The following is a 57,671-nucleotide window of genomic DNA, read 5'->3' as shown; positions in this document are numbered from 1 at the left end:
ACCTGCTGAAGAAGGCGATCCCGAACAGCCCGTTCGTGCTCGCCGCGCGCCCGGAACGCGGCGTGTCGCACGGCTTCCTGACATCCCCCTGGTACCTGGTTTCACTGGCGATCGCCGCCGTGCTGGTCGGAACGCTGATCTACACCGGTTACCGGGCGGCGCGGCGTTCCGAGGGGGCCATGGCGCAGGCGCGGGACGCGGCGGAGGCGGCGACACGCGCCAAAGGCGAATTCCTCGCCAACATGAGCCACGAGATCCGCACGCCGATGAACGTGGTCATCGGCATGGCGCATCTGGCGTTGCAGACCGACCTCAACCCACGCCAGCGGGGCTACCTGCAGAACATCCAGCAATCGGCCGAAGCGTTGCTGGGGGTGCTCAATGACATCCTCGACTTTTCCAAGATCGAGTCAGGCAGGATCGACATGGAGAAGGTCGCCTTTCGCCTCGAGGACGTACTCGAGAATGTGCGTCACATCGTTGGCCACAAGGCCGACGAAAAGCAGCTGCAGTTCATGTTGGACGTGGACCCGGCAACCCCTACCGCCCTGGTCGGCGATCCGCTGCGGCTCGGCCAGGTGCTGATCAATCTGGCCAACAATGCGGTCAAGTTCACCGAACCGCTGGGCCGCGTACGAATCAGCGTATCCACGGCAGAGCGCGACGATCAGCGTGCGCAGCTGCACTGCACGGTGCGCGATACCGGCATCGGTCTGGACAGCGATCAACAGGCCAAGCTGTTCGCCTCGTTCAGCCAGGCCGATTCGTCGATCAGCCGGCGCTACGGCGGCAGCGGGCTCGGGCTCGCGATCAGCAAACGGCTGGTCGAACTGATGGATGGTGAGATCTGGGTCGAGAGCGTACTGGGGATCGGCAGCGCGTTTCATTTCACCGCTCGGTTCGAACTGCAGCAAGGCAGCGTGTCCGCACGCAGTCAGCAGGACACAAGCGATCAACGGCAGGCGGTCGAGGCGCGCAGGCGCCTGCGCGGGACGCGGGTGCTGCTGGTCGACGACAACGAGATCAATCGCGAATTGGCCAGAGAACTGCTCGCGGGCGCCGGCATCGAGGTGGTCTGTGCGGAAAACGGCAAGGCCGCGCTGGCGCTGCTCAACCGGCAGAGCTTCGACGGCGTGCTGATGGACTGCCAGATGCCGGTGATGGATGGCTATACCGCGACCCGCAAGATTCGCGAAAATCCGCGACTTGCCGAGCTACCGGTGATCGCGATGACCGCCAACGCCATGGCGGCCGACCGTAAACGCGCGCTCGATTGCGGCATGAATGACCACATCGCCAAGCCACTCAAAGTCGAGCACATGTTCGTCACGCTGGCACAGTGGATCGGGCGGTCGGAAAACGACCGCCGGTCGATCGCCAAGCCGACGCTGGTCGACCACGCGACCGTGCCCGAAGCGGCGACGGCGTTTCCCGAGCTGCCTGGCATCGACACCCGTGCCGGACTCGCAATCGCTCGCGGCAGCGTGCAGTTGTACCGCCGGCTGCTGCTGATGTTCCAGGAACGCTACGCGGATTTCGAAAAGCTGTTCCGAATCGCCCAGGACGACGACGACCCGGAAGCGGCGGTTCGCCTCGCCCACACCATCAAGGGGATCGCCAGCAACATCGGCGCCGAAGACCTGCGGCGTTATGCGCACGCGCTGGAAACCGCGTGTCGCACGGATGAGGGGATCGAAAGCGCGCTGTCAGACGTGCGATCTGCACTCGACGAGATCATTCCGGGTATTGCCGCTCTGCGCACCGCTACCGGTGACGGCGAAGGCAGCGGATCCAACGCCGCGTGACAGCGATCTGCCGGTTGCGGACCGGCCTGCCGGAAACCTGTAAGCTGCCGGGTGACCGGTAGAGTCCTCGGCACCCTCGAATGACCCAAGCGGATCTCATCGTGACAGCGATCGGGCTGGTCGGCGCAGCGGCGATCCTCGTGACATTCATAGGCAATATCGCCGGCAGGCTTTCCGCGCGTTCCAGGCACTATCTGCTGCTGAACCTGTTCGGCGGGGTGCTGGTGGCGTTCAACAGCATCTGGTTCGACGCCTATCCGGCGTTCCTGATCAACGTGGTCTGGGTCGGAGCATCGGTCTGGGGGCTGCGCCGAACGGCGTGACATGACGGTCGGCCAGACATCCCCGCCGTGCCCTGGGGCGCAACAGACGACCGGGAAACGCGCCGAAACGGCAGCGAAGTCCACCGCGTCAAGCATGGACGCCAGTCAAGCAATGCCCGCCATGGCCGCTACCGTTTTTGTCGCTGACCTGCCGGGCGGGCGGGCGGGTTCGCGGCCCAGACGACCGCTTGAGCGGCGCACGACGCCGAACCAGCCTCCCTGCGGGGGACACATGCAAGACCCGAGGACCTACAGATCGAGTCGATTGATGACGTTGTTTACGTTGTCCGCCGTGTTTTCGGTCGCCCTGATTCTCGTGGCCACCTTTCTCGGCATCCGCTCCATCTACACCGACAACGTCATCAAGATCGCCGAACAGCAATCGGTGAACATTGCCGACGCGCTGTTCGTGCAGGAACTCGACCTGCTCTCGGGCGGCTCGCCCGACGACGCCAGGTCGCTGGCGATCGTCGAGTCATCGTTCGGCCAGATCGACCGCCGCATGCATGACTATCTGCGGCCGTTCAACATCGTCAAGATAAAGGTGTTCAACACCGGAGGCGTGATCATCTACAGCACGGACCCGTCGATCATCGGCGTCGACGACAACCGGAACGAGCGCCTGAATCACGCGCTGGCCGGTCGCGTGGACGCCGAGTTCGGCACCAAGGACCGGATTGTCGACCTCACCGAAGAGGAACGCTTCGACATCGACGTCGTCGAGACCTATGTCCCGGTCACCAACCGCTCGGGAGCGATCATCGGCGCGTTCGAGATCTATATGGACGTCACACAGTATCGGGAGAAGCTGGCCGGCGTGCTGCGCTCGTCGATCCTGGTGATAGGTGCCGTGCTGCTGGTCGCGTTCGGAATCCTGTTCCTGATCATGCGCAAGGGGACGCGACAACTGAGTCTCTACGAGCTCGAACTGCACGCGATGGCGGTGACCGATGCACTGACCGGGATTGCGAACCGCCGCTTCCTGCTCGACCGCGCCGAGGAGGAGTTTCTCCGTGTACAGCGCGATCGCCAGCGTATCGACCGCCCGGACAGCGCCGGTTGTATCCTGATCGACATCGACCACTTCAAGCGCATCAACGACAACTACGGACACCAGGTCGGTGACGATGTGCTGCGCGAAGTCGCCGCTCGCCTCAAGGAGTCGGTAAGACGCTACGACCTGGTCGGGCGTTACGGCGGAGAGGAGTTTCTGATCGTCGCCCCCAACAGCGACCGGGATCACATCCGCGAAGTCGCCGAACGGGTATGGAACGCTATCCGCGAGCGACCGATCGACGTCGGCGAACTGGCACTCCAGATCACGATCAGCGTCGGCTTCGCCTGCGTCCAGCCGGGTGATGCCGGCATCGAAGACGTGATCCAGCGGGCGGACCAGGGACTCTACAAGGCCAAGGACGCGGGCCGCGACCAGATCGCCCGGGTCGAACCACCACCCGCCGCGCGGGTCGCGGACGCCTGATCGCATACCCCTTGCGTCGCCACGGCGGCGGGGCTGACCGGACGCCCGGGTCAGTGCGATACCGGCCCCGGTCATGGCTGGCGCAGACGCTGGACGCCGGCACGGCAGAACCTAGGCAGCGCGCAGACCGTCGGCCGTCGGGTCGAGATAGTGCCAGCCGATCGGTTCACCGCTGGCCGAGAAGACATACAGGATGGGCACCCCGGTCGGGATCTCGAAGGCCTCGACCTGGTGCTGCTGCATGCCGTCGAGCGCCATGATCAAGGCGCGCAGCGTATTTCCATGGCTGGCGATCAACAGCCGCCGTCCGGCGCGGATCTGGGGCACGATCTCGGTGTCCCAGAAACCCGTGACGCGCCGCCGGGTGTCGGCCAGGCTCTCGCCGTTCGGCCGTTCAGCAGGATCGATGTCGGCCATCCGCGCGTCCCGCGCCGGATGATGGGGATCATCCGCCGTCATTGCGGGTGGGCGGTCGAGGTAGCCGCGCCGCCAGCGCCACACCTGGTGTTCGCCGACACGCGCGGTCATCGCTGCCTTGTCCTCACCCTGCAGGGCACCGTAGTGGCGTTCGTTGAGCCGCCAGTCGGCCACCAGCGGCACATCCGCGTCGCCCGACAGGCGCAGCACCGTCTCTGCGGTCTGGCGCGCACGCGCCAGGCGCGACGTGTACGCAACGTCGAAGTGCAACCCCCGGCGCGCGAGCAGCTGGCCCGCGCGAACCGCCTCGGCCTCTCCGACCTCGGTCAGACCCGGGTCGGCCCAGCCGGTGAAGCGCCCTTCGCGGTTCCACTCGCTCTGGGCATGGCGGATCATCACCACCACCGGCATGAACATCTCGTTGGGCATCGTCGTCCTCCACACTCGGTTCGCGGCGCATTCGGTGCGACCCGAACCACCGCCGTATGCCCCCAACTATGGGGCCGGCAATGCGATTAATAAAATCGTTTGCTTTTATTGAATCAATAGTCAACACCTAATAGTGGGCGCCGCACCTCATGGCGCAGGCGGCGAAGCCACGAGGTTCCTGACCAATTAATATCGATTTTTTCGATATCAAATCGCGATAAATATCGCTTGTGTTTTCCAAAGTGGCGAAGATACTGGCCTGCAGGCGCTCGATACGCAGCAGGAGACGACGATGATCGCAGTCAAGGTGTTCATGAAGGTGACCAAAGAGCCGCTCAAACGGACCCCGGTGGTTTTGGCACTGGACGCCGCCGAGGGACCATCGGACGCAGTACTGACCGACCGCTCAGGGGTCGCGCGCTTCGAACTGCCGCCGGGCAGCGGCAAGGTGCTGGTCTCCGGTGTGGAACGTTTTCACGGTCGCCTCGCCGGCGAGATCGAGATCGGCCTGTGGTCGATCACCCAGTCGGGCAACGCCTCCGCCGGTGCACCGGACCGGCTGCCGGGTGGCAGCAATGCCTATCCCAGCATGACGGTACAGAGCACCCTGGTGGAAGGCCGCGAGATCCTCACCGACAGCGAGGGCTACATGGTCGATCCGAGCGAGTGGTCCGAGGGCTTCGCCCGGGCCCAGGCGGAGATGGAGGGGCTGGCGCTGACGGCCGAGCACTGGGAGCTGATCCGTCATCTGCGGGCACACTTTGCGCGCCACGGCACCCAGGCCAGCGTGCGCGACATGGTGCGCCACTTCCGCGACCTTTGGGGCACGGCTCGCGGCAACAGCCGCTACCTGCACCGGCTGTTCCCACGCGGCGGTCCGCAAAAGCAGGGCAACCGTCTGGCCGGTCTGCTGCGCACCAAGGGCGAACACTGAGAGACCGGCCGCAGGCCTGGTCAAGCGCGCTGGCGTTCTTCATGCGCCAGGTCGCGCAGGCCCTGGAGCGCCTGGCGCAGCGCCTCGTTGTCGATCGCGCGCGGGAACACCATGTAGGCCGGATGCAGGTACTGGGGACCTTCGGCGACGCGAAACAACCGCCCCTCGTCGATCAGCGGCTGCGCCATGCGCAGCGGTAGAAAAGACGCGCCCCCGTTGGCCAGCATCAGCTGCACCCCCAGCCAGCCTATATTGACCACCTGGGCCGGTCGTTCGAGATCGGGGAAACTGTCGCGGTGCTTGGCATAGAATCCGGGACCCCATTCCACGTAGATGTAGTCGTCCCCCGGCCACCGGGTGTCCTCCCGGGTGCTGACCATCACCAGGGTCTCGTCGAACAGGTGTTCGACAACCAGGTCAGGGGCATGACTGGGCGTGTACATCAGTGCGACATCCAGCGTCCCTTCGACCATCCTGCGCATCAGGTCCTCTTCGAAACCGATCTCGCAGCGCACCGATATCGTTGGGGCGAAACGCCGCATCCATCCCACCCAGCGCGGGAGAAAGCCCTCCCAAAGCGCTATGCGTCCGGCAACCCGGATCGAACCATCGAACCGGCCCGAAAGGCCGGTGTCGTGGCGCGCCTGCTCGGCGGTCAGCACCAGGTTCTTCGCGTGGCGCATGAAACGGTCGCCGGCTGGCGTCAGGCTCGCGCCGGAGCGATTGCGCACGAACAGCCGCGCGCCCAGTTCCCCCTCCAGACTGCGGATACGCGCGCTCACTGTCGACTGCGTGACGTGCAGACGGCGTGCGGCTTCGAGGAAGCTGCCATGTGCAGCGATCGCGAGAAAGGTGCGGGCCTGGTCGATATCCATCCGGGTGCGTTGCATCGCGAACCATTGATTGCGGATACTTTGGGCGAATCGGCGGCGATTTGCGACCTCTCGCCCGCCTTCGTTGTTCACTCGATGGAGACAATGCATGGATCTCACGACCCAGACCCTCGGCACCCAGCGCGAACGACGTGGGTTTTTCGCCTTTGCAATGCTGGGGCTCGCGACCCTATCGGGCGCGACAGGCATGGCGCTGGCCGGCCCGGCCGAAGACCTGGCGGCCGCCGATCCTCAACGGGTCGAGGCGATGACCAAGAAATGCGCGAAGTGCCACGGGCCGGACGGCGTCAGCGACGACCCCGAGATGCCGCACCTGGCCGGGCAGCGCGCCGACTACATGTACAAGCAATTGCACGATTTCAAGGCCGACGCGCGCGAAGGCGGCAAGATGAACAAGACCGCCAGCAAGCTCAGCGAGCAGGAGATGGCCGACCTTGCGGTGCTGTTCGGCGGAAAAGCGCTACCCGAGGAGGATGGTGTCAGCATGCCGGCGGCACCTGCCCTGGTCAGCACGGGTGATGCCGGTCGCGGCATCGATGCATGTGCGGACTGCCACGGCGACGATGGTCGCGGCAAGAAGGACAAGTACACGGCCCCGGCATTGGCCGGCATGCCGCTGGTGTTCTTCGAAGCGACACTGCAGGCGTTCCGTTCCGGCGAGCGCGCCAACGACGAAGACGGCGTGATGCAGAAGGCCGCGAAGGGGCTCAGCGACGCAGAGATCAAGACGCTCGCGGACTATTACCTCGCACTCGGCAAGCGCCACCCGCTGCCGCCGCTCTGAACGGGGGCTGTGGCACAGGTCGGTGATGGCGGTGCCCGGGGAGGCTTAGACGCAGCGGGCCCGACTCATCGGGTGGCGCCGTGCGGTACGCTGAGTGTGACCTCTCTGCCACCGTAACCGTGCACCAGGTCGTGCGCGCGCACCTTCACCCAGGTGTACTCGCCACGGATGTGCACCCGGCTCAGGCCGCGAGTAAACGGCTGTTCGTTGACGTGCGGGTGGGCCAGTACCCGTGTCGCGAGCACACTGCCGTCGGGGGCCAGGACCTCCCAGCGGTTCGCATAGTGGTCCCAGCCGGTGTCGGCATGACGCAGCGTGACGTCGATATCGAAATAGCCGCGTTCCTCGGTGGGACGGATATCCACCTTCAGTACGTCGGCCACTCCGGCGGCAACCGGGGTGGCCAACGCGGCACCCAGCAGCCCCGCCGCGAGGGTGCGGTTCAACCTTGTCGCAGCCACTTGATCACCGGATCCCATTGCACGACGTCGAGCGCGACCTGCGACGGAGCGAGCTCGAAGATGCCAAGCCCGGTCTCTGCGGAGCGGATGTAATTCTGGCTTTCGCGCAGATGGGTCAACAGCGGGATCTTGTAGGCGTCGAGGAACTCCTCGAGCACATGGTAGATGCGCGTCTGCTCACGTACCCGGTTGGCGATCAACGCGATCCGCGTCTGACCCCGCGAGATACGCCCGGAGGACAGCAGCTCGTCGATGAATCTTGCCGCGGCCCGCATATCGATCGGCGACGGCAGCACCGGGACGAGCAGCACGTCGGCGCGCCGCAACAGCTGGGTGACCGCGGCACCGTAGACCGCCGCCGGCGCGTCGAGCACGGCGACGTCGGTACCGTGCGCGGCACGCGCCTCGCCGGCGACGGCGTCCACGCCCTCGATCACCGGCACCCCGGTGTAGTCGTCACGCGCCACCAGCCAATCGAGGCTGGAACGCTGCGGATCGAAGTCCATGATTGCGACCTTGCCGCCCTCATCCGCGTACCAGGTCGCGAGATTCGTCGCGATGGTCGTCTTGCCGCACCCGCCCTTGGCGTTCATGCACAGGATGGTCTGCACCTCGATCTCCCTCCTCTTCGACATGGATGGCGCATTACAGACGAGTTGCGCGGGCGCGGCAAGGCGCCAGGCCCGAAACATTTCGCCTGCTCCGCCCGACGAGGGCCACGAGCGCGATGGTCGCGGACCCTCGGCGGGACCGGTTCGCGCCCCACAGGACGGTGCGGCCAGGAACCGCCCCCCGAGCCCGGCCGGCATTCGCTCAGTCGATGCCGAGTTCGTCCCAGAGCGTATCGATGCGCGCCTTCACCGCCGCATCCATGGTGATCGGCCGGCCCCATTCCCGGCTGGTCTCGCCGGGCCACTTGTTGGTCGCATCGAAACCGACCTTGCCACCCAGGCCCGAGACCGGTGAGGCGAAATCGAGATAGTCGATCGGCGTATTCTCGACCAGCGTCGTGTCGCGCACCGGGTCCATGCGCGTCGTCATCGCCCAGATCACGTCGTTCCAGTCGCGCACATCGACGTCGTCGTCGGTGACGATCACGAACTTGGTGTACATGAACTGGCGCAGGAACGACCAGACACCGAACATCACCCGCTTGGCGTGTCCCGGGTACTGCTTCTTCATGCTGACCACCGCCATCCGGTACGAGCAACCCTCGGGCGGCAGGTAGAAGTCGACGATCTCCGGGAACTGCTTCCGCAGGATCGGCACGAACACCTCGTTCAACGCCACGCCGAGGATCGCGGGCTCGTCCGGTGGCCGGCCGGTATAGGTGCTGTGGTAGATCGGGTCGTCGCGGTGGGTGATCCGGTCGATCGTGAACACCGGAAAACGATCGACCTCGTTGTAATAGCCCGTGTGGTCTCCGAAGGGTCCCTCGGCGGCCGTATCGCCGGGGAGAATATGGCCCTCGAGCACGAACTCGGCATTCGCCGGGACCTGCAGGTCCGAACCGACACAGCGCGTGACCTCGGTGCGCGCACCGCGCAGCAGGCCCGCGAAGGCGTACTCGGACAGGCTGTCCGGCACCGGGGTCACCGCGCCGAGGATGGTCGCCGGATCGGCGCCCAATGCAACCGCGACCGGGAACGGTTCGCCGGGGTGCGCCTGCTGCCAGTCGCGAAAATCGAGCGCACCGCCGCGGTGCGCCAACCAACGCATGATGACGCGGTCGCGACCCAGCACCTGCATCCGGTAGATACCGAGATTGGTGCGTGCACGGTGTGGGCCGCGGGTGACGACCAGGCCCCAGGTGATCAACGGACCGGCATCGCCGGGCCAGCAGGTCTGCACCGGCAGGTCACCGAGGTCGACCTCGGCGCCTTCCAGCACGTTGGCCTGACAGCTCGCGCCCTTGACGACCTTCGGCGCCATGTCGAGCACCTTGCGGAACACCGGCAGCTTGTCCCAGGCGTCCTTCATGCCCTTAGGCGGTTCCGGCTCCTTGAGCTGCGACAGCAGCACACCGACCTCGCGCAATGCCCCGACCGACTCCTCGCCCATGCCCAGCGCGACCCGTTCCGGCGTGCCGAACAGATTGCCGAGCACCGGGATACGGTGGCCCTTGGGCCTCTCGAACAACAGCGCCGGTCCCGCGCGGCGCAGCGTGCGATCACAGACCTCGGTCATCTCCAGGTAGGGATCGATCTCGGCGGCGATACGCCGAAGCTGGCCACGCGCCTCGAGCTGATGGATAAAATCGCGCAGATCGCGGTATTTCATGGTGTTATCCTGCGACAGAACCCGGCTACTTTAGGGGATAAGCCGACCCAGCGCGAAATCCGCACAGGGCGCCGCCCGCAGCGGCAGCCACCGGCCTCCCAGACACCGTCACCACCTACCGTCAGACCCGACCGCACCATTGAAAAAGAATCTGCTGTACCTGGTCCATCGTCTGCCCTATCCACCCAACAAGGGCGACAAGATCGCGTCGTTCGCGCTGCTGCGTTTCCTCGCCGAACGCTACAACGTGTACCTCGGCACCTTCGTCGACGACCCCGCGGACCTGCAGCACGTCGACAAGCTGGGCGCCATGTGCACCGAAGTGTGCGCGCCGCGCTTGCATCCGCTGAGTGCCCGGTTACTCAGCCTGCGCGGACTGCTCACCGGCCAGGCGCTGTCACTGCCGTACCTGTACCATCGCGAACTGTTCGCGTGGACCACACGCGTGCTGCGCGAGGTGCGTCCGGAACGGATCGTCGTGTTCAGCGGCCCAATGGCACAGTACGTCGCCGGACGGATGCCCGAGGGCGCGATCGGGCTGTTCGATATGGTCGACGTGGATTCCGAAAAATGGCGCAGCTATGGCGAACGCAAGGCGTGGCCGATGAGCTGGCTGTACCGTCGCGAGGCCGACCGGCTGCTCGCGTTCGAACGGCGCATGGCCCTCGAGTTCGATGGCACCGTGCTGGTATCGCGCGAAGAAGCGGAGCTGTTTCGCGGGCTGGCGCCGGAGTCGGCGTCGCGAACCACCTACCGGATCCAGGGCGTCGACAGCGATTTTTTCGATCCGCGACTCGACCACCCCAATCCTTATGCGGCCGGGGCCCGGGCGCTGGTGTTCACCGGGGCGATGGACTATTGGCCAAACGTCGACGCAGTGACCTGGTTCGCCGACGAGGTACTGCCGCGTGTGCGTGAAGCGGTACCCGAGGCACTGTTCTGCATCGTCGGCATGCGTCCGGCACCCGCGGTGCAGCGGCTCGCCGAACGCGACGGTATCCGCGTCACGGGCGCGGTCGACGATGTGCGCCCCTATCTCGCCCATGCACACGCCGCGGCACTGACGCTGCGCATCGCGCGCGGCATCCAGAACAAGGTGCTGGAGGCGATGGCGATGCAACTGCCGGTGATCGCCAGCCCCGGCGCCATGACCGGGATCCAGCCCTACCCCGGCTTCACACCGACGGTCAGCGACGACCCTGCCGTCCTCGCCGATGCCGCGGTGGCGCTGTTGCAGAAACCGCGGCAGATCGACCAGGCGGCGCGCCAGTGCGTCCTCGAACGTTACGACTGGGAATCGAATCTGCAACGCATCGGTCGACTGCTGGAAAGCGGTGAGATCGAGGCGGATATCTGAGGCGCCCGGCAGTCTACAATCGCCACGAGCACCGCATACCCGGACCACCGACCCGCAGGCAACCAGGATGACCCAGATACCCGACGGATTCGTCGAGCAGCAAATCACCGACTCGATCTCCGTCAAGGAGGCGATCCTGGCGGACACCGAACTGATCGCACAGATCGAGGAGGTCGCCGGACTGATCGTCGGGACCTATCGCAACGACGGCAAGGTGTTGGTCGCCGGCAATGGCGGCAGCGCCGCGGACGCCCAGCACATCGCCGCCGAACTGGTCAGCCGTTTCACGATCGATCGACCCGCACTGCCGGCGATGGCGCTGACCACCGACACCTCGATCCTGACCGGCATTGGCAACGACTACGGATTCGAGAGCCTGTTCAGCCGCCAGATCGAGGCCAGCGGCCGACCCGGCGACGTGTTCATCGCGATCTCGACCTCGGGCAACTCACCGAACATCGTGCGGGCACTGGCGACCGCCGGTCAGCGCGGTCTGGTCACGATCGGCCTGACCGGTGCGACAGGCGGCAACATGGCCGCCCTGTGCCGCCACTGCATCAGGATCCCGTCGACCGACACGCCACGCATCCAGGAGGGTCAGATCATGATCGGCCATATCCTGTGCGCGACGACCGAACGCGCGCTGTTCGGCGCGCACTGAACAACGGCGACACCGAAGCGGCGTGACCCGTTCCGGTCTGCGTCCCCGTCGACGGCCCGCGGATCTCGACCGCGTGCCGCCTGCGCTCAACCGGTGATCTCGACCTTGGCCTTGCGCAACCGCGCGTCGACCTCGGACTCCGCGATCACCCAGTCCTCGTGCTCATCGCTGAGGAAGCCCTGCGACTCGGCCCGGAGATAGGCGGCCTCGGCGATCATTCGATGACGCTCGGCCGAGCTGATGCGCCGCACGGCGCTGCCGGACTTGGCCGCAGCCGCCGGAGCACTCGCGACCTTCTGGGCACGTGTGGCCGGTTTCGCCACGGCGCCGGTTGCCGCCGCCTTCTTGGCCACGGTTTTTTTCACCACCTTCTTCTTTGCCGCGACCTTCTTGCTGGTCGTCTTCTTTTTCACCGCAACCGGCGCACCGGCCGATCCCGTTGCCTTGCCTGCACTCTTCTTCGTCGTCTTTGCCATATCTAACCTCGTGGCATTGTCCTAGCGACCCATCTCTGCCCCAGACACCGGCAAGAACCGATCCATTTCGAGTCTGGTGCGCTGATTACGGGATTCCTGCGTGCACGGTGCCGCCATGCAGACGCACCGCTGCACCGTTGTCGTGCGTAATGCGGCTGCGATGCTAGCGGATGGCGCAGATGTTGGGTAGCAGAAATGCCGGCAGCACGCCGGTCACAATCTGAAACCGTGATAGCGCCTGCGGATACGGTAGTCGACATAGGCGACACCGCCGCCGAAACCGAGCAGCAACGCGATCGCGCCGACGATCCAGCTGCGGAACCGCTCGATCGGGCCCAGCGGTGCGGGCGATTCGGCAGTGGCCGGCGCGCCGGGAGAAAGCAACGCGACCGCTTGCGCGACGCGCTCCTCGAGCGCCTGCAGCCGCTGCGCATCCTCCGTGTCCCGCCCGGGCGTGGCATCCTGCTGTGCCTCGAGCTGTGCAATGCGCTGTTCGGCCGCGTGCAACGCCTGCTGCAACTGGGCGTCGCGCGCGCTGGGCAGGCCGGCGCCGGCCGCGACCGGCGACGCGACCTCGCCGGAAGTCTGCTTTTCACGCAGCGCAGCCAGTTCGAGGCCCATCTGCCGCAGTTTCGCCTGGGTTTCCAGCAACATCGCCTTGGCCGGCTTTTCTTCGGTGACATAGGTCGACTCGACCCAGCCCCGGGTATCGTCTGCGAGCCGCACCTCGGCAAATGTTCCCTCACGGCGAAGCACCTCGAGCGGCGTACCGCTGGACAGCAGCCGGGACGGCGTACCTTCGGCGGCAGGGCCGTCGTACAGACCGACGACCAGCTGATCGGTGATGTGCGCACCGGACACGGTGCCGGCAAGGGTGCACAGGGCGACGAGAAGGACGCGCATCGGTGGTTGCATCGGTTTCGCTCGGCGGGTGTCCGCCCTCAAGTCTAGAAGTCAGCCTGGCAAAGGATAGCGGGCCGGCGGGCACGCCGCGGTCCCGGTTCTCACGGCGTGCTCAATCGCCGGATTGCCGTTGCCACCAGGCAAACAGCCCGACCGCCGCGTCGCCGAGTTCACCGACCGTTTCGCGGTGCGCCGCCTCGTCCGGTGGCGCGAACCACTGCGCCTCTTCGTACATCAGGAAAGACAGTATCGGCGCCAGCAGCGCGCTGGCCTGCTGATCCTCGAACAGCCGGTCGCGCTGCGCTTCGCCGAGCGCCTCGACACCGGCCGCGTAGCCCTGGCACCAGCCATACGGCAGCGGCAGTGTGCTGCCATCGTCACGCGGCAGCTGCAGGATCAGGGGACCATACTCGGCACTGCGCAGGTCGTCGAGCAGCTGCTGGTCAAACCGACCGACCAGTTCACGCAATCCAGCATCCCCGGCGAGCCCACCGAGCACGCGCAGGTGCAGGGTCGGGCGCAGTGCATCGCTGGCCGCTGTCGCGCTGAGAAAGCCGTGCGCCACGTCCAGCGGCATGCAACCGGCGCTGTCCATGCTTTCGACCAGCGCCTGCTGCAGGCGTTCCAACTCCTCAGGTTGCAGACCGGCCCGCCCCATCAGGCCGCAATGCCACTGTGGCGCAACAAGGCGTCGATGCGCGGCTCTCGTCCGCGAAACGCGACGAACAGCACCATCGCATCCTGGGCGCCGCCCCGCTCGAGGATGTTGTGCAGAAACGACTGCCCGGTCGCCTGGTCGAACACACCCTTCTCCTCGAACAGCGAGAACGCGTCCGCCGACAGCACCTCGGCCCATTTGTAGCTGTAATAACCGGCCGCATAGCCGCCGGCGAAGATATGGCTGAAGGCATGCGCGAAACGGTTCCACGCCGGCGGCTTGATCACAGCGACCTCGTCGCGCACCTGATCGAGAATCTCGTAGATGCGCCCGCCAAGCGCCGGGTCGTATTCACGATGGATGCGAAAGTCGAACAGCGCGAACTCCAGCTGCCGAACCATCATCATCCCGGACTGGAAGTTCTTCGCCGCGAGCATGCGCTCGTAGAGGTCGTCGGGAATCTGTTCGCCGCTCTCGTAGTGGGCCGCGAACAGATCGAGCGCCTCGCGTTCCCAGCAGAAGTTCTCCATGAACTGCGATGGCAGCTCGACCGCATCCCAGGCGACCCCGTTGATCCCGGCAATCGCCACATAGTCGACCTTGGTCAGCATATGGTGCAGACCGTGACCGAACTCGTGAAACAGCGTCTCGACCTCGTCGTGGGTCAGCAGTGCCGGCTTGTCGCCGACCGGCGGGGTGAAATTGCAGGTCATGTAGGCAACCGGGATCTGTTCGACGCCCGCGGTCTTCATGCGCGACTGGCAATCGTCCATCCAGGCCCCCCCGCGCTTGTTCTTGCGCGCGTACAGATCGAAATAGAACTGCCCGCGCAGGCTGCCGTCGTGATCGCGAATCTCGTAGAACTTCACGTCCGGGTGCCAGGTGTCGACCCCGCCGACCTCATGGAAGGTCACACCGTACAGGCGCCCGACGACGTCGAACATGCCGGGCACCACGCGTGTCTCCGGGAAGTACGGTTTGACCTCTTCCTGGGTGATCGCGTAGCGGTGTTGGCGAAGCTTCTCGGCGTAATAGGCAATATCCCAGGGCTCGAGTTGTGCAACGCCGTACTGCTCCGCGGCAAAGGCGCGCAGTTCATCCAGTTCGCGTTGCGCCTGCGGTCTCGACCGTGCTGCCAGGTCGTGCAGGAAATGCATCACCTCGTCGGTCGAACGCGCCATCTTGCGCGCGAGCGAACGTTCGGCGTAGTTCGCGAAACCAAGCAGCTGGGCCTGTTCGTGGCGTAGCGCGAGGATGCGCTCCATCAGTTCGCTGTTGTCGAAGCGGCCGGCATATGGGCCCTGATCGCTGGCGCGCGTCTGATAGGCCTCGTAGACCTCGCGTCGCAGCGATCCATCCTCGGCATAGGTCATCACCGGGAAGAACGACGGGTAGTCGAGGGTGAGCAGCCAGCCTTCCTCGGCGTGCTGTTCGGCGGTCTGGCGTGCCAGATCGATCGCGGACTGCGGCAGACCGGCCAGCGCCGCCGGGTCATCGAACCGCTTCTGCCACGCATGGGTTGCATCCAGCACGTTGTCCGAGTACTGGCTGGTCAGGTTGGACAGCTCCTGACTGATCGCCTTGTAGCGCGCCTTCTTCTCCGACGGCAGGTCCACCCCTGAGAGATGGAAATCGAGCAATGCGTTCTCGAGCACCTTGCGCTGCCCGGCATCCAGACCACCACCGGTATCGGCCACCGCGCGGTAGGCCGCATACAGTCGTTCGTTCTGGCCCATCTCGGTACCGTAGTCGGACAGCTTGGGCAGGCAGGCGTTGTAGGCCGCACGCAGCGCGTCGCTGTTCATCACCGAGTTGAGGTGCGACACCGGCGACCAGACGCGGCTCAGGCGGTCCTCCCATTCCTCGATCGGTTCGACCAGGTTGTGCCAGGTCGGGGAGTCGACCGATTCGAGCAGCGCGGCGATTCGCTGACGGTTCTCGGCCAGCAGTTGATCGATCGCGGGTTCGACGTGTTCGGGCTTGATCTTCGAGAACGCCGGCAGGCCGGACTGTTCGAGCAGGGGGTTGGACATTCGGATACGACTCGTGACGGGATGATTACGCAGATTCTGCCACGAACCGGAACGGCCCGGCAGCGCGCAAAACCGCGCCAGCTATGGCTGTTTCGTGTGCCGCGCCGCAGCGCGGTTACGAGGGAGACAGCGTCGGGCTGTACAACAGCAGCACGTTCAGCTCGTCGGCCGGCACCGGGTGGCCGAACAGGAAGCCCTGGACCTCATCGCAACCGGTGCCACGCAGGAATGCACTCTGCTCGGCGGTCTCGACCCCCTCGGCCACCACCCGCAGGCCGAGGCTGTGGCCCATCGCGATGATCGCCGAGACGATCGCCGCGTCATCGGCATCGCCCGGGATGTCGCGAACGAACGATCGGTCTATCTTCAGCTTCTGAACCGGGAAGCGCTTCAGATAGGCCATCGACGAATACGCCACGCCGAAATCGTCGATCACTAGGTTGACCCCCATCTCGTTGAGCGCACGCATCTGTTTCTCGGCGCGGAACGGGCCCTCCATGACCCAGCTCTCGGTGATCTCCAGTTCCAGGCGATCGGCCGGCAGACCGCTCGCGGCGAGCGCCTGCGCGACCACCGTCTGCAGCCCCTCGTCCTGGAACTGGCGACCGGAGATGTTCACCGACAGCCGTCCGAAATCCAGACCCTGGTCGCGCCAGTGCTGCGCCTGGCGACAGGCCTCGTGCATCACCCAGGCACCCAGGGCGATGATCAGGCCGCTCTCCTCGGCCACCGGAATGAAACGGACCGGGGGGATCATCTTGCCGTCCGGTCCCTGCCAGCGAACCAGGGCCTCGACGCCGATCAGACGTCCCGAGGCGAGATCGTATTGCGGTTGAAACGCGAGGCCGAGGTCGTCGTGCTCGAGTGCGTGACGCAGTTGACGGGTCAGCTGCAGGCGCTCTTCGGCCTTGCGGTTCATCTCCGGCTCGTAGAACGCATAGCGGTTCTTGCCGCTCTCCTTGGCCTGGTACATTGCCGCGTCGGCATGCTTGAGCAGCGTCTGCACGTCACTGCCGTCATCGGGGTACATCGCGATACCGATACTGGTCGTCACGCGATTCTCCTGCCCGGACAGATCGTAGGGCTCGGTGATCACACTCAGCAGCTGGTCGCAGATACCCTGCACGTCGCCGTCTTGTGCGATATCGCTCAGGACCACCGCGAACTCGTCGCCACCGATACGCGCGACGATGTCGGCTCGCCGCAGGCGCGACGTCAGGCGCACGCCGACCAGCCGCAGCACCTCGTCACCGGCACTGTGGCCATAGGTGTCGTTGATCAGCTTGAAGCCGTCCAGATCCAGGAACAGCAGTGCCAGGCGTCCGCCGGCACGGGCCGCACGATTGATCGCGTGCAACAGGCGGTCCTGCAGCAGTACGCGGTTCGGCAGTTCGGTGGTGGCATCGTAGTGTGCCAGCCGATGGATGCGCTCGGCGGCGAACTTCTCCGCCGAGATATCGCTGAACATGTTGACGTAGTGCAGCAGGGCGCCGCTCTCGTCGCGCACCGCGACGACGGTGCGCTGCTCCGGATAGACCTCGCCGTCGTGTCGGCGACTCCATAGCTCGCCGACCCATACGTCTTCCGCATCCAGCGCGGTCTGGACCTCGAATTGCAGATCCGGTGAATCACGACCGGCGCTGAGCATGCTTGCGCGGCGCCCGACGACCTCGTGTTCCTCCCACCCGGTAATCTCGCTGAACGCCTGGTTGACCTTGCGGATGCGATGCTCGGCATCGGTGATCATGATGCCCTGGGGGCTGTGCCGAAACACACTGGCGCTGAGTTGCAGCTCCTTTTCGGCGCGCTGGCGATCGAGTTCGAGCGAGATTCGGTCTGCGAACAGGCTCAGTACCGGATGGATGGTGATGTCCTTGGTGATGGGCCCGGTGTGGGCGACCACGACGACCCCCAGTTTCTCGCCGGAGGATGCGGTCAGCGCGGCCCCGTAGTACCCATCGGCGCGCAATTCCGCCAGCAGCCGGGCATCCGGATAGACGTCCGTGGCGGCATCCGGGATGAATACCCGGTCGTGGGTCAATACGTCGGCGCAGGGAGCGCCGGCCACTTCGTAGGTGCGATTCCCGACCAGCTCACCGCCGGCGCAGAACGCGACGGTGCGCAGCCGGGACCGCGAATCGTCGGTGAACACGGAGACGTAGGCGTAGTCGACCCCGAAGGTCGATGCCAGCAGCACGACGCATTCGTCGCAGAAGTGGTCCACACCGAAGGACGACGAACGTGCGAGCGCCGCGACGGCCTCCAGCGCACGGTCGCCCGGACGCTGTTCAGCGAGACTTCCGGCACCCCCGAGTTCGATTTGTTGCTGGCCGGACTTGCCTGACACCGATTGGTCGCCTCGCGCATCGCTCATCACTGATTTTAATCGACTTTGACAACAGAGAAATTGAACCTGTTCCTGAGTTCGCAACGACGTCCGCCAGGGAGGCGGATTCCCCCGATGCCCCGGAACCCAATGCCGCCGGCGGGAAGGCGCTTCCGATTTCGGGAATCGGCCCGATCAAGGGCGTTGGCAGTCGATCAGAGCCGGGTGGACAACATCAGCGCAACCGCGCTGCCGAGCGCGAAAAAAGCGCCGAAACCCAGGCGCATGCGCCAGCGATAGCGCCGCAGCAGGCCGAATTCCTCGAGATTGGATAACAGGAAGTAGCGTCTGTCGGCGGGCTTCTGCAGCGCGTGCAGCTGGTTGCCGGCGGGTTGCCGCGCCTGTTCGCGTAGCGCCTCCTGACGCGCCACGGCCCGCGCCTTCTCCCACTCCTCGGCGTCGACGGTGCCATTGCGGTCGCTGTCGAAGCGTTCGCGCAGGGTATCGGGGCGGCGCTTCCACTCGCGCAGTATCGCGCCGGTCAGTTCGTCCAGAGCCGCCGCATGCGCCGATCCGTGGGTATGGAACATCCCGATCGCATACAGCGGGTCACCGTCGAGGATCACGGCTTCCGTGTAACGGTAACCGCCGACACCGCTACCCAGCGCCTCGAGCACCTTGCCGCCGACATCGACGATCAGATCGGCCGTCTTTCCGAGGCTCGGAAGGCGGGCGTGCACCGCGTGCGCACCCCAACCGCTGCCGTCGTCGGTCCAGCTGCGCTGATGGCGGGTCGTGACCTCGGCACCCTCCGGATCGACCACGCACTCACCGGTCTCGTCGCGCAACAGAAAGATGCCGTCGCTGACCCCCGAATCGACGGTGCGCCAGTCCTTGCCGTCGGCGCGCTCGACCCGAAAGCGGTACCAGCAGCACGGCGTCTGCGACAATGGTGCGATGATCGGTTCGCCGTCCATCGCATGGGCTCTACCGATCAGCTCGACGTAGCCCTGGGGCGCCGAGCGCACGCGTGCCGTCGGCACGTCCTCGATGTGGCGGACACGACGCAACCCGGTCAGCCCGGCCACGAATGCAGCGACCGCCAGTACGGCGGCCAGGACCAGAAACGGCGTCGGCGCGTACGCCAGGCGTTCGAGCCAGTAGGCCATCACTCAGCTGAAAAGGCCCGCCAGGTTGACGTCGGCAGTCTCCGCGCTGGTGAACTCCAGCAGGCTGGCCGGCTTGAAACTCATCAGACGCGCGACGATCACGTCCGGGAACTGTTCGATGCGCACATTGTTGGCATTCACCGAGGCGTTATAGAACTCGCGCCGATCGGCAATGCTGTTTTCCAGGTTGGTGATTCGCGTCTGCAAGTGCTGGAAGCTCTCATTGGCCTTGAGATCGGGATAGGCCTCGGCGACGGCGAAAAGGTTACCGAGGCCGAGTCGCAGCATCCCTTCGGCCTGACCGACACCGTTGACGTCCTGTGCCTCGCGCGCGCTCGCCACGGCGGCGCGGGCGCGCATCACCTGTTCCAGCGTCTCGCGTTCGTGTTTCATGTACTGCTTGCAGGTCTCGACCAGCTTCGGCAGTTCTTCATGGCGCTGCTTGAGCAGCACGTCGATGTTCGACCAGGCCTGGCTGACCGCATGTTTCAACCCGACCAGATTGTTGTAGATCACGATCGCGTACACGACGACGAACGCCAAGATGCCGAGAATGATCATTGTGCTGACTTCCATTCCACCCGCTCCGCATGCCTGTTAACGTTGTTCCACGACGTTAACGGCATGACCTCCGAGAAACATGAATCAGATCCGCAGCTTCGAACAACACACGCCGGCAATAGATCCACAGGCCTGGCTCGATCCGCTGAGCCTGGTGATCGGCGATGTCGAGATCGGCGCACACAGCAGCCTGTGGCCCCTGGTGGTGGCGCGCGGCGACATCAACCGAATCCGGATCGGGTGCGAGACCAACATCCAGGACGGTTGCGTACTGCACAACAGCCATGACGGGCCCTATATGCCGGGCGGGTCGCCCCTGCTGATCGGCGACCGGGTGACGGTAGGGCACAGGGCGATCCTGCACGGATGTCACATCGGCAGCGGCTGCCTGATCGGCATGGGCGCGATCGTGATGGACAAGGCGGTCGTCGAAGAAGGCGTGATCGTAGGGGCCGGCGCCCTGGTCACGCCGGGCAAGGTGCTGCGCTCCGGGTTCCTGTATACCGGTTCGCCGGCACGCCGATCACGTGCACTGAGCGACACCGAGAGGGAATATCTCGAGTATTCCGCCGCGCACTACGTCAAGCTCGCCGCACGGCATCGCGCCGACCTGGCGTGATGCGTGCGGCGCCCGGCCGTCACTGGCGAAGGCGCATCTCCTGATCCATCACCAGGCCCTTGTCGTTCGCGTACAGCGCTACACGCAGTCGGTCGAACAACTCGGCCTGGAGCCGAAAGCCGTCCAACTGGGCACGCAGATCGGCCGCGGTCGACGGGTCACCGGCGCTGGCCATACGGTCTGCCGCCGCCTCGATCGTGCGGCCGAAACGCTCGACCAGCTGGTACACGCCGTAGTCGAACGCGAGCAGCGGTGCGGGCGAGGTCGGCACCGCACCCAACAGGGTGTCGGCGAGCGCACCGGCATCGCGCCCGGCGAGCAGCAGCAGCGACTTGTCCTTGATTGCGACCTTCATCGGCGGCGTCTCCGCCCCCATCCCCAGGTCGGATGGCAGATCGACGAAGGTGCCGTCCTGCGGGACCTGCAGTGCGGCCAGCGCCGGGTTGAACATCGCGCCCAACGCGAAGACGCCACGCGGATCGTCGACCGCTGCCAGCAAGCCGCCGCGCACCTCGCTCGGCTGCATCAGTTCGGGATCGAACACCAGGTCGTCGAGCAGCAGGTTGAAACCGTGGATCCCGGCCGTCATCGGCCCGAGCGCCAGGTTGAGGCGCGGGATCACCGCCTGCAGCTCAGCCGGATCGACCCATTCGCAGCTCGCGCCGGCGGCCAGGATCGTTTGCAGCAGCGCCTCCACGGCGTTGCGCAGTTGCGGCAGATCGATCCCCATCCCGAATGCCAGCAGACCATCGTAGGGTCCACCGACGCCCGGTACCGGCGCAGCCAGGCGCTGCAGGTGCGCCGCGACCGCCGGCGTGCTTTCCCAGACGCCGCGCACCGTCATCTGCTGCGCATCCGCAGAGGTGATACCCATCACCATGCGCGGCATGCCCGCGACCAGATCGCCGGTCAGTCGCAGGCAACCGTCGGACAACGGGGGCGGCGGCAACTCGATCGCCTGTAGCGTCTCCAGGTTGCGTCCGGCACCCTTTCCGGCGACGGTGGCGACCAAGCCCTGCAGGTCGATGAAACCCTCTCCGTAGCCGGTGAAACCGTGCGCCTTGATGATATCGGTCAGCAATCCCTTGTCCGCCAGGCTCTCGGCCGGTGTCTGTTGACCGAGCAGCAGCGGCAGATCACGATCGAACAGGGTGTCGGGCAACAAGCCGGCGATCGCGTATCGGTCGGCCACCGCCAATACCGCATCGATCTTGCCGAGGTCGATACGCCGATAGGCCTGCCCATCGAGTTCGCCGCGTGCCGCACTGACTCCGGCGCGCTGCTCGACGCGATCCAGCATCGCATTCAGGCGCTGCGCATCGGCGATCTCGACGCGCATCGCCGGCAACAGGCCAATCCCGTACAGCACGCTGCGCGTGACCGGTTCGATCCCGAGTTCGCGCACCTTTTCGGCGGTGTCGCGACCTTCGAACTCGGCGAGCAGCGCATCCATTACCGCGAACGCCTGGCGCGCCGCATCCGCCATCGGCGCGGTGTCCTCGCTCGCTTCGATCTGCTTGCGCAGCTGCGCAAGGCTGGCGCGCTGGCTGGCCAGCTGTGCCGCATAGTAATCGGCGAGACGTGCGCGCAGCGCATCCGGGAGATGCCGGCTGTTGACGAACACATAGGGCGTATCCGCGGGCACATGACGCAGCAGATCCGCGGCGGGCTTCTCGACTTCGCGACTACAGCCAAACGCCAGAATGAGCAGGCCGAACACGACCAGGTATCGGACAACGGAAAACGACATCGCAGTACACTCCAGCAACAGATGAACCCGAGGTTCAGGAACGGCGCAACTCCGCGATTACCGGCGCGGTATCCGGCTGCACGCCCCGCCACAGACGAAACGACTCGGCGGCCTGTTCGACCAGCATGCCGAGTCCGTCGAGCGCACGCGCCGCGGCGCGCGCCTGTCCCCATTGGACGAATGCGGTCGGTTGGTCGGCATACAACATGTCATAGGTCCAACCGCCGTCCGCCAGACAATCGTCCGGAATCTCCGGTACTTGAGCGTCGAGCCCGGCGGCGGTGCCATTGATGATCAGATCGAACTGCTGACCCTGGAGTTCGTCCAGGCCGCACCCGATCACCGGCCCATTTCGCGCCGCGGCCGCGGCCAGCGCCAGCGCCTTCGCGGCGGTACGGTTCGCGACCACCAGACGCGCCGGACGCTCCCCCAACAGCGGCCGCAACACCCCGCGTACCGCCCCGCCCGCACCGAGCACCAGGATACGCGCGCCGGCGAATGCGAACAGGTGATTACAGGCAAGATCGCGAACCAGGCCTATGCCGTCGGTGTTGTCGCCGTACAAACCCTCTTCGCGCACCACCAGGGTGTTCACCGCACCGGCATCCTGGGCGCGTGCGCTGAGGATATTCGACAGCCGGAATGCGCGCTCCTTGAATGGCAGTGTGACGTTCAGACCACGTCCACCCGATGCGATGAACTCCTCGACGTCGTCTTCGAATTCCTCCAGATCGCCCAGAATCCGCTCGTAGCACATGTCCTGCCCGGTCTGCCGGGCGAACGCCGTGTGGATCTGCGGCGATTTGGAGTGTTCGATCGGATTGCCGATCACGGCATACAGGTCGGTCATGCAGTCAGTTACCCCGCTGCGGCGCGATGAACCCGGCATTGTACGCGCTGCAGCGCGGCAGTTCCCGTGGGCGACATTCGTCGACGAGCAAAATTATTTTTGCGTCCCCCTTGTCTTGCAGCAGGCCCGTGCTAAATTGATCGACGCGGGATTCACCGCATTCTAACTGGTGCACATCCGCACCGCGGAGATTCGCAAGATGAACACAAGGGCTGCCCTGTCGGCGGCGCTTACGCTTTTCGCCGTCCCGGTTCTCGCCGCCTCCGAGGCGATCGTGTTTCCGGCCGACGCGACCCTGCCCGACGACCCCCGCGTAACGGCGTTTTACGGCGCCCAGTGCGAGCAATGGGCCGAGGCACGTGGACTGCAAGGCATCGAACGGCAAAGCTACGTGGACGGCTGCCGGGCCAACGGACCGGCGATCTGGCCGGTCGGTAGCGAAGAGAGCAGCGGCGGCGGAGAATAGCCGCGTCGCGCTCCAAACAAGAAAGCGGCCTGCGGGCCGCTTTTTTGCGCACTAAATACTTAAGGGATCACCCACAGGTCACCGGTGTCGAAGGACTGCCGACCGTTGACCTTGACCTGGGAAAGTGCGTGTAACTCGCATCGCCCGTAACAAGGCCACAACGTCAGACGATCTCGACCAGCTCGATATCGAAATTCAGCGCATGCCCTGCGAGCGGGTGATTCGCATCGACGGTAATCGATTCGGCGGCGACAGCGGTCACGGTCAGTTGCACGGTCTGGCCATCCGAGCCACGTGCCTGCAATGCCATGCCGACGGAAGGGTCGATATCCTCCGGCAACGCGGACTTCGGCACCTCATGCACCAGTTGCTCGTGGCGCGGCCCGTAGGCGTCCTCGGGCGGGATACGGACCGATTTGCTCTCACCGACGTTCATGCCGGTCACGGCCTTGTCGAATCCCGGCACCACCTGTCCGGCACCGAGTGCGAATTCCAACGGTTCGCGACCCGCAGAGCTGTCGAACTGCGTGCCATCGTCGAGTTTCCCGGTGTAATGGATGCGTACGGTATCGCCTGCTGCGGCTTGGCTCATGCTGGCCTCCTGAAATGAACGTCGCGCTGAACGCCCGTCGAAAGCGGACCGTCCACGACGGCTACCGAATGCGCGACAGCGGGATGGATGTATGGGGGGTGAGCGAAAGACCATACCACACGTGGTCGTTGAAAAGGCATTGTCGGCGCGGACGTCACGCGACGATCCCCAATAGCGCGCGCACCACCCCGGTCAGGCTCTCCCCCGCGATCAGCCCGGAAGCGGCGGCGACCAGGTAGCGTTGCGCGAGGTTCGGTAGCAGGCGTTCGAGCAGCACCGCGACAAGGCTGCCGAGAAACATCGTGATCGACAGCGACACCGGGATCACCATCGCCAGCCCCAGCGCGGGCATATTCGGCAACCAGAGCCTTGAATGGCGATGCTGCGCCCACGCACCCGCCATGCCGAACCCGGTGCCGATGAGCACCGCCCAGAGAGCGCTGGCCGGAATCGCACCGAAACCCGAACTGAGGGTTTCGGCGACCACCTTCCAGGTGGCGACTGCAGGTGCCGGCCATTGCTCGGTAATCAACATCGAGGCGGGGTCGGGTATCAGGTGCAGGTACACTGTGGTGCCGACCAGGCTGCCGGTCAGGATGCCGAAGATCTGGGCGACCACCTGCAGGCGCGGCGCAGCACCGATCGCGTGACCGACCTTGAAGTCATTCAGCAGATCGGCACTCTGGCCGGCGGCGCCGCCAGCGACGTTGGCGCCGATCAGATTGGCGGTCATCTCGCCCGGCGCGGCAACGCCTGTCGCCAGCTGCGACACCTTGCCGATCGCGCCAATCGGTGGAATACCGGTCTCACCGACCACGCGCGAGGCCACCATCGCCAACAGGAATGCGATCGGCACGGCCAGCGTGGCGATCAACCAATGGATATCGAAGATCGCGATCTGCGCCACCACCACCAGGGCGCTGGCCGTTGCGAGCCCGATCAGTCGGGTCACGGTGGCGCCATCATCCGACACCCGACCGACTTTCCCGCCAGCCGACACGGCAAACGTCTGCAACGCGAAGCGCGTCAACGCCGAACCGACCATCACCGCGACGCCCGGCCACAGCAGCCACTCGATCATGCTCGCGAACCAACTCGCGGCCGGATCATCCGCGCCGGGGACGATGAAGCCCTGCATGAGCCCCCAGGGACCAAGCACTCCCCAGGCGAACACACCGCCGAGCAACAGCGAGACACCGTTGCGGAAACCGATGATCGCGCCGAATCCGGCCAGCAACAGCGACGGATCGAAAGCGAATGTGAGGTTTTTCGCACTGATACCGGAGAAGCCTGCGAGCTGCCCGGTGGCCGGCAGCGTGAAACCGAGACTCGGGCGAGGCAGGCGGTACAGGCCGGTATCCAACCATTTCGACATGCCGGCCAGCAGCGTCGCGCCGAGCAGCACGCGCAGCCTGAGCGCCGCATCGCGACCTTCGGCGAAGACCTCCAGCAGGGTCTCTGCGGTGGCGCGTCCGGTTGGAAACGGCAGGTCCACGCGCAGGATCAGCGCCGACCGCAGGTACCAGGCGACCCAGATACCGAGAAAACTGACCGAGAAGACCCAGGGGACGAGTTCCACGGCGCTCAGGTTGCCGCCGGACAGCATCGCCAGCGCGGGAATCGGCGCAACCAGTCCTCCCGAGATGATGTTCGCCGAAGACGACGCAGCGGTCTGTGTGATGTTGGCCTCACCTGCACCAAGTGCGGGCGAGAGGTTCAGCCGGGCGAGCAGGGCCCAGAACCCGCCGGCCAGCAACAGCGCGATGATCGAGACATTGAATGACCAGCCGATCTTGAGCCCCGAATAGATGTTGCAGGGCGTCAGCAGTGCGCCGAGCAAGATCCCGCCGACGAGGGCGCGGGCCGTGAGGTGACGGGATCTCTGCATAGGACAAGGTCGGGAAAGACGACAGACCGTGCCACCTTAACACCCCGGCTTGGGGCATCCTGCCGGCACGGTCGGGTCAGTGTCCTGCGCGCGCGTATATCGCGTGGCGCTCCCTGGCGATGCCACCGACCGTCGGGATTCTTTACAAGGGCCCAAGGGGCATGAACACAAACGACTGATTCATAGGACTATTGTCCAATGGCGCAGCTCCTGCATCGGTTCGGAAACGGACGCAGCAGTTGAGGGATCAATGACATGAAACGCTTGTTGTCGGGCATTTTGGGTGCGGCCATATTGTGTCTGGCCGCAGGTCAGACGCAGGCGACACTGTTGTCGCTGGAACTGGAAGAGCACCCGTCGCCGTTCGGTTTCCTGCCACTGGCCAGCCTGGGCGTCGCGGCGTTCGCCTGCCCGGCGGACTGCGACGATGGCGGCGTTGCCCTGAACCTGCCTGCATTCGCGTTTGCCGGAAGCAGCTATTCCTCGGTCATCTGGTCGGTCAACGGAACGATCGAGGTGGGCGCCGCCAGCGGCCTGGCGGCCGGTGCGGTCAACCAGAAACTCCCCGATCCCACGCCCCCGAACAACCTGCTGGCGCCGCTATGGCTCGATCTGGACCTGTCGGCGGGTGGGAATTGGTACGTCGCAGTACTCACCGCTGGCATCGACCAGTACACGGTATTCGAGTGGAGCGACATCCCTCTGTTCGGCGAACAGAACAATCGTTACAGCTTCCAGGCGTGGATACAGAACGGCGACTCCGGCAACATCTGGTTCACGTACGACCTGCTCGGAGACGTTTCCGGAGCGACGGTCGGCGTGGAGAACGCCGATGGTAGCGTCGGCAGCACCTATTGGTTCGAGGGACTCGGGACGGCACCGCGAGTCGGCACCGATCTGAAGGTTGTCTACGAGGAGCGTGCGGAGGTGCCGGCGCCGCCGGTCCTGCTCGCGTTGCTGGGTCTCGGCGCCGTAAGTACCCGGCGCCGCCCCGCCAAAGGCACTGCGTCCATCTGACGGCGACGACGCCTCGACAACCGGCGCAGCGGCGGCAGGACCGCGGCCGCTAGCGGTCATCCACGGGCAACACGCGCCCCCGCCGGTTTATTTGACGCTCGCCGCGCGCGGTTCCTGCCACAGATGTTTCTCGGCCGAACGGGCGCGCAGCTGCACCGCCATCCGGTTCGTAAAATACGAACGCCAATCCAGTTCCGAGCGCATGTGGTCTTCGAGAATCGCGCGAGCACTGTCGTCGCGCGAAACCTCGCCCGGTTGCGCGACGGGTTCGGCATTCGCCGGCCGATCGGCGGCGAACGCACTGCCCGCCAGCACAAAGGCCAGCAAAAATATCCAAGAATTCCTAAACATAGTACTGCTCCGCTCAGGCAGAAGTGTTAACAACTAAACATTAGTCTTCGCTTATACACTAAAGTTCAGTCCCGATGATGACAGGTCGGTGACCGGTGCGGGTCAGCACAGAATGCGTCCCGTCGGCCGGGCCGGGTCCCGGGCCGCTATCCGTCATTGGGGAAGCCGCACAGATGCCGGCGCAGGGACACCTACGCGAGCGTCACGTCGGCAGAGAAGACTGCAGCGCCGAATGCTACGACGGCGACATGGCCTATCGCATTGCGTTTCCGCAACCCGGATCGTCGGATGCCAAATCCGTTGCGCGCCCTCCCCTCCGTCAGGATTTCTTACACGACGATGTACCCGAATTCTGGAAAAGGACAAAAATTCATTTTTCAGCCAATCGCTTACATTCACCGGAGTGGTTCTTGCTTCGTGCGCCCCGTCGCGACCAATTCGGAGGGCATGACATGACTCGCACCCATTCACGACGAACCCGGGCCTCGAGAACCGGACTCCTGCTGACGACCTTGGTCGGCGGCGCCTGCAGTTTCGGTGCCGCACAGGCCGGGGTGCTGCAGCTCGCGACCGCCACGAACGAGATCAGCGGCGTGACGACCACCAGCACCGATGCGGTGTTCGAGACCACGAGCGGCGACATCGCGCGCAACATTCTCGCCAGCGTCGGCTCTCAAGGTGCCGGTGGGCCAGGCTATTTCAGTACCGCCAGTGCCGGCGTCTTTGGTCAGATCGGACTCGAGTCGGGCATTACGACCTCGATAGGGACGCCGGCGGTATTCTCGGAAGTACTGATCGGCAGCGACGAATTTGTGAATGTCAGTGGCCGGTCCGGCACTGTCTCGAGCCGATTCATCATCGACGGTGGCCAGATCCGGGACTTCTTCAGCACCGACACGAGGGTGACGTTCAATCTCCAGGTGGGGGCGACGGTCGTGACCGCCCAGGAAACGGATCCTACGCTGATGGAGAACGCCACACGCATCACCGCCGGGTTCGGTTCGGCCGGTGGTTTCTTCGCCGATTATCTGGGCGGCGGATACACGGCGATCTACAGCACGGACGGCAGCGCCAACGCCACGCTCAGCACGACCTTCGAAGGAGGGCTCGACCTCGGTGCCACGCTCGATCCGACGACTCGCACCGTCGAGATACCGTTCAGCCTGCAGAGCCTCGAACTGGGCGTGCTCGGACCGGGCGACCGCCTGCTGATCGGCTACCTCGCCAGTTTCCTGATCGAGGTCGACGGCGTAACCGAGGGCATAGTCGCCTCGTTCTCGGATCCGCTGTCGCTCACAGGTCCCGCGCTGCTGGCATCGCTCGAGTTCACGCCGGATGGCACGGACAACAGCGTGCCGCTTCCCGGGACCCTCGGTCTGTTGCTTCCGGTGCTCGTGGCATGGCGGCGCTTCAGACGGTGCGCGGACCTGGTGCGGTAGGCGGCAGCGAGTCATGCATGCCTGCGTGCGGCGTGGATCGAACGCCTGGCGGTGATACTGCGCCATCAGATCTGCGAAACGGGTAGCCCGGCACACCGCTTGTCCGGCCAGTTGAGCGTCGCGGCAGCGCATACTGCGCTTTCCCGCAGCGCCTGGACCATCCCGCGCGATTGAGCGAATTCACCTCGAGGCGCGTCGGTCAGGCCCACTGTATTCTGTGTCAGTTCGCAGGCAAGCCAGCCCGCCGGTCGGTTTTGGGTGACTGACGTTGGGCCGCAGCGATCGCCCGCACGCGCGCGTACTCGCCGCGCAGCGCCAGCAACGCACCGCCCCACGCCACGCAGACTGCCAGTACCAGCCAACCAAGCTGAACCGCGCTGATCGACCAGGGTAGCCATTCGGTGAGCAACAGGATCAGCACCGAGCCCAGCACCTTGAACAGGCGGTAGCCGAACATGTCGATCCAGGCCTTGGCCTGGAAGATCAACAGCGGCTCGATCGGCACATACAGCAGTTCTTTCGAAGCACGGTTTATCGAATACGACAACCCGCGGTCCGCAATTTTCAGAAAGGCGCCGGCCGCCAGCGTTGCCTGTGACATGTAGTACAGGCTGCCGAACAGAACCGCCACCGGTTGTGCGACCAGGCCGCCGATTGCACCGAACCAGCGATGTATCAATGGCGTGATCAACAGGTTGATACCGATCGCCACGCCACTCAGCAGGCTGAAGAAATCACCGAGATAGGCAGTACGTGCCTCGCGATCGACGATGCTCGACTCCACTGCCTTCATGAACTGGAATTCGACCAGGGGCTCGACCATCTGCGCCAGCAGCAGCAACAACGCAATCAACAGCAGGTAGCGGTGACGCATGATCGCGCGCCAGCCGTGCTCCGCACCCTGTCCATCGTCACGCACGCCGCGTTGCTCGACATAGAGTCCGACCCGGCCCATCAGCAGCGTGAGCACCATCAACACCAGCAGGATGGCGGCAGCGACCAGCAGCAGATCCATGGTTTGCAGCCCGGCATGCTTGATCCAGAACGACGACATGGCACCGCCGGCGACGCCGCCCAACAGGCCGCCGGTTGCGATCAGGCCGTACCAGCGCTTCCCCTGCTCCGCGGTGAAGACGGTATCCGTCAGGCTCCAGAACTGCTCGACCAGAATGACACTGAGCATGTCGACGAAGATGTAGAAACCGAAAGCGAGCGGCGTCCCCGGTTCGTGCATGCCCGGATAGAAAGCAACGAGCAGTGCGATGATCGTCGCACAGGTACCGAGCACGACCTGGATTCGCCCGAACCGGGCAACAATCCGCTGATACACCGTAATCATCAAGCCGAGGCCCGCGGCGGTCGCTATCCACACATAGGGCAGCTGGTCGGCGCTCAACGTGGTCACGAAAATCGACCGGCTCGCCGGTTTCAGGTGATACAAGGCGGCGATGATCAGGAAGAAATTTGTGAACAGCAGCAAAGACTTGGCAAAACGCTTGCTGCTGGGCTGATGTTTATTCATTGCCTTGGATAGACTTTTGGATACTATTCGCCGATACCAGGCTTCAGGATCTGCATAACATGGCGCGATTGCTAACCTTGATCAGCTTGTTTCTTGGACTGTCCGTTAGCCTTTTCGCAGAAAACTCCACCACTCCCTACCCTGCGCTCCGTCACTCTCTGGATTCCCGTCTGCAGGCCCAGCTTGAATCCCGCATCAAACATCTGAAGCTCGACGACGCGGTGCGCCGCGGCCAGCTGGCGATATCGCTGGTCGACGTGACCGATCCGCGCCATCCGAGCCTCGCCCAGGTCAACGGCGACCGCATGATGTATGCCGCGAGCCTGCCCAAGATCGCCATCCTGTTAGCGGCCTTCGAGCGCATTCGTGAAGGAAAGCTGAAACTCGACACCGAGAATCGGGAACTGATGACCAACATGATTCGCTATTCGTCGAATACCGCGGCGACCGAACTCATTCATCGCGTTGGGCGTCACTACGTCAACAAGGTCCTGACCTCGCCGAAGTACCGCCTGTACGACAAACGCTATAACGGCGGACTCTGGGTCGGAAAAGAATACGCCAAGGGTGAGGCCTTTGCCCGTGACCCATTGCACTATCTGTCGCATGGCGCCACGACGTTCCAGGTCGCACGCTTCTATTACCTGCTGGAGACCGGCCAGCTGGTCTCGCCGCAGCTGTCACGCGAGATGAAGAAGATGCTGGGCCATCCCGGCATTCGACACAAGTTCGTCAAAGGTCTGATGGAAACGTCGCCGGACGCGCAGATCTATCGCAAATCCGGCACCTGGCGAGACTGGCATGCCGACAGTGCGATCGTCGAACATGGCGGCCGCACCTACATCGCGGCTGCACTGGCGCAAAACCCGGCCGGGGGCGAATGGTTGAAGAACCTGATCACCGAACTGGACACGATCATCCTGCAGAAGCCGACCCAGGCCGCCGCTCTTTCAGCAAAGCGTGTAGACGGCTAGCCAGCGCCTGATGTTCGGCGGCCGAGTTCTTTTTCTTCACGTCGGACGTTATTGCGACCATGTAAAACAGGCGCGGCTCACCCGCGGGTGATTCGACGATCGCAACCGAATTCATCAGGTTTTCGACGTTCCCCTGGTACTTCCGACACACGAAACCCTCTTCCGGCCTGCAACGGTACAGTGAGCCGGATTTGAAGAACACCGCGGCATCGTTGAGGGCCGGTGACGAAGCGTAGCGAATGCGCCGCTGGGTCATGTACAACAGGCGCTTGAGTTCCAGACTCGACCAGTGATCCACCAGCTTGCCCTGCTCCAGCTTCACCAGGTAACGCATCAATTCATGCGTGGTGGCGACACTGTTGGTGCCCGGCACGAAGCGCTTGGCGTTGTGGCTGAAGAAACTGCCCTGGCGCAGGTTTTCCACGTCCAGGCCGTTGCGGGAAATCGGCGTCGTCAGATCATCGACCAGCATCTCGCCAAGCCGTTTTGGCGCCGTTTCGCGGAAGAACGCCTCGCCGCGCGCCGCTTCGGTCGGGTACCCGGTGCCAAAGTGACGCAGCAGCATCAACTGCTTGATGACCATGGTCGCGGCACCGTTTGAACTGGCCGAAAGCATCCAGTCCATGAAGCTCCACAGGTTGGCCGTATCGCCCTCGCGCAACTGCCGGCGCGGCATGCGGTTCTCGGCCGGCAACCAGATCGGCACCTCGTGGTGTTCTTTGTGGATGAAGTTGTCGACCGTCACCTGGCTTTCGCGCAGCACCTTCCTGCGCGCCTCGACGTCGTCGGGATACAGGTCTGCAAGGGCCTGAAAAAGCGCGAGACCGACCATCAGTTTGCCGACGCTGCCGGGATTGCGACGCAGCGTACCGTTGTGTTCGGCATACAGGGGGGCCGCCGGGTCGCTGAGGTCGAGCACGCTGACACTGTAGTCCTTGGCCTCGGCGCCGAGCATCGCGACCACGCGGCGAGTGAAATCCTTGTCGGGTGGCGGAATGACGAAATCCGGGAATGCCTCGAGGCGTAGCTTGATATCCTCGGTCTTGAGTTGCGCTCCCGGTGGCAGACGGTTGCCCGCGACCTTGCCCTCCTGCGCGAGGCGGAAGCCTTCGAGTCGGGCAATCCCGGTCTGCGGGTAGGCGTCGATCGGATAGGCGGTCGCCGGCTCAATCTGCGTACCGAGCAGCGCCCCCAACAGCAGCGGAAACCAGGCGTGAGTGCGCATCATTCAGTCTCTCGTGATTGGCCAGGTCTTACCACCCGGTCAACGTTGGCGCGTCAGCGCCGGCCCCCTATGGCGAGCCCGGCTTGACGCTCAGGTCCACGGTAAGTCGTTCCGCATCGGCATTGCGTCGGTCCATGCCAATCAGGTAAGCGCTGCGACGCGCGCGCGTGCTCTCGACAAACGGCCTGATCTGGAACAGTGCCAATCTGCCGTCTGCAAAGCCAAACTCGATATCCGCGGGCGCCGCACCACCGCCGTCCACACCGGGCATTGGGAACCGTCGTTCGACGTCGTCGGCGAGTGCCCGCAGCTGCTCGATCTCGGCCGCGCTCAGCACGTCGTCATGGCCGCTGGCCGGAACCTGTCGAATACCGCCCTGCGTTGCCGGTTGCGCGCGCGTCGGCGCATTGGCCTGGGCAAGCAGACGTACCCGGCCGTCGCTGCGCCGCACGCGCAGCTCCTCGACCGGCTGACCATCCACTGCGCCGCCCACCCCTTCGCCGACCGCGATGCTCAGCCACTGCCGGTCACCCGTGTCGACATCGGCCGTCACCAGCACACCGGACTTCTCCGAAGCGAAGGTCTTGAGCAACAACACCGCCGGATAGACGTGCTCCGGCTGAGTCATATGCGACTGGCGCCAGGCATAGGCGCGCGCTGTAAACGGCGATGCCCAGACCCGGCGGATCGCATCGACCACGGCATCGAAGCCGACCACGTTCGGCAGCGTCAGGTTCAGGCCTGCACCGGTGAATCCCGGCAGATCCTCGACGTTGGTGTCGCTACGCACAAACACGCCGACGGTTTCCGCATCGCCGAACACCTCGTCCATCTTGTCCCGCAGTTCGCCGCGGAACGTCACACCGGGGTCGGACGTGGTGATCCAATCACGCAGTCGCGACAGAAAACGGTCGATCTCCTGTTGCCGCATCCCTGCGTCGTCGATCGCATGGATGCGCGGGTATTCGCTGCGCATCCAGCTGAATACCGACGGGCCGCCGGGTTCCAGCGGTTGCTCGAGCACGCGGCGAAACACGCCGAACGGGATAACCACGCCAGGATTCACCGCCGCTGGGTAGTTGCTGCGCAACTCGCCGAGGTTGGCCGCCTTGGGCCCGACGATGCGCCCGGAATCGCTGGCGCGAACATCGCTCAGCGCCAACAGGTCCGTGCGCTTCAGGTCGAGCTTGCCGAGGTCGGGCTGGATGACCACGTCTTCGCCTATCGCCTCGCGCCCGAAGATCGTCTGCCAATGTTCGTCATCGCGGCTGATCTCGACAGCGCCGCGCGGACTGACCGCCAACACGATAGGTTGACCGACGTGCGGCATGATCTGAGAGATCCGGGCCTCGTCGATCACCACATTGGGGATGCCGAGGTTGCGCGCCAGCAACTGCACATGAGACAGCGAACTGCCTTCGCCGCGGGTCAGGATACCGGCGACCGGCGGCAGTTCCGGCGTGGTCGATGGCAGCAGGTAGATGCCGTCGCGGCGGAAGTCGCCGTCGTCCGGTGGCAATAGCAGCACGCCGCGCCGCAAGCCGGGGTTGAGCGCGCGCAGGCCGGTACCCACGGGCTCGCCAAACAATTGATGACGAACGCCGATCAGCGCGTTCGAATCCTGCACCAAGCCATCGAGCACGCGCGTGTACACCAGCAGGGGACTGCCGCGCAGACGATCGGGCACCAGGTGTGCGGCGATAGGCGTGAGCCGCGACCAGCGCTGTACGGTCGTCCCAAACTGGAATTCCATCAGCTGCTGCGCCCACTGCGGGACGCGCGCCAGGTAGCGCAGGCTGTTCGCGTAGTCGGTGACGTCAAGCGTGTCGGCTTTCGATGTGTCGGCGATCTGCCGGGCGATTGCGGCACGCTGTCGCTCCGACAACAGCCCGCTGCCATACAGCGCGTCGGCGAGCGCCTGCAGCCATGCCAGCCGCATGGCGCGCGGCGCATCAGGGCTCTGTTCGGTCAGCCGATTGCCGACCGCAAATACCTCTTGTTCGATGGCCAGACTCGCGAGTAGCAGGCGCAGGCGGTTGAGCGGCTTCATCGCGCCGTCGGACTCGATCTGGCGCCGCCAGTCGGCACTCAGCGCAGCGGCAATCACGGCGCGCTCGGATGCAGCAGGCGTCTCCTCCAGGCGCTTCGCTGCAGCCTGCAGCTGGTTCTTCAACGCGGCGTTGCGCGTTTCCGCAGCCAACGATTCGAGTCGTCGTACGGCCGTCTGCGGCGCGTTCAATGCATCCAGCTTTGTGGCCAGACTGGCGTATTGCCCTGCCAGCTGAGCCTTCCCCTTGCTTTTTGCGTAGCGGCGCACCATCTCGGCGTCGCCGGCATCGGGGATGCCATGGATCTTCACGCGCAAGGGGGCGAAATCGGCATCGGTATCGGCGATGTCGATCGCCATTTGGCGTATCTCGCTACCGAGACGGGGTTCGGCGCTGACCGGCAACAGACGGACGGACTCGCGCAGCAGCACGAAACGCGATGGCGTCAGCCAGTTAGGATCTGCCAGCATCGCCATCAGCAGTCGACTCGCGCCGGACTGCTCGTCCTCCACCTGCACCGCACCGCGATAGAAACGTGCCTGGCGAAACACCCAGCCGTCATCGCTCACGATCAGAAACTGTTCGAGGAGGATCTGACGCAGTGCGTCCAGATTTGCAGTGTCACCGACGAAATCGTCGGGATGGACATCGGCCAGCAGGTTGGCAATCAGGAATCCTTCCGCTCGCAACACCTTGGCGCGCGCATTCCACTCACCGTGCTGCACGCCACCGCCGTGTTCCTTGCACACCGACTCGCCCGGCGGCAGCACGGCGCCATCGGCACAGAACCAGCGAATGCGCTCAAACGGACCGCGCTGCGCCTGTTTCATCTGTTCGATCCAGCTGCGATAGTCGCTGCCGTCCGGTACCGCGGGCGCCGTTTCGGCCAACGCAACCGCAGCCAGTGGAGTAGCCACGAGCAGCCAATGCGATGCTCTTCCAAATATCCCAGGGAACCATTTACACATGATGCCGATCATGGTGTGCGAACCGTTTAGGAGCTGGCTACGGGGGCGGGTGCTTCTCGTTGAGTTGTGCCACTTTGGGCGGCACTGCATGCCGAGCCGACTCTAGCGGCAGACACGTCGAAATATCAAGCCACGCGCATTGCCGCCGGGTTCCGCCGGCAGGCGCCCGGGCATTCCGCGCGCGATCAGGTGACCGGCACCGAGTCTGCGATCCTGCATGCGGAGTTCGAGGGCGCGGGCAACCATGTCCTCCTGCAGGCCGCCAATGCCGCCATGGGCATAGCCTGGGCCGCCCTTGTCGCATGCCTGATCCCGTTTCCACTCTCCCAGGCGATCGCCCTGTTTCTCGCGCTCGTGGCGGCACTACTGATGGTCGTCGGTGCGGTGGTGGGAAACACTGACGCCGGTTCACCGTCCGGTGTCGGTGTACCGGAACTGCATGGGAACACGGATGCCAAAGGCGGACTCGGTGCCGGTGCGGACGTGATCTACGTGTGGGGGACCTGGGTCTTCGACACGCTGCATGAGGGGTGGAACGAGATCCACCCGATCAAGGTCGCGATGAAGGTCGGATGCTGGAAGGGGGACTGGACCGACTTCGAGTGTGGCGAGGGAGGAAATCCCCCGCCGCCAGACGTCATCCTGCGGGTGCGCAAGCAGTTAGAAGCGGCGCGTGCCGACGCGACCCTCGCCAACCAGGCGCGGCCGGAGCACCAGTGGCACGTTCATCCAGACCTCGACGGCTGCACTTCTGACGTGATTGTCTAGCGCAAAGGGGCACTGGCGCCGACTTCACAGCCCAGGGTGGGGTCGTCGTTGAGACATCCGTTCTACGCGCGCCCCTTGCTGTATCCCCCCAGTCCCGCCGCCCCACAATGCAATCTACTCGGCAAGAGTCGTACAGAAAAAACTGTCGTGTTCGCGAATACCGCCTCTCAGTGCGGCATCCTGGCAGGCGCGGTCGTGCGTGTAGCAATAATCCACTTGCGTTTCCTTGTCGCAATCCTCGCAGATGACCGAAACGTTCGCGAGGTTGGTGCAGACGCAGCTTGGGTACTCGGCGACGACCGCCCCAATGGGATTCACTGGCGTTGCAGTTGTCCCGCCTTGCTTGACCACGTAGACCTGACTGGGACTGAGGCTGGGCGCAAACCCCTGGCGCGCACTCTGCAGTTCGCGGACGAGGTCTTCGGCGTTCACCGGAACGCTGAGCATCAGCATGATGAGCATCACCAGAGGAGCAGCGCCGTTCTTTGGCACTGGAATGTTGTTTCTTTCGGTGGACACTGGGAGCCTCCCTTCACTGTTTGATTGTCGTTGAGTCGCTATTCAGGTGCGGACGACAGCGACTCCAAAGTCGCTTGACGGCGCCTTTAACGCGCTTTCGTAACAGGTATACGGACCAATCAGCGGATTGGATCAATCCGGATGTCGCGGAACGCGGGCAAGCGGCCAGGTACCGACCGCGTGGCGAAACAGCCGCGGGCATTCAGCGGGACGGCTGTGCCCAAACGAAGGCATTCTGGGGTCACCCCGTCTCGTCGAACAGCTCCCGCTGCGGCGGCGCCCGGCACGGCGGCCGCAGCGGGACATCGGCTCCAACGCTTTCGCATCCAGGTGGGCGAAGTGCTTCTCGATGACCGCCGGATCCTCAATGCACGCGATGATCCGCACCGCCGCAGGCCGGGCAGGTCTCGACGTCGATACCGAAAACCCGCTTGCGGTACTCTCGTCCGTCGCGCGCAGGCCCCTCGTGGACATGCATCGGTCTGCCGTCGGCCTGCTACTGCATCAAGCCATTCCATCGCAGCGCCAAGCGCCTGATGCCCGGCATCCACGCGCCGTTCCGGCTTTCGCGGCACCGGTCAGCGCCGGCTGCCCCCGGGGGACGGGCCGCCTGTCCCACCGTTCCACCTCGCGCCGGGAAGCGTCGCCAGGACAACGAACCGCGGCCGGACCGGCCAAAGGGGGGCGTGAGGCAATGATTCTGTCGGTGTCGCCTAGGGCTTATATTGCCCCGGACGTTCCACGCCGGTCCGCGTGGACTCCGCTCCGAATCCCCGACCTGCCGTCGGCGGAGGAAACCCATGGCCGTCCGCAATCTGGAAAAACTGTTCAAACCACGTCGCATCGCCCTGTTGGGGGGCTGCGACAGGCCGGACAATCTGGGTCGCCAATGCCTGCGCAACATCCTAAACGGGGGGTTCGAGGGGGTGGTCTATCCGGTCAGCCAGGAATGCGAGGCGATCCACGGCATCGCGACCTACAGCGACGTATCGGTGCTGCCCAAGGTCCCGGACCTGGCCATCATCTGTGGGCCGGCGGCGACCGTGCCCACGGCGGTCGAGCGCTGTGGCGAGGCCGGCATCGTCGGCGTGCTGATCCTTTCAGGCGGGTTCCGTGAGGCCGGTGAAAGGGGTCGCCTGATCGAGCAGGAACTGAATCGTGTCGTCGCCCGCTACCCTGGCATGCGGGTCGTGGGCCCGAATTCCCTGGGAATCATCCGCCCGGCGCTGGGGCTCAACGCCAGTCACGCCGTGGCGATGCCCAAGGCGGGCCACCTGGCCTTCATTTCCGAGTCCAGGGCCTTGTGCAACTCGATGATGGACTGGGCCACCGAGCGCGGCATCGGTTTCTCGACGTTCATCGCGCCGGGCAACTGCATCGACGTCGGCTGGGGTGATCTCATCGATTACTTCGGCAACGATCCGGAGACGCGCGCGATCATCCTCTACGTCCAGACCATCGACGCCGCCAGACGTTTTATGTCCGCGGCCCGTGCGTTCGCCCTCACCAAGCCCATCGTCGCATACAAGGCCGGGCGATTCGCCGAATCCGCCCAGGCCGTCGCCTCGCATACGGGTGCCATGGTCGCCGAGGACGCCGTCTACGATGCCGCGCTCCAGCGCTGCGGGATTGTGCGTGTCCCCGAGCTCGATGACGTCTTCGATGTCGCCGAGCTGCTGGCATCCCAGCGCCTGCCCAAGGGCGCGCGCCTGGCCGTCGTCAGCAACGCCGGAGGTCCCGCGATCATCGCCGCGGACGCGCTCATCTCCCGCGGTGGCGTGTTGGCGGAACTCGGCGAGGAGACCGTGGCCCGGCTTGAAGAGATCCTGCCGCCGGTGGGGTCGCATCGAAACCCGGTGGACCTCCTCGACAGTGCTCCCCCCGAGCGTTACGAACAGGTCCTGCCCGTGCTCCTGGCAGACAAGAACATCGACGGTCTGCTCGTGATCTTTGCGATCCAGTCGGGCAGCGACGCAACGGACACGGCACGTGTCGTGGCCCAGGTCTCGGCGCGATCGCACATCCCCGTGCTGGCCGCGTGGATGGGAGGCGAGCAGGTTCGCCGCGCCGTGCAGGTTCTCAACGAGGCAGGCCTGCCCACCCACCCGTCACCCGAGCAGGCGGTTCGGGCGTTCATGCATCTCGTGTCTTATGCGCGCAACCTCGGTTCCCTGTATGAAACCCCGCGCGAGATCCCCGTTCCTATCGGCCTGAACCGGCGCAATCTGCGCAAGCGCCTGCAACCCCTGCTATCCCGGGGCGAGGGCTACCTGACCGAGAACCAGGCCAAGAGCTTTCTGCGTGCCTACCAAATACCGGTGTGCGAGACCTGTGTCGCCACGGACGAAGATGAGGCGGTGGCCGTCGCGGAACGGATCGGTTATCCAGTGGTTCTCAAGGTCCTTTCACCGAACATCCTGCACAAGCTCGACGTCGGCGGTGTCCAGCTCAATCTCGGCGATGCGGCCGCGGTGCGCGCGGCCTACAAGGGTATAGTCTGCGAGAGTCAGGCCCGCTGTACGGGCGCCTCGATCAAGGGCGTGTCGGTACAGAAGATGGTCACCGCCGAATACGGGCTCGAACTCATTCTCGGCGCCAAGAAAGACCCGACCTTCGGCGCCGTGATCATGGTCGGTATGGGCGGCGTTGCGACGGGCGTCCTCCGCGACCGTGTCGTGGGGCTGCCGCCGCTCAACGAGCGCCATGTCCGCCGCATGCTGGAGTCTTTGCGTTTCTGGCCGCTGCTGAACGGTTACCGGGGTCGGCCCGCGCTGCACCTGGACCGGCTGATTGAGGCCATTATCCGGTTCTCCCTGCTGATCGCCGATTACCCGGAGATAAAGGAATTCGATGTCAATCCGCTGCTGGTCACCGTAGATGGGGTGACGGCATTGGATGCCGCCATGGTGCTGGACAAGAACCTGCCAATCGACGGGCGCGACCTGTATCCCCACTTGGCCATCCGGCCGTGTCCGGAAGAGTACGTCCGCCATGGCCGGAGCGAGGACGGTGCCGCCATCACGCTTCGCTCGGTGCGTGCCGAGGACGAGCCGATGTGGCATAGCATGGTCGCGGACTCCTCGCCCGAATCGATCCGCTTCCGCTTCCGCTCCTTGTTCAAGAGGCCAACGCACCAAATGGCGATAGAGCATTGCGTAATCGACTACGAGCGCCAGATTGCCATCGTTGCCGAGACAGAGGCGCGTGGTTACCGCGAGCTTGCCGGGGTCGCCCAACTGATTGCCGACGCCAATCACGAGACGGCCGAATTCGCGGTGCTGGTGTCCGACCCCTGGCAGGGGCGGAAGATCGGCGGGACCCTGCTGGATTACTGTCTCGAACTGGCCGCCGGATGGGGGATCGAACGGATCGTGGCCGAGACGGACCCGGAAAATAGGCGCATGTTGGACACCTTCCGCAAACGTGGATTCAGCGCCGAGGTGCATATCGAGGACCAGGTGGTGATGTTGGAGCGGCGGATTACGTCGGTACGGCGGCAGACCATCGTTACGCGCCTTTAATCCACGAATCGCGCCCGCCCCTGCCACTGATCCGCGCTCCCCGTCCCGGTCGAGAAGGCCGCTGGCAGGTGCCCCGTTCGTGGAACAACGATCTGTGCACCCGCTCGTTCGCTGCGCTCCCTGGAGGGTGTAGCGAGGTCGCTAGCCCCAATGTTGCATGAACAGGCACATTACCGGTGAAGAATAGCGATTTCAGGCAATAGGCGGTGCTCGTCCGCTTGCTGGCGGACACCTCGGCCAGGAAACGCTCCAGCGCCTTGTCGAACAGCAGCCTCTCGGCACCGGCACGATTGATGTACACGCCACGCACCATTTCGTCCTCGGTGCTGCGCGCCCAGTCGGCCGCGTCGCGCTTGGTGGGAAAAGTTTTGATGGTCACCGGCCAGCCGCGTTTGCGAATGACGGCCTTCCAGGCGTTCGACGGTGTTTTCGTGATGGTCGCCACGGCCGCTTCCGGTACAGGTGTACCGAAAATGTACCGAGTGACACAGGGACTAAAAAGCAGAAACCGCTTATGTCTTTGAATTGATTGGTGCCCAGGGACAGAATCGAACTGCCGACACGGGGATTTTCAATCTCAGTACCGCCAACTCTACAACTTGCTAAGCATTACCAAATTCCACATATCTAGCTGATTTATCGTTCCTTTTGGTATATCCTTTCCATTAAGGATTACTGAGCTTTTTGATTTACGCTGCCTACATAGTGTCTACACATGCCCGAAGTCAAGCTGACAAAGACGATGGTGGATAAGGCACTACCGCCGGTCAACAAGGATCAAGAGTTCTATCGGGACACCCAGTTGAAAGGGTTCGGCTTGAGAGTCACCGCACGCGGGGCCAAGTCGTTCATTGTCGAAAAGCGTATCGGAAGGAAGACGCGCAGAAACACGATTGGCAGTTATCCTGCACTTACGGTCGACCAAGCCCGCAAACTGGCGCAACAACTCCTTGGAAAAATTGCTTCTGGTGTAGACCCGCTTGCGGAGAAGCGGCGCGCACTCGCGGAGTCAGTTCAGCTATGCCAAGCGTTCGGGGAGTACCTCGAAACGAGGACTCTCAAGCCGAATACGGTTTTCGATTACCGACGTGTCATGCGTGAGGCATTTCCGGACTGGCAGAAGGTACCCATAACGACCATCACTAGATCAATGGTTGAACATCGCTATCGTGAACTCGGCCAGAGAAGCAAAGCGAGAGCGAACAATGCGATGCGGGTTCTGAGGGCGGTATTGAATTTCGCCACAGCTCGCTACACGGGAGACGGTGAGCAACCAATTCTAACCGCAAACCCCGTGCAACGTCTCTCCGATACGAAGTCGTGGTACCCAGTGGACCGCAAACAGACGGTTATCAAGGAAAGCGGCTTTAAAGCCTGGTTCGAAGCAGTGCTAGCTTTGGGCGACGAAGATCCGAATAGTTACGGCAGCGTTGCACGAGACCTGCTGCGGACTTTGGTATTCACAGGCTTGCGTCGAGACGAAGCGAGGAACCTTCGTTGGGAAAATATAGACTTCGCAGAGAACACTCTGACGGTGCCTGATACAAAGAACAGAACACCCCATATCCTCCCTTTGCCCGAATATCTTCTAGCGATATTTCAGGCACGTCGTGATTCGGCCACATCCGACTTCGTGTTTCCAGGACGCGATGAGGCACATCCCGTCGTCAACATTAACCGGCACAAAGAATCTGTTGTAAAGAACTCTGGCATTCACTTCTCTCTCCACGATCTGCGGAGGACCTTCATCACGACAGCGGAGTCGCTGGATATTTCGATCTACACGGTAAAACGCCTGGCAAATCACAAACTATCAAAAGGAGACGTTACCGCAGGGTACGTTGTGACAAATGTTTCAAGACTTCGCAAACCGATGCAGATGATCTCGGAACATCTACTGAAACTCGTCGAATGAAGTAATGATGTTCTGCTATGGGCTATTTAGTTTATTGACCCCCCCATAAATTTGCTTTAACGTTAGGTTATCTGCGGGGCTGTGTATATTGCCGCCCCCTAATCGCCGAAACCGGATCCCACAATAGGGCAGGCACGGTATAACCACGTGTTGTGAGGATGTCGCTATGCCCAAAGCAGCTCGAAAGCCCCTGATCACTGACCCAGAAGCACTACCGCGACTTGTGACTGAAACCCAGGCATCAGAAGTATACGGTTTTTCTGTTGCCTGGTTTCGGTATAGACGCTGGGCGGGCGGTGGGCCTCCCTACGTAAAGATCGGGCGGTCGGTACGCTACCCAAAAGATGAACTTCATAGATACTTCACCCAGCGCCCGCTGTTGCATAGCACCGGCGAACCCCAAGAAAGTGCCGACTAATCTCTCTCCGACTTGCCCGTCGAAATTGAAGTGCAGCGGGCGCAAAACGTTTGCAACCCGCGAATGCGGGCAGAACCGGCGGAAACTTGCATGACAGATTCGACAAAACCCCTGTTACTAAGCGGCCATTTCACTTCTATCGCAACACACGGAGGCAGATTGCGGTATTTAGAGGAGCAACCGTTGCACTATTCGCTCTGTGAACTTACGGACGACGACGAGGAGTAACGAAGCAAAACCACTAATAGCCGTAAATATATACAGAACCCGGTATGCTCATGCCCACAGTTACACCGATGTTCATTGACATGCTGACTTTGGTCTTGGATATGGACGAGGATGGAGGACTCGCAGAATATATTGCCAGTTGGAGTGAAGGATCAGAGCTCCGGATCAGGTCCAGCGGCTGGGAAGCCGGCCGGCGCCGATACAATCGAGGGTGGCGATTGACCATTCCCGGGTCGCTCCACCCAACATCCGTCCTACTGTTGATGCAACCCAAACAAGGCACACGGCAACCGTTCCTCTCCGTGGAGTTCAATCCGCGCAAGGTGGGGGCTGACGCCATGCTCACACTTTGGGAAGCATTGGGACTAATCCTAGGTGAGGCGTTTGACTCGCTGGTGCACAACGCGGCAATCACGAGGATTGATTTTTCGGTCGACGTATACCCACTCTCTTGTGACTCCATCTTTGTCGCAGGAAAAGGCCTCAGCAGGGGCCAGCTCTTCACCGGTAGCCACGGGAGAGTTGAAAGTATCGGCCTTGGCTCGCGAAGCAGCCAGCGATCCTTCCGCATTTACCAGAGGGACCATGAAACCAGGGAGCGCGTGTCACGCAGATCGCACGTGACCAGAATCGAAGGACGCGTCAAGCCGTGCTACAGAGAGAGAAACCGAATCGGACTTTCTGAACTACTAGATGGATTCATCGACAACCCATTTTCTAGCCTCAAAGTAGTTTGCAGTATCGATCCATCGGCTCTGGATAGCGCCCGCTACGTCTACAGACTGTTTCTTGATTCAGCTTGGCGGAGAGGCCTCCAGGGAGCGCTGGGTCAAATCAAGCGGCCAGAGACGAAAGCTCAGTTCCTCAACTTTCTAGACAGCCATATGCAAACTGGCTGGTTTGATCCTGAGGACATATGGTCGGAATACAGGAATGCCGTAAGTGTGCTTCGACTGGAGCATCTTCTAAGGCCACATAGCTTCGGAGTTGCGGTTCCCAGCGATGAAGTCCTGTACATTCAACGTAGGAGGCGCGTCTCAGAATGGTGAACGCCGGGAGAACATCTACGCTGTTAGCATACCCAGTGCAATTTCGGATCATTGGCCGAATGATCCAACGGTCACGTTGCAATCAATTGCAAAACCTCGGCATGGGGCACCGGGGGCTTGCCTTGAAGAATTGGACACCTCAATCTAACTGAACGAGCTGAGAAAATGCCCAAAGTGGGACCGAAGCGAACACGGGATTACGGCGAGGAGTTCAAAGCCACGGTGGCGCAATTGAGCGGCCTGCCGCGCGTGCTGTTCAAGGACTTGGCAGCGCCGTTGGGCATCCTCCGCTCGTGCTGACACGGTGGCACAGGCAGTGCGCGGGGGCAAAATAGTGACGAAGAAAAGCTCACTGGACGTTGACGCTAAGGTCTGAACCGAGCTGAAGCGGTTGCGCCTGCTGGAGAAGGAACACAAACAGCTGCAGATGGAGCGCGACCTGTTAGAAGAGGCCATCCGGTTCTGTTCAAGGCGAAATCCGAAATCTTCGAATTCGTAGAACCGAACCGCGCTGACTAACCGCTCCGAGCTGAGTGCCGCTTGCCTCGGCGTTATAGGTCGTGTGACCAACAGAGGAACTGTCAACAATGTCAGATATAGCTTTCTACTATCCGGGCCATATTTGGTACGACACAGACCGCATTAAATCCATGCTGCTTTTCTACGACGGAGTAGGCTTTCTAATCCCTGAATATAAGCAAGGCGAGCCGGAAACTGCTGATCCTGTACTCGCCGGACCATTGCGAGACAATAATCTGCTTCATTACTTTGTGGCTGACCAAGTAGTGGATGCCGAAGCGACGTCCGAACTTGCCCAAGTGATGGGAAACCTGATCGAGAGTGGCGCACTTAACCATCTCGTGCGGGAAAATGCCAGCTTTCATAGCTTATCAATGTCACGGCTGGGATACGGGGGTAACAGCGAATTAGCACAACGGCTATTTGAACGCCTGCGGGATATGGGGCTTGCCAAAGATTCCGAGGATGGTTCGTCCATTCCTATGCACCCGACGGTCCGTTATCTGGTATTGGTTCTACTAGCTCAAATACTCCGAGCACCGAGCGCAAAGAACGGAGTAAACCTCGCACCCATAACAGACAGACCGGAAATCGTTTCCGCGCTGACTGAGCTTCTCAACATACCTACAGCTCCCTCTGCTGGACGAGTTATCGAATTCGATTTGCAAGCTGTTTCGGCTGACCTGAGTACCATCCCATTGGACGAGGTATTAGACTTCCGAAACCAAAACCTCGAAGCGCACAGGCTATATATGCGGTCTCTACGCAAGTTCGCTCGCGAAATAAGTGTGCTGCCCGAATTGGATCAGCAAGCGGCGATTGCTGACCGACAAGCCGAACTGGATGACTATGCGTCCGACCTCAAGGCTCTTTGTAGAAATGCTTGGCGGAAACCAGCAACTGTTGGACTCGGCCTAGCCGGCGCTGCATGGGCGGCTACCGGCGACCCTCTTTCAGCGCTTCTGGCTGTTGGCGGTTTCGCCGCTTCTGAATTTGGTCTCGGCAAAGGCAAGCTGGATGCATACAGTTACATGATCTCAATCGGCCGGCAGTTCTAATCATGGGCGAGGTGGCGTTTAACAATTCGTTGCAGCTGCGGTTTTACCCACCCCCCAATTTTGCTGCCGCAAAATCGGGCGTCGTCTCATGCGCAGCTGAAGTCGGGCGTTAACCTAAAGTAAAATCGGATAACAAATGAATAAACCAATAGATCGGGCAGTAGCGAAACAGGAAATTGAGCGAATTAACGAAGCGCTTGAGAAGCCCTTACTCCTGATTGGGGGGCTGGCGGTCCAACAATACTATCCGGCAAGGGTCTCAAAAGACATCGATTTGGTATGCGAGTTTGACGTTGCGCAAAGACTTCTTGACCAGTTGTATCCGTCCAAGGACTGGAAGGTTAAGGACCATCAAAGTGATGACTACAGGCCTTCATATCGAATTCAGCATAAAGTGGAAGATAAAGGAACAATCATATTTGGCCCGAAGATAGTTGAAAGAAAACCATATGAGTATTTAGACTGGGGATACCTGGCGGAATTTGCGAAGCCGTTTTCTGGAAGAGAGGGAAAGCAACTTAGCAATATCAACGTACCTTCTGCGGAAGCGCTTGCATATACAAAGCTAATTTCATTTCTGGGTCGCAACGGAAATGAAGTGAAAATTGCTCAAGATTTGAAAGACATGGTGAATTTAACGAATCATGACGAGTTTTCGTCTTCAAGGTTCTACGATTTGATTAGGAGGTCCGAGGCAGAGACCGTGCTATTTGAGGACTTCAGGAGGAAGTCGTCAGAGTACTCAGATATAATATCCCAAAGTTCTTTGCATGCACTCGCTCCATTATTTTTTGCAAGTACAATAATTAAGGAAGCCAAGGACCGAGGAAAGCAAAGAAGTAGCAAAATGGCAATATACGTCGCCGCACCACATAAGAATATTGCGCGCAACACATCCATTGCAAAAACTATCGAAAGTTTAGGCATACTCCCATTAGTCCCTTACGATGTTGTTTCGTCGAAGAATCTAATCGAAGGCGTTAGTGATGCGCGTAAAATACGAAATGTATGCATCGAGGCAATAAACAAATCTCAATTAATTGTCGTTGACCTGGACAAATATGGTCTAGATACCGCCTGGGAGATTGGGTATGCAGAAGGGAAGGGGATACGTGTTATTGGATATAATGAAGACGAGGGCGCCACGACGAATGAACGGTTTATAAACAGAAGGACATACGATCAGAATTTCATGCATGGGTGGCAGAGTCAAGTTATCTTTGACGATCTTGAACCACTTGCTAATTTCTGCAGGGATAGGATTGTTTACATTTGTGGATCGTTTAGCAATCAGAGTGTCGAGCAACTTCGGTCATCAGCTTTAGAGTCCGAATCGGAGAGAGTGATCTACCCAAAGGAGTATGTGGATACGCAAAATTTGTTACCGAATGACTACCCTTTCGCAGAGCGCGCAGAAACAAATAGACTGCTCGAATCATCAGATGTTGTCGTAGTTATGCTGCCCAGATATGGCATGGATGCCTCATGGCAAATTGGGTATGCCACAGCCCTGGGCAAGGAAGTAGTGGGAATATTGCTAACAGATGATGCAAAGGAATTTGGCAAGGCATCTTTTTGGGACCATTGGATGCATGGCTGGAAGAGCAAGCTTCGCGCGACAGGAACTTATCAGTTGATGGAGATAATCAACGGCATTAATGATGACTAACAAAGCACTCATTCAGAAAAGCCGATAGCAATTTCCAAATCAGAAACCGCCCTGGAAAGACATCGAACTTGATGCGGCGCTAGTCTAAGCCGAATTACACCTCGGGATAACGTAGCGGGTTTTGGCGGGCATCATCCAAGCACTGTTTGAGCGCTCATCCCTCACTCTGCAAATGGTCGCCTGTAACCCTGGGACTAGTCGACATGAAGAAAACAAGCACGGTTAGGTCGCTGGAGGCGCTGGAGAGACGCAAGCTATCCGAGCATTCATGTTCCGGGATTTCCTCTACAGCGAGGTCTCAGCCGCTCACAAGGTACCAAACGTACCAACCAATCCTTCCTTGGCGATCCGGGTTGGCGAGCACTTTTGCTGAGAACTATTCGAACGATTGAGCCGTCAGTTTGCCCCAATTTGCAGCCTTTTTACACATCGCTCGCCTGAAGTGAATGCTCATTGCAACCGATTGCGGTTGGGGTGTGCGTCCAACGAGCGGAACCGGGCTGGCCACATCTGGGATATGCCAGATGTGCAGGGCAGTATCGGGGCGGTAACAACCGTGGTGATCAATGCCTTTGACCCAAGATCTGGGAACTCAGTGGACTGGCAAGCTATTGCTATTGCCTATGGGGCACACAAAAACCTTCTTTACCACTCCTTGTATTTTCACCGCACAGGTGCGTTCAACGTCGGCTGGCGGGAAGAAACTGAACGGAAAATCGATAACTACGTTGGCCCCCGCGGGAACTGCCGTATTCCAGAAGACTTGGAGGATTGCCGAGAACCAAAGTGAGTGATCAGGCGTTTGGGATACAAATTGACGATCATGGAGCATCGTGTATCTTTTTGTAGGGCGCTGCAGCACGGCAACGCTGGTGTTCTGCATTGAGCAATGCCCTTATAGTATTCTTTGTTAGCGCCCATCGGGTCATGTTTCGATGAGGAGCGCCCCCGTACGTTCCCGTGACGGCGTTCTAGACCGAAGAGCGCCCCGGCATTGCCGGCCGATACGACGATCTAAACTGGGCCGGATAGGAGGATTGTGTTTTGGCTAAGGACTGGGACCTTCGGGAAGCAATCAACGCAGTGTCAGACGTCGTCGCGAACCGGCCTAGACCGATTCGCGAATTCGACCAGATCTATATGAAAGTAGCTGATATGGTGATACAAGCGCATTTCGTCGCGCAACGTTTCGCCGGAAAAAGTGTCGCCTTCATTGGAGATGGGGATGCTATCGGCCTTTCTGTGATGCACCTTGGCGAGCTCGGCATCTTTGAGGAATACCCAAGGTGCATCACCCTGCTCGATTTTGATGAACGCATCGTCAACTCGGTGCTTAGGTTTTCCAGTAAGTACGGCTTCCCGGACAAAATGGACGCCGAGCTTTACAACGTGACGGATGCATTGCCGCGAAAACATCTTGGCAAGTTCGATTGCTTCTATACGAACCCACCCTGGGGGGCAAGCAATGGGGGAGAAAGCGTCCTATTGTTTCTAGAACGAGGCATTGAGGCCGTTAACGAACGCGGCGAAGGTGCGATTGTGATTGCCGACGATCCGGAACTTGCATGGACGCAGGACGTGCTAGGAGCCAGTCAGCGGCGAGCAAGTGAACTGGGCTTCCTTGTGGCAGAGTTGATCCCCCAGCTGCACCTTTATCACCTAGATGACAACCCCAATTTAAGGTCGTGTACTTGCCTGTTTCGGAGATTCGAAGACAAATCTGGGCATCATTCATCCGGCGCAGCTGACCACCTGAGGCTTGCGAACTTTTATGGCCGAGACAACCCCCTCACAATAAAGTATGTCAGGGAGCATGCAGACCTTAACTACGGCAATGCTCCTGATGGGACGTATTACCTAGAGGAAATAGCGGAGTAGTTGATGGCAATGTTCAGCGAAGGTTCCGGCGTTGTTTTCATGAAGGTCGGCGTCCACGCGCAGGAGTCACTCGAGGACATAATTAAGAGGAAGCAGGACGAATTCGCCGCAGCTGGAAGAATATTCTGGGGGTATGGCGGCAATACCTGCCACCCGCGGACGATTGTGCAACCTTTCGCTAGAAAGTTTGAGAGTATAGGCCAATCGGTGCATCTCATTATGCATAGAATGAACTCCAAGCACTTTGAAGCACCTGAGCTCGCGAAGGAGTATTCAGAGGATGGGGTTAGCTGGTATGCGATACCCGATGGTATCGAGGTACGCGGTTCAATGTTTGGGATGGTGATTGGCGGGCTGACTGAAGAAGAGTTCGACTTCAACTTGAGAAGCGCTATCGTATCGGTCGGCCCCTCTCGAGGAAAGCGTGCAGCCGACTATCTGAAGGGCCAAGCTGACAAAGGCTGTTTTGAACTTTTAGGCGAAGGAATACAGGCCGATGAGGAGTCCACGAAGAGAATCACCCTTACGGCACCACTTGTAGCGCCCTACGCGGTGTTTCTACGATGAGGCTACCTTGGGAATGGTGCCAACATACCCCGACACGATCTGTCTAAATCTTTGTAGTAGCTTGACAGGCACTCGAGGGCGTCAGACGCCCCTCTTGAATTGAAGCAGATTCCAAGAGCTCTATCCCAGCGCCACCCGTGAACTTTATCAATCACCTGCGTCTCAAAACCGTTGAGCATCATTTCCGCAACGACTTGCTCCAAGCATTTTAACCGCCCGCTCAGTTTTTCAATTAAGCCCAACTGGTGACTTAGATCCGCGAGTGCAACCAAAGCCCGCTTGTCGCCCGTAATTGTCAACGAGCTATCCCAAGTGGTGGCAATAGAAAACAGAACTGCTTCGCCCACATCAATTCCGTCAGCGTCTTGAAACAAGGCCAACGTTTCGACCGGGGGATTATCCCGCAGCTCTTGCAGAGAAGAGACGAACCATTCCATAGCCTGCAGTGGAGCCTCACCTCCCAGGATTCGCCGTGCTTCGTCTCGGTCCTTCAAACGGAAAACGTACTTCAAAGTAGGCAGAATGAACGTAGCCTTAGGGTCAACGCATGTATTCAAGAATTCGTTGACCAATGAGTACTGTGAGACTTTCCGTACAACATCATTATCGAGTAGAAATGGAGACATGACAGACTGACTCGTCAGTCAACTACTGGTATACCACAGGCTCGATAAAGGAAAGCGAGCGAACTTTTTGAAACCGAATCCGCATCGAGTTCGTAGCGCATCGCTTCAAGTATGTCTGCAATTGCCCTCCCTTTCGTATCGACGGCCTTAAGTGTAGCGATTGCTAGTGGCCACTCCTTGGTCTGATAGGCAAATTTGAGGATCAGATGTCCAGCATCAATCCCCTCGTGCCGCTGAGTTTCCATAGCGACACGCGCGAGTTCCTCTGGGCTATTTGCATGATCTATCAGATCGCTGACATCGTAGCCGCCAGCAAGCAACGCCATCGCGTAGTTGTCCGCTTGCCGCTCTTGTTCGTCCTGCGTGTCGTCGCCGTAGGTTGTTTCATCTAGCGACTCATCAACGATCATCTCCCCGTCAGCACAGTGATCACACGCAACATGGCCCATTTCATGGGCAAGTACGAAACCCATCCAGGCGCTGAAAGAAGTGCTTTTTGACAAAACTATCGCTGGTCGGCCAGAAATGACCACTGCGAGGCCATCCATTTTTGGCATTCCGTCAGGGAATCGAGAAACATGCAAAACTGGTATACCGTGGTTCCAGCAAGTTCTGATCAAAGCCCTCAACGAGAGATACTTGATATTGCCGTCACTGAGGATTTCCCGACGAAGCCGCTCCGCAGAGGGCAATGGCGTGTATCGGTTAGCAACACACTGTACCGCCACACGTGCCGCTGACAACGCAACGGATACAGCCGGGGTAAGTTGCGCATCGTTATACCGAACGCTGCGCTTGAGCTTCCTTACATGGGGCAGCCTGAATTCGACTCGCGGATCTACCGCAGACAGCCCTTCAACCTCCACTCCAAGGTTCCTGGAGAGCGCGAGATTGAATTCGGAAAGGCCGGCTGGACTGCTCGCGGCTGAATCATCCCACCACGAGGGAAGTAAGGATCGAACGTAAGCCTCGGAGAATCCCACTTCGCCAAGTCGGTCCAAGATCTTCTCAACTTGTTTGGAGTTAGCCATGTTGCACTTACCACCTAGCGAACGTCATGCGTCGGACCGTCTAGATACGCGCGCAAGCTCAACCAGGAATCGTGTCAGCGCGTGTGCGTGCGATTCCGTGCCATCCCAAACGGATTCTAGGGCACTTAGAAGTTGCTCTTGCGTGCGAACGTCTTTGGCTTGTTCAGACACCAACGATATTCCCGCATAACTGCATAACGCGCGTATTCCGGAAGACATTCTGCCGCGGAAACGATCCGAGCTAAGCAGCCGACTCACCGTAGCCTGACTTACGCCTGCTCGAGCTGCATACTGTGACTGAGTCAAACCAGAGCGATTAAAGTCACGCTGGATCTCGGCGACAATTTGGTTCAAAGTGCGTTGCATGTAAGGCATTCTGTTTTTAGAATAGTGCATAATTGCATAAATGATCGATTCGGAATGAAATGACCGCCAGATCCACACCTGAGGTCTTTTGCTGGAGCAAGATGGGTCCAGAATCTGGGGAGACACTCGATCAAATTCTTCGCAGGAAGGAAATTGAGCGTGTCGCGAACGGTGGTTTTTTTGCCTGGGGGGTTGGCTCTTCATTGGGCGATTCGATGGAGTTACTGCAGCGAGTAGCACAAACGCCTTCCGTCCTCTTCACATCAATGAGAAGTCGCGCAAAACGCATCGACAGTAGTCCAAACAGTTTGCTTTTGTGGGTAGGCGGTCTCACACGATCCGGCGTTCGAGTCGAACTACCACGATTCACCCTACTGATTAGCCGTGGTCATACCGAACTACGGGCTGGCAAAAAGAAGCACTACGCGCTCCTTTGCCATTCTCACGACGACATCAATGCTGGGAATCGGGGCCGCTTCGACGGCAGGTCTGTCGTTAATTTGAAGACAGGTAACCCCGTGGGCAGCTCCCAGGTGACCGCGATTGTTAAGAAGTCGCCCGTTCGCGACTTGAACCCCTGCTATTACGACATCGGCTTTTCGGCCACCCTGATTGATCGAGGGCAGATTACGCTCGACGAGTATGTGTCTGTTTCGCGGAAAGATATTCGACGCGCTCTGGAGGCCGCATGTGCTGGCGACGTCGACGGATGGAAATCCGAAGTTACCGATCTTCGAGAAAGAGACCATCTAGGACGGCAGATCGAGCGCGCCGCCACCCCCTCGCGTGCGAGCCTTTTTTCACCGTAGCAACTGACGTCAACCACAAACGATTGTGGTTTGCTCAGCTTTGACCGAGCGAGCTCGATTCTGCTTTCCCCGACTCCACGAGCGATGCTTGCCTATGGCTTTCTGCCACCCCCATTGGGGGCTCCCGAAGAAACATAGACGCCCACAGTTCGGACTACCGCGAGGGAAGCTAGGCGAATCGAGTAAAGGAACAGCGGGCGCCACCCAATCCAAAAGGCATCTTCAAAAGATACCCGCGATACGATCATCGAATCAGCAGAGCCGGTAGGGTAGGCGTCGGGCAGATTCGAAACCACACCACGAAATAATGTTGCTCGACTAAGACGCGCTTTAGAGGCGCCCTGAGTGCACGAGCTCAATTCAGGCGTACCGATTTAATAGATATCAGAACGCTCCCAACACCAAACGCTAAATTCCGTTGCAATCAACTGCAAAAAGGCGTGGCGCCGAAAGTTCGGACTTGGCTATTCATTTGCGAATAGCCATAGTTATTTCCAATATACCGTGAAGGTGGGTATTTGCTACCCGATACTTTGAACTCTGAAAAGCATGCAACGACGTTAAGCAGTGCCGCTAGGTTCAGTGGAAGTAGGGAGAAGAAAATCCAAACCTTAAGATCCTTCGGGAGGAGATATGCCCACCCAGTCGTCTACACTGCGCCTACATGAAGCGCCTTGGTAAGGCCGCCTGCCTACATAATCCATTGATATATATGGTGCCCAGGGACAGAATCGAACTGCCGACACGGGGATTTTCAATCCCCTGCTCTACCGACTGAGCTACCTGGGCATGCGGGTGCGCACCGCTTGGCGCGCGAAAGAGGCGGTATTAAAGCGATGCGCCTTGATCAAGTCAAGTGGCGCCAGGGCGGCCGGAGCGTTACTGCGGGCGGAAGTCGGGTGGCGCCTCGGAGCCCTCGCCGAAGAAGAACTTCTCCATCTGTTCCTCGAGAAACTTGCGCGACTTGGGATCCACCGGGCTGAGGCGGTACTCGTTGATCAACATCGTCTGGTGTTTGAGCCACTGCTGCCAGGCCTCTTTCGAGACGTTCTCGAACACCCGCTTGCCGAGTTCGCCGGGATACGGCTGCCGATCGAGCCCCTCGGCCTCGCGCTTGAGGCGCACGCAATTGACCATCTCACCCATCTCTCTCTCCCTTTACTGTGTGCCGACGACCTCGTCGAGCAGGCGCGCGACCGGCGCCGCAAGACCCACATCGTCGGGTTGCGCCGGGTTATACCAAAGCCGGTCGCCCGCCTCCAACACGCCGCAACCCGGCTGATTCAGCAGGATTTCGACCGGTTCGATGTCCAGGTGGAAGTGGCTGAAGCTATGACGCCGCGATGGCAGTCGGCGGCCGATCTCGCCACGACCGCGCAGGCGCTCGGTGCACCAGTCGAGCGGGTCGGCATCGTTGGCGATCTCCGGCAGGCACCAGAGTCCACCCCAGACACCGGCCGGCGGACGCCGTTCGAGGAGCACCGCGCCCTCGGCGTCGCGCACGAGCAGCATGCGCACCACGCGGGTCGGTAAGGCGCGCCGCGGCTTCGGCTCGGGAAAATCCCGTGGCCGGCCGAGTTGCCGTGCACGGCAGTCGTGCATCACCGGGCACGCGTCGCAGTCCGGACGGGCACGCGTGCACAGGGTCGCCCCCAGGTCCATGATGGCCTGGTTGTAGGCGGCGCAGTCGCGTGCGGCCGGCGTCAGGGAATCCGCCAGCTCCCACAGGCGGCGGGTGACCGCACTGCTGCCCGGCCAACCCTCGATGGCGAAGTGACGGGTGAGTACCCGTTTGACGTTGCCATCGAGGATCACCTGGCGCTGCCCACCTGCGAGCGACAGGATCGCCGCCGCCGTGGAGCGCCCGATCCCCGGCAATGCCTGCAACGCCTCGATGTCCTGGGGCAGTTCGCCACCGTGCACGGCGCAGGCCAGATTGGCGGCCCGGTGCAGGTTGCGCGCGCGGGCGTAGTACCCGAGTCCCGACCAGTGGTGCAGGACCGCGTCGAGCGGCGCTCCGGCGAGCGCGCGCAAGGAAGGGAAATTCGCCGTGAAGCGCTCGAAATACGGGATCACAGTCGCCACCTGGGTCTGCTGCAGCATGATTTCCGAGACCCAGACGCGGTACGCCGACGGATCACGCTGCCAAGGCAGATCTTGACGACCGTGGTGTTCGAACCAGGCCAGCAACCGGACTGAGAAATCGGCGCTCACTTGCGCGCCGCGCCGCATTGCCAGCAGATGTCGAAGCCCGCATCGACCTCCGCACCGCAGGTCTGACAGACCCAGGGGCCGAGTTTCGGCAGGTCGCCGCGACTGGCCAGGAAACCGTCCAGCACGCGTTGTGCAACCGCCAGGTCCTCGTTGTTGATCAGCCAGACCCAGGGGTAGTTGATCGCCGGGAGATGCCCGGCCGCGCCGCTCAGATACTCGCCGAGCACGGTCGCCTCGATATGGTACGCGGTCAGCGCATCCACCAACTGGCGGGCCTCCAGGCTGTCGCGGGCTTCGTAGAATTTCAACATCGGCGATTTGACACGATTCGACGGGCCGTCAATCATGCTCGATCGGCGCGAGCGGGGATAGTGCCCAGTCGCGGAGGCAGTACCGAATGACGAAAAACCTGAAACAGATTCTCCTGCTCGGCGTCCTGGCGGCGGTGAGCATCGCGATCGGCCTATGGGCGGGGATGCAGGGGCAGTCCAAACCCAGCAAGGGCCCCTCCTATGCCGACCTCGGCGGCGACTTCACGCTGACGTCGGACCAGGGTCCGGTCAGCCTGCACGACCTGCGTGGCAAGGTCGTACCGATCTTTTTCGGCTTCACCGCCTGTCCGGACGTGTGTCCGACCGCCCTCACCGCATTGTCGGCTGCGCTCAAGAAGCTCAGCGACGAGGAACGCGCCCAGGTCCAGCCCCTGTTTATCAGCATCGACCCGGAGCGCGACGACCCGCAGCGGGTCGGTGAATACGTCCGCTACTTCCACCCCAGCGTGATCGGCCTGAGTGGCACGCTGGACGAGGTGTCCAGAGTCGCCAAACAGTACCTGGTGATCTTCGAAAAGGTCCCCCTCGGGGATTCGACGATGGGTTACACGATGGACCACTCGGCGATCGTGTACGTGGTCGGCAAAGATGGGGTGATCGACTCGCTGGTGCACCATGGCGAGACCCCCGACGACATCGCCGCGGCGCTGCGCGAGGCATTGGCACGCTGAACGCGCGGCGCGGCGGGCGCAACCGCGTCTGCCCTGGACCGGGTCCCGGGCGGGGTTAATACCCGTTTAACCTGCGGTCCGCATACTGCCTGGGATGGCCGATGCAAATGTTCAGCTGTACCGACAACCGCCGATGCCCCTCCCGGCCCGCGGGTGCGTCGCCCCTTTGCCTGCGCCTTTGACGATGGCCGGGTTCCTGCAACAGGCACTCGCGCGTGTCGACCGCAGCCGGGTTGGCCTGGCCCTGGCGGTGTGTGTCGCGATGCTCTGGGGGTTCTGGTCGGCACCGTTGGTGGACGTCGACGAGGGCGCATTTGCCGAGGCGACCCGCGAGATGATCGCCAGCGGCAACTACGTCTCGATCTACCTGAACGGCGAGCCGCGCACCGACAAGCCGGTGTTGACCTACTGGGCCCAGGCCGCGTCCGTTCACCTGTTCGGTCTCAACGAGGCCGCGCTGCGCCTGCCATCGGTGCTAGCCGGACTGGGTTGGTTGTCGTTGCTGTATCGCTTCACGCGCCGCCATACGGATCGGCCGACAGCGACGGTCGCCGCACTGCTGATGGCGCTGTCGCTGTACATCGGCCTTATCGGCAAGGCGGCAACCGCCGACGCGCTGCTCAACCTGTTTCTCGCGGGGACGATGTTCGCCATCCACGACCAGTTCACCGCGCCGCGACCGGCGAGATTGCGCTGGATCTTCGTATTGATGGGCCTCGGCTTCCTGACCAAGGGCCCGGTCGCCGTGCTCATCCCGTTGCTGGTCAGCGGGATCTTCTACCTGAGCTATCGGCGCGGGCGCGAATGGTTGCGGCTGGCCTTCGACCCGGTCGGCCTGCTGCTGTTTCTCGCGATCGTCGTGCCGTGGCATGTGGCGGTCTACCTCGATAGCGGCTGGACCTTCTTCGAGGGCTTTTATCTGCACCACAACCTCGACCGCTACGACACGCCGATGCAGGGTCATGGCGGCGGGATCCTGTACTACCCGCTGGTCGCCCCGCTGATCGTGATGCCGTTCGCCGGCTGGTTGTTGAGCATCCTCGGGAGGCTGCGTGGCGCCGCCGGGGACCCGCTCGAACGCTACCTCTGGCTGTGGTTCTTCTGCGTGCTGGCGGTCTTTTCGTTGTCCGGCACCAAGCTTCCGCACTACCTGCTGTACGGGATGAGCGGGCTGTTCGTGCTGATGGCCAGGCATCGCGAGTCGGTTCGCAACCGCTGGCTCAACCTGCTGCCGGTCGCGATCCTGTTCGGCCTGTTCGCGGGGTTGCCGCAGATCTTCGGCGCACTCGCCACCGGCACCCACCGTGCCTACGACCGGGAACTCTTCGAATCCGGCGCTCAGGCATTCACAGGCTGGCCGCAGGCGGGGTTGATCGCCGCCGGTATCGCGGTGGTGCTGATCCTCGCGACTCGGGCCGCGTTGTGGCGGCGCCTGCTGCTGGTCGGCTACGTTCAGGCCGCCGCGATCGCGCTGATCGTCGCGCCGACCGTGATCGGGGTCCTGCAGTCCGGGCCCAAGGCGGCCGCGGAGTACGCCCGCGAGCACGCCAAGCCCCTGGTGTTCCACCGCGCTCAGCCGCCCAGCGTCAGCCTCTACCGCCAGGCCGTGATCCCGCGCCGGGCGGCGGCACCCGGAGACTGGGTCTACCTGCGTACCGATCGGGTCGACGAGTTTCTCACCGATCCCTCGCCCTACCGCAGGCGGGTCGTATTCCAACAGGGTCCCGCCACGCTGGTTGCGGTAGAACATTCGACAGGAGACGATTGAACATGGTGCGGGTCCCAAGCTTCGACAACCTCCGCTCGGCGCTGGACGATGCGCGCGAACGCGTGATCCGACGCGGCACCACCGGC

At 61.9% G+C, this 57,671-nt stretch carries 51 protein-coding genes and 2 tRNA genes (2 of these 53 running past the window's edge); 24 read left to right on the top strand and 29 right to left on the bottom strand.

Annotated features, from left to right (window positions below):
- From H6955_17030 to H6955_17020, 3 genes are all read left to right on the top strand, one after another.
- A protein-coding gene (locus tag H6955_17030; protein ID MCP5315264.1) for a response regulator crosses the window boundary here: on the top strand, positions 1–1,805 show its 3' portion. The gene continues 742 nt to the left of window position 1, outside the view; the window shows 1,805 of its 2,547 coding nt (coding positions 743–2,547); the start codon falls outside the window, past its left edge; it ends in the stop codon at positions 1,803–1,805.
- Between the two features lie 80 nt (positions 1,806–1,885).
- Entirely contained in the window at positions 1,886–2,128 is a 243-nt protein-coding gene (locus tag H6955_17025; protein MCP5315263.1) for a hypothetical protein, read from the top strand.
- A 268-nt stretch (positions 2,129–2,396) separates the two neighbouring features.
- Positions 2,397–3,608, top strand: a complete 1,212-nt coding sequence (locus H6955_17020; GenBank protein MCP5315262.1) for a GGDEF domain-containing protein — start codon at positions 2,397–2,399, stop codon at positions 3,606–3,608.
- 111 nt (positions 3,609–3,719) lie between these two features.
- On the opposite strand, the gene H6955_17015 is transcribed toward H6955_17020, so the two are convergent.
- Positions 3,720–4,454 carry a 2,3-diphosphoglycerate-dependent phosphoglycerate mutase gene (locus H6955_17015; protein ID MCP5315261.1) on the bottom strand — a complete coding sequence of 245 codons (735 nt, stop codon included), beginning with the start codon at positions 4,452–4,454 and terminating at the stop codon, positions 3,720–3,722.
- 292 nt (positions 4,455–4,746) lie between these two features.
- Here H6955_17015 and H6955_17010 point away from each other — a divergent pair, with 292 nt between their 5' ends.
- Positions 4,747–5,388, top strand: coding sequence for a TusE/DsrC/DsvC family sulfur relay protein (locus H6955_17010; GenBank protein ID MCP5315260.1), 642 nt, complete (start codon positions 4,747–4,749; stop codon positions 5,386–5,388).
- Between the two features lie 20 nt (positions 5,389–5,408).
- On the opposite strand, the gene H6955_17005 is transcribed toward H6955_17010, so the two are convergent.
- On the bottom strand, positions 5,409–6,263 hold the full coding sequence (locus tag H6955_17005; GenBank protein ID MCP5315259.1) for a LysR family transcriptional regulator: 855 nt from the start codon (positions 6,261–6,263) through the stop codon (positions 5,409–5,411).
- Between the two features lie 106 nt (positions 6,264–6,369).
- Between H6955_17005 and H6955_17000 the strand changes: the two genes are divergently transcribed.
- Positions 6,370–7,065, top strand: coding sequence for a c-type cytochrome (locus H6955_17000; GenBank protein MCP5315258.1), 696 nt, complete (start codon positions 6,370–6,372; stop codon positions 7,063–7,065).
- Between the two features lie 65 nt (positions 7,066–7,130).
- Here the strand turns inward: H6955_17000 and H6955_16995 are convergent, their stop codons facing one another.
- The 3 genes from H6955_16995 to ubiD all read right to left on the bottom strand — a co-directional run bounded on the left by H6955_16995 (position 7,131) and on the right by ubiD (position 9,806).
- On the bottom strand, positions 7,131–7,544 hold the full coding sequence (locus H6955_16995; protein MCP5315257.1) for a hypothetical protein: 414 nt from the start codon (positions 7,542–7,544) through the stop codon (positions 7,131–7,133).
- Positions 7,508–8,137 carry an AAA family ATPase gene (locus H6955_16990; GenBank protein ID MCP5315256.1) on the bottom strand — a complete coding sequence of 210 codons (630 nt, stop codon included), beginning with the start codon at positions 8,135–8,137 and terminating at the stop codon, positions 7,508–7,510. Before H6955_16990 ends, H6955_16995 begins: the two co-directional genes overlap by 37 nt.
- Before the next feature lie 202 nt (positions 8,138–8,339).
- Entirely contained in the window at positions 8,340–9,806 is a 1,467-nt protein-coding gene (gene ubiD / locus H6955_16985; GenBank protein MCP5315255.1) for a 4-hydroxy-3-polyprenylbenzoate decarboxylase, read from the bottom strand.
- A 139-nt stretch (positions 9,807–9,945) separates the two neighbouring features.
- On the opposite strand from ubiD, the gene H6955_16980 reads away from it, so the two are divergent.
- Positions 9,946–11,163: a TIGR03087 family PEP-CTERM/XrtA system glycosyltransferase gene (locus H6955_16980; GenBank protein ID MCP5315254.1), complete on the top strand. Its 1,218-nt coding sequence runs from the start codon at positions 9,946–9,948 to the stop codon at positions 11,161–11,163.
- A 67-nt stretch (positions 11,164–11,230) separates the two neighbouring features.
- Positions 11,231–11,824, top strand: a complete 594-nt coding sequence (locus tag H6955_16975; protein ID MCP5315253.1) for a D-sedoheptulose 7-phosphate isomerase — start codon at positions 11,231–11,233, stop codon at positions 11,822–11,824.
- Positions 11,825–11,910: 86 nt separating this feature from the next.
- Here the strand turns inward: H6955_16975 and H6955_16970 are convergent, their stop codons facing one another.
- The 7 genes from H6955_16970 to H6955_16940 all read right to left on the bottom strand — a co-directional run bounded on the left by H6955_16970 (position 11,911) and on the right by H6955_16940 (position 19,965).
- Positions 11,911–12,042, bottom strand: coding sequence for a DUF2934 domain-containing protein (locus H6955_16970; protein MCP5315252.1), 132 nt, complete (start codon positions 12,040–12,042; stop codon positions 11,911–11,913).
- 471 nt (positions 12,043–12,513) lie between these two features.
- On the bottom strand, positions 12,514–13,203 hold the full coding sequence (locus tag H6955_16965) for a TIGR04211 family SH3 domain-containing protein (protein ID MCP5315251.1): 690 nt from the start codon (positions 13,201–13,203) through the stop codon (positions 12,514–12,516).
- Positions 13,204–13,315: 112 nt separating this feature from the next.
- Positions 13,316–13,861, bottom strand: a complete 546-nt coding sequence (locus tag H6955_16960) for a UPF0149 family protein (GenBank protein ID MCP5315250.1) — start codon at positions 13,859–13,861, stop codon at positions 13,316–13,318.
- On the bottom strand, positions 13,861–15,894 hold the full coding sequence (prlC, locus tag H6955_16955; protein ID MCP5315249.1) for an oligopeptidase A: 2,034 nt from the start codon (positions 15,892–15,894) through the stop codon (positions 13,861–13,863). Before prlC ends, H6955_16960 begins: the two co-directional genes overlap by 1 nt.
- 115 nt (positions 15,895–16,009) lie before the next feature.
- Positions 16,010–18,268, bottom strand: a complete 2,259-nt coding sequence (locus H6955_16950; GenBank protein ID MCP5315248.1) for an EAL domain-containing protein — start codon at positions 18,266–18,268, stop codon at positions 16,010–16,012.
- A 167-nt stretch (positions 18,269–18,435) separates the two neighbouring features.
- A complete protein-coding gene (locus tag H6955_16945; GenBank protein MCP5315247.1) occupies positions 18,436–19,389 on the bottom strand; it encodes a hypothetical protein in 954 nt (317 codons plus the stop codon).
- 3 nt (positions 19,390–19,392) lie between these two features.
- Positions 19,393–19,965, bottom strand: a complete 573-nt coding sequence (locus H6955_16940; protein ID MCP5315246.1) for a LemA family protein — start codon at positions 19,963–19,965, stop codon at positions 19,393–19,395.
- A gap of 64 nt (positions 19,966–20,029) precedes the next feature.
- On the opposite strand from H6955_16940, the gene H6955_16935 reads away from it, so the two are divergent.
- Positions 20,030–20,569, top strand: a complete 540-nt coding sequence (locus H6955_16935) for a gamma carbonic anhydrase family protein (protein MCP5315245.1) — start codon at positions 20,030–20,032, stop codon at positions 20,567–20,569.
- Between the two features lie 19 nt (positions 20,570–20,588).
- Here the strand turns inward: H6955_16935 and H6955_16930 are convergent, their stop codons facing one another.
- Positions 20,589–22,319, bottom strand: a complete 1,731-nt coding sequence (locus H6955_16930) for a hypothetical protein (protein ID MCP5315244.1) — start codon at positions 22,317–22,319, stop codon at positions 20,589–20,591.
- Between the two features lie 34 nt (positions 22,320–22,353).
- The gene (gene aroE, locus H6955_16925) at positions 22,354–23,169 is read right to left on the bottom strand and encodes a shikimate dehydrogenase (protein MCP5315243.1); all 816 of its coding nucleotides are present in this window, start codon (positions 23,167–23,169) and stop codon (positions 22,354–22,356) included.
- A gap of 199 nt (positions 23,170–23,368) precedes the next feature.
- Between aroE and H6955_16920 the strand changes: the two genes are divergently transcribed.
- On the top strand, positions 23,369–23,635 hold the full coding sequence (locus H6955_16920) for a hypothetical protein (protein ID MCP5315242.1): 267 nt from the start codon (positions 23,369–23,371) through the stop codon (positions 23,633–23,635).
- A gap of 163 nt (positions 23,636–23,798) precedes the next feature.
- Here the strand turns inward: H6955_16920 and H6955_16915 are convergent, their stop codons facing one another.
- Together H6955_16915 and H6955_16910 are read right to left on the bottom strand one after the other, a co-directional pair.
- Positions 23,799–24,227, bottom strand: a complete 429-nt coding sequence (locus H6955_16915; GenBank protein ID MCP5315241.1) for a peptidylprolyl isomerase — start codon at positions 24,225–24,227, stop codon at positions 23,799–23,801.
- Positions 24,228–24,381: 154 nt separating this feature from the next.
- On the bottom strand, positions 24,382–26,115 hold the full coding sequence (locus tag H6955_16910; protein MCP5315240.1) for an OPT/YSL family transporter: 1,734 nt from the start codon (positions 26,113–26,115) through the stop codon (positions 24,382–24,384).
- Positions 26,116–26,370: 255 nt separating this feature from the next.
- Between H6955_16910 and H6955_16905 the strand changes: the two genes are divergently transcribed.
- The gene (locus H6955_16905; protein ID MCP5315239.1) at positions 26,371–27,132 is read left to right on the top strand and encodes a hypothetical protein; all 762 of its coding nucleotides are present in this window, start codon (positions 26,371–26,373) and stop codon (positions 27,130–27,132) included.
- Between the two features lie 87 nt (positions 27,133–27,219).
- On the opposite strand, the gene H6955_16900 is transcribed toward H6955_16905, so the two are convergent.
- Complete coding sequence (locus tag H6955_16900; protein MCP5315238.1) at positions 27,220–27,483, bottom strand: hypothetical protein; 264 nt, start codon at positions 27,481–27,483, stop codon at positions 27,220–27,222.
- Between the two features lie 452 nt (positions 27,484–27,935).
- Between H6955_16900 and H6955_16895 the strand changes: the two genes are divergently transcribed.
- A complete protein-coding gene (locus tag H6955_16895) occupies positions 27,936–28,922 on the top strand; it encodes a hypothetical protein (GenBank protein ID MCP5315237.1) in 987 nt (328 codons plus the stop codon).
- 220 nt (positions 28,923–29,142) lie between these two features.
- Here H6955_16895 and H6955_16890 read toward each other — a convergent pair whose 3' ends face one another.
- Positions 29,143–30,444: an ATP translocase gene (locus tag H6955_16890; protein MCP5315236.1), complete on the bottom strand. Its 1,302-nt coding sequence runs from the start codon at positions 30,442–30,444 to the stop codon at positions 29,143–29,145.
- A 59-nt stretch (positions 30,445–30,503) separates the two neighbouring features.
- Between H6955_16890 and H6955_16885 the strand changes: the two genes are divergently transcribed.
- Complete coding sequence (locus tag H6955_16885) at positions 30,504–31,418, top strand: serine hydrolase (protein ID MCP5315235.1); 915 nt, start codon at positions 30,504–30,506, stop codon at positions 31,416–31,418.
- Here the strand turns inward: H6955_16885 and H6955_16880 are convergent.
- Both H6955_16880 and H6955_16875 read right to left on the bottom strand, forming a co-directional pair.
- Positions 31,360–32,619 carry a hypothetical protein gene (locus tag H6955_16880; GenBank protein ID MCP5315234.1) on the bottom strand — a complete coding sequence of 420 codons (1,260 nt, stop codon included), beginning with the start codon at positions 32,617–32,619 and terminating at the stop codon, positions 31,360–31,362. The genes H6955_16885 and H6955_16880 overlap by 59 nt on opposite strands.
- Before the next feature lie 91 nt (positions 32,620–32,710).
- Entirely contained in the window at positions 32,711–35,659 is a 2,949-nt protein-coding gene (locus H6955_16875; protein ID MCP5315233.1) for a phosphoenolpyruvate synthase, read from the bottom strand.
- 189 nt (positions 35,660–35,848) lie between these two features.
- Here H6955_16875 and H6955_16870 point away from each other — a divergent pair, with 189 nt between their 5' ends.
- On the top strand, positions 35,849–36,427 hold the full coding sequence (locus H6955_16870; GenBank protein MCP5315232.1) for a hypothetical protein: 579 nt from the start codon (positions 35,849–35,851) through the stop codon (positions 36,425–36,427).
- Positions 36,428–36,541: 114 nt separating this feature from the next.
- Here H6955_16870 and H6955_16865 read toward each other — a convergent pair whose 3' ends face one another.
- Positions 36,542–36,946, bottom strand: coding sequence for a hypothetical protein (locus H6955_16865; GenBank protein ID MCP5315231.1), 405 nt, complete (start codon positions 36,944–36,946; stop codon positions 36,542–36,544).
- A gap of 800 nt (positions 36,947–37,746) precedes the next feature.
- On the opposite strand from H6955_16865, the gene H6955_16860 reads away from it, so the two are divergent.
- Positions 37,747–40,467, top strand: a complete 2,721-nt coding sequence (locus H6955_16860; protein ID MCP5315230.1) for a bifunctional acetate--CoA ligase family protein/GNAT family N-acetyltransferase — start codon at positions 37,747–37,749, stop codon at positions 40,465–40,467.
- Here the strand turns inward: H6955_16860 and H6955_16855 are convergent.
- A complete protein-coding gene (locus tag H6955_16855) occupies positions 40,454–40,912 on the bottom strand; it encodes a hypothetical protein (protein MCP5315229.1) in 459 nt (152 codons plus the stop codon). The two genes, H6955_16860 and H6955_16855, sit on opposite strands and share 14 nt — an antisense overlap.
- An 85-nt stretch (positions 40,913–40,997) precedes the next feature.
- A tRNA-Phe gene (locus H6955_16850) sits at positions 40,998–41,080 on the bottom strand.
- 102 nt (positions 41,081–41,182) lie between these two features.
- Between H6955_16850 and H6955_16845 the strand changes: the two genes are divergently transcribed.
- From H6955_16845 to H6955_16820, 6 genes are all read left to right on the top strand, one after another.
- Entirely contained in the window at positions 41,183–42,382 is a 1,200-nt protein-coding gene (locus H6955_16845) for an integrase family protein (GenBank protein MCP5315228.1), read from the top strand.
- Between the two features lie 166 nt (positions 42,383–42,548).
- The gene (locus H6955_16840) at positions 42,549–42,800 is read left to right on the top strand and encodes a helix-turn-helix domain-containing protein (protein ID MCP5315227.1); all 252 of its coding nucleotides are present in this window, start codon (positions 42,549–42,551) and stop codon (positions 42,798–42,800) included.
- Positions 42,801–44,664: 1,864 nt separating this feature from the next.
- The gene (locus H6955_16835; GenBank protein MCP5315226.1) at positions 44,665–45,654 is read left to right on the top strand and encodes a hypothetical protein; all 990 of its coding nucleotides are present in this window, start codon (positions 44,665–44,667) and stop codon (positions 45,652–45,654) included.
- Positions 45,655–45,790: 136 nt separating this feature from the next.
- A complete protein-coding gene (locus tag H6955_16830; protein ID MCP5315225.1) occupies positions 45,791–47,323 on the top strand; it encodes a nucleoside 2-deoxyribosyltransferase in 1,533 nt (510 codons plus the stop codon).
- 1,044 nt (positions 47,324–48,367) lie between these two features.
- Complete coding sequence (locus H6955_16825) at positions 48,368–49,201, top strand: bis-aminopropyl spermidine synthase family protein (GenBank protein ID MCP5315224.1); 834 nt, start codon at positions 48,368–48,370, stop codon at positions 49,199–49,201.
- 3 nt (positions 49,202–49,204) lie between these two features.
- Complete coding sequence (locus tag H6955_16820) at positions 49,205–49,768, top strand: hypothetical protein (protein ID MCP5315223.1); 564 nt, start codon at positions 49,205–49,207, stop codon at positions 49,766–49,768.
- Between the two features lie 2 nt (positions 49,769–49,770).
- On the opposite strand, the gene H6955_16815 is transcribed toward H6955_16820, so the two are convergent.
- Both H6955_16815 and H6955_16810 read right to left on the bottom strand, forming a co-directional pair.
- Entirely contained in the window at positions 49,771–50,205 is a 435-nt protein-coding gene (locus H6955_16815; GenBank protein ID MCP5315222.1) for a hypothetical protein, read from the bottom strand.
- 203 nt (positions 50,206–50,408) lie between these two features.
- Complete coding sequence (locus H6955_16810) at positions 50,409–51,425, bottom strand: ImmA/IrrE family metallo-endopeptidase (GenBank protein ID MCP5315221.1); 1,017 nt, start codon at positions 51,423–51,425, stop codon at positions 50,409–50,411.
- 425 nt (positions 51,426–51,850) lie between these two features.
- Here H6955_16810 and H6955_16805 point away from each other — a divergent pair, with 425 nt between their 5' ends.
- Positions 51,851–52,600: a hypothetical protein gene (locus tag H6955_16805; GenBank protein MCP5315220.1), complete on the top strand. Its 750-nt coding sequence runs from the start codon at positions 51,851–51,853 to the stop codon at positions 52,598–52,600.
- A gap of 713 nt (positions 52,601–53,313) precedes the next feature.
- Here the strand turns inward: H6955_16805 and H6955_16800 are convergent.
- The 4 genes from H6955_16800 to H6955_16785 form a co-directional block, all read right to left on the bottom strand.
- Positions 53,314–53,389: transfer RNA gene (locus H6955_16800), tRNA-Phe, on the bottom strand.
- A 90-nt stretch (positions 53,390–53,479) separates the two neighbouring features.
- Positions 53,480–53,746: an oxidative damage protection protein gene (locus tag H6955_16795; GenBank protein MCP5315219.1), complete on the bottom strand. Its 267-nt coding sequence runs from the start codon at positions 53,744–53,746 to the stop codon at positions 53,480–53,482.
- A gap of 12 nt (positions 53,747–53,758) precedes the next feature.
- Complete coding sequence (mutY, locus tag H6955_16790) at positions 53,759–54,832, bottom strand: A/G-specific adenine glycosylase (GenBank protein MCP5315218.1); 1,074 nt, start codon at positions 54,830–54,832, stop codon at positions 53,759–53,761.
- The gene (locus H6955_16785) at positions 54,811–55,125 is read right to left on the bottom strand and encodes a DUF2007 domain-containing protein (protein MCP5315217.1); all 315 of its coding nucleotides are present in this window, start codon (positions 55,123–55,125) and stop codon (positions 54,811–54,813) included. Before H6955_16785 ends, mutY begins: the two co-directional genes overlap by 22 nt.
- A gap of 86 nt (positions 55,126–55,211) precedes the next feature.
- Between H6955_16785 and H6955_16780 the strand changes: the two genes are divergently transcribed.
- From H6955_16780 to H6955_16770, 3 genes are all read left to right on the top strand, one after another.
- Positions 55,212–55,817 (top strand): SCO family protein, encoded by a 606-nt coding sequence (locus H6955_16780; GenBank protein MCP5315216.1) that lies wholly within the window; start codon positions 55,212–55,214, stop codon positions 55,815–55,817.
- Between the two features lie 184 nt (positions 55,818–56,001).
- The gene (locus H6955_16775) at positions 56,002–57,585 is read left to right on the top strand and encodes a glycosyltransferase family 39 protein (GenBank protein MCP5315215.1); all 1,584 of its coding nucleotides are present in this window, start codon (positions 56,002–56,004) and stop codon (positions 57,583–57,585) included.
- Between the two features lie 2 nt (positions 57,586–57,587).
- On the top strand, positions 57,588–57,671 hold the 5' end (the start) of the coding sequence (locus tag H6955_16770; GenBank protein MCP5315214.1) for a phosphatase PAP2 family protein. It continues 771 nt past the right edge of the window; 84 of the gene's 855 nt are visible here — the first part of the coding sequence; it begins with the start codon at positions 57,588–57,590; the stop codon falls past the right edge of the window.

The organism is Chromatiaceae bacterium (assembly GCA_024235395.1).
Classification (GTDB): domain Bacteria; phylum Pseudomonadota; class Gammaproteobacteria; order Chromatiales; family Chromatiaceae; genus Thiosocius.
The sequence above is the reverse complement of the archived record's forward strand: the minus strand, read 5'-3'. Positions and strand labels throughout refer to the sequence as shown.

Excerpts from the sequence above, each read along its gene's own strand:
- H6955_17010 (MCP5315260.1), top strand. The coding sequence starts at position 4,747 with ATGATCGCAGTCAAGGTGTTCATGAAGGTGACCAAAGAGCCGCTCAAA.
- H6955_16915 (MCP5315241.1), bottom strand. The coding sequence starts at position 24,227 with ATGAGCCAAGCCGCAGCAGGCGATACCGTACGCATCCATTACACCGGG.
- H6955_16940 (MCP5315246.1), bottom strand. The coding sequence starts at position 19,965 with ATGGAAGTCAGCACAATGATCATTCTCGGCATCTTGGCGTTCGTCGTC.
- H6955_16970 (MCP5315252.1), bottom strand. The coding sequence starts at position 12,042 with ATGATCGCCGAGGCCGCCTATCTCCGGGCCGAGTCGCAGGGCTTCCTC.
- H6955_16840 (MCP5315227.1), top strand. The coding sequence starts at position 42,549 with ATGCCCAAAGCAGCTCGAAAGCCCCTGATCACTGACCCAGAAGCACTA.
- H6955_17025 (MCP5315263.1), top strand. The coding sequence starts at position 1,886 with ATGACCCAAGCGGATCTCATCGTGACAGCGATCGGGCTGGTCGGCGCA.
- H6955_16780 (MCP5315216.1), top strand. The coding sequence starts at position 55,212 with ATGACGAAAAACCTGAAACAGATTCTCCTGCTCGGCGTCCTGGCGGCG.
- H6955_16995 (MCP5315257.1), bottom strand. The coding sequence starts at position 7,544 with ATGGGATCCGGTGATCAAGTGGCTGCGACAAGGTTGAACCGCACCCTC.
- aroE (MCP5315243.1), bottom strand. The coding sequence starts at position 23,169 with ATGACCGACCTGTATGCCGTGATCGGCAATCCGATCGAACACTCCAAA.
- H6955_17005 (MCP5315259.1), bottom strand. The coding sequence starts at position 6,263 with ATGGATATCGACCAGGCCCGCACCTTTCTCGCGATCGCTGCACATGGC.
- H6955_16910 (MCP5315240.1), bottom strand. The coding sequence starts at position 26,115 with ATGCAGAGATCCCGTCACCTCACGGCCCGCGCCCTCGTCGGCGGGATC.
- H6955_16820 (MCP5315223.1), top strand. The coding sequence starts at position 49,205 with ATGGCAATGTTCAGCGAAGGTTCCGGCGTTGTTTTCATGAAGGTCGGC.
- H6955_16905 (MCP5315239.1), top strand. The coding sequence starts at position 26,371 with ATGAAACGCTTGTTGTCGGGCATTTTGGGTGCGGCCATATTGTGTCTG.
- H6955_16965 (MCP5315251.1), bottom strand. The coding sequence starts at position 13,203 with ATGCGCGTCCTTCTCGTCGCCCTGTGCACCCTTGCCGGCACCGTGTCC.
- H6955_16885 (MCP5315235.1), top strand. The coding sequence starts at position 30,504 with ATGGCGCGATTGCTAACCTTGATCAGCTTGTTTCTTGGACTGTCCGTT.
- H6955_16975 (MCP5315253.1), top strand. The coding sequence starts at position 11,231 with ATGACCCAGATACCCGACGGATTCGTCGAGCAGCAAATCACCGACTCG.
- H6955_17020 (MCP5315262.1), top strand. The coding sequence starts at position 2,397 with ATGACGTTGTTTACGTTGTCCGCCGTGTTTTCGGTCGCCCTGATTCTC.
- H6955_16875 (MCP5315233.1), bottom strand. The coding sequence starts at position 35,659 with ATGTGTAAATGGTTCCCTGGGATATTTGGAAGAGCATCGCATTGGCTG.
- H6955_16775 (MCP5315215.1), top strand. The coding sequence starts at position 56,002 with ATGGCCGGGTTCCTGCAACAGGCACTCGCGCGTGTCGACCGCAGCCGG.
- H6955_16805 (MCP5315220.1), top strand. The coding sequence starts at position 51,851 with ATGACCGCCAGATCCACACCTGAGGTCTTTTGCTGGAGCAAGATGGGT.
- H6955_16960 (MCP5315250.1), bottom strand. The coding sequence starts at position 13,861 with ATGGGGCGGGCCGGTCTGCAACCTGAGGAGTTGGAACGCCTGCAGCAG.
- ubiD (MCP5315255.1), bottom strand. The coding sequence starts at position 9,806 with ATGAAATACCGCGATCTGCGCGATTTTATCCATCAGCTCGAGGCGCGT.
- H6955_17000 (MCP5315258.1), top strand. The coding sequence starts at position 6,370 with ATGGATCTCACGACCCAGACCCTCGGCACCCAGCGCGAACGACGTGGG.
- H6955_16795 (MCP5315219.1), bottom strand. The coding sequence starts at position 53,746 with ATGGGTGAGATGGTCAATTGCGTGCGCCTCAAGCGCGAGGCCGAGGGG.
- mutY (MCP5315218.1), bottom strand. The coding sequence starts at position 54,832 with ATGCGGCGCGGCGCGCAAGTGAGCGCCGATTTCTCAGTCCGGTTGCTG.
- H6955_16900 (MCP5315238.1), bottom strand. The coding sequence starts at position 27,483 with ATGTTTAGGAATTCTTGGATATTTTTGCTGGCCTTTGTGCTGGCGGGC.
- H6955_16785 (MCP5315217.1), bottom strand. The coding sequence starts at position 55,125 with ATGTTGAAATTCTACGAAGCCCGCGACAGCCTGGAGGCCCGCCAGTTG.
- H6955_16935 (MCP5315245.1), top strand. The coding sequence starts at position 20,030 with ATGAATCAGATCCGCAGCTTCGAACAACACACGCCGGCAATAGATCCA.
- H6955_16845 (MCP5315228.1), top strand. The coding sequence starts at position 41,183 with ATGCCCGAAGTCAAGCTGACAAAGACGATGGTGGATAAGGCACTACCG.
- H6955_16950 (MCP5315248.1), bottom strand. The coding sequence starts at position 18,268 with ATGAGCGATGCGCGAGGCGACCAATCGGTGTCAGGCAAGTCCGGCCAG.
- H6955_16945 (MCP5315247.1), bottom strand. The coding sequence starts at position 19,389 with ATGGCCTACTGGCTCGAACGCCTGGCGTACGCGCCGACGCCGTTTCTG.
- H6955_16890 (MCP5315236.1), bottom strand. The coding sequence starts at position 30,444 with ATGAATAAACATCAGCCCAGCAGCAAGCGTTTTGCCAAGTCTTTGCTG.
- H6955_16830 (MCP5315225.1), top strand. The coding sequence starts at position 45,791 with ATGAATAAACCAATAGATCGGGCAGTAGCGAAACAGGAAATTGAGCGA.
- H6955_16860 (MCP5315230.1), top strand. The coding sequence starts at position 37,747 with ATGGCCGTCCGCAATCTGGAAAAACTGTTCAAACCACGTCGCATCGCC.
- H6955_16815 (MCP5315222.1), bottom strand. The coding sequence starts at position 50,205 with ATGGAATGGTTCGTCTCTTCTCTGCAAGAGCTGCGGGATAATCCCCCG.
- H6955_16930 (MCP5315244.1), bottom strand. The coding sequence starts at position 22,319 with ATGTCGTTTTCCGTTGTCCGATACCTGGTCGTGTTCGGCCTGCTCATT.
- H6955_16895 (MCP5315237.1), top strand. The coding sequence starts at position 27,936 with ATGACTCGCACCCATTCACGACGAACCCGGGCCTCGAGAACCGGACTC.
- H6955_16920 (MCP5315242.1), top strand. The coding sequence starts at position 23,369 with ATGAACACAAGGGCTGCCCTGTCGGCGGCGCTTACGCTTTTCGCCGTC.
- H6955_16835 (MCP5315226.1), top strand. The coding sequence starts at position 44,665 with ATGTCAGATATAGCTTTCTACTATCCGGGCCATATTTGGTACGACACA.
- H6955_17015 (MCP5315261.1), bottom strand. The coding sequence starts at position 4,454 with ATGCCCAACGAGATGTTCATGCCGGTGGTGGTGATGATCCGCCATGCC.
- prlC (MCP5315249.1), bottom strand. The coding sequence starts at position 15,894 with ATGTCCAACCCCCTGCTCGAACAGTCCGGCCTGCCGGCGTTCTCGAAG.
- H6955_16810 (MCP5315221.1), bottom strand. The coding sequence starts at position 51,425 with ATGGCTAACTCCAAACAAGTTGAGAAGATCTTGGACCGACTTGGCGAA.